The 54,834-nt window shown below is 69.0% G+C and carries 55 protein-coding genes (2 of these 55 running past the window's edge); 29 read left to right on the top strand and 26 right to left on the bottom strand.

Annotated features, from left to right (window positions below; genetic code table 11):
• On the top strand, positions 1 to 264 hold the final stretch of the coding sequence (locus G5B31_RS01835) for a DUF47 domain-containing protein (protein WP_165013212.1). 378 nt of this gene lie to the left of the window's left edge; only the last 264 of its 642 coding nucleotides appear in the window; its start codon lies off the left edge, out of view; it ends in the stop codon at positions 262 to 264.
• 16 nt (positions 265 to 280) lie between these two features.
• A complete protein-coding gene (locus tag G5B31_RS01840) occupies positions 281 to 1,297 on the top strand; it encodes an inorganic phosphate transporter (protein ID WP_165013214.1) in 1,017 nt (338 codons plus the stop codon).
• Between the two features lies 1 nt (position 1,298).
• On the opposite strand, the gene pncB is transcribed toward G5B31_RS01840, so the two are convergent.
• Both pncB and pncA read right to left on the bottom strand, forming a co-directional pair.
• Positions 1,299 to 2,591, bottom strand: a complete 1,293-nt coding sequence (pncB, locus tag G5B31_RS01845) for a nicotinate phosphoribosyltransferase (RefSeq protein WP_165013216.1) — start codon at positions 2,589 to 2,591, stop codon at positions 1,299 to 1,301.
• A 1-nt stretch (position 2,592) separates the two neighbouring features.
• Complete coding sequence (gene pncA, locus G5B31_RS01850) at positions 2,593 to 3,201, bottom strand: bifunctional nicotinamidase/pyrazinamidase (RefSeq protein ID WP_165013218.1); 609 nt, start codon at positions 3,199 to 3,201, stop codon at positions 2,593 to 2,595.
• 100 nt (positions 3,202 to 3,301) lie between these two features.
• Between pncA and G5B31_RS01855 the strand changes: the two genes are divergently transcribed.
• Entirely contained in the window at positions 3,302 to 4,210 is a 909-nt protein-coding gene (locus tag G5B31_RS01855; protein ID WP_165013220.1) for a rhodanese-related sulfurtransferase, read from the top strand.
• Between the two features lie 92 nt (positions 4,211 to 4,302).
• Here the strand turns inward: G5B31_RS01855 and G5B31_RS01860 are convergent, their stop codons facing one another.
• The 4 genes from G5B31_RS01860 to G5B31_RS01875 all read right to left on the bottom strand — a co-directional run bounded on the left by G5B31_RS01860 (position 4,303) and on the right by G5B31_RS01875 (position 7,741).
• Positions 4,303 to 5,334 carry an LLM class flavin-dependent oxidoreductase gene (locus G5B31_RS01860; RefSeq protein ID WP_165013222.1) on the bottom strand — a complete coding sequence of 344 codons (1,032 nt, stop codon included), beginning with the start codon at positions 5,332 to 5,334 and terminating at the stop codon, positions 4,303 to 4,305.
• 100 nt (positions 5,335 to 5,434) lie between these two features.
• The gene (locus tag G5B31_RS01865; RefSeq protein ID WP_165013224.1) at positions 5,435 to 6,178 is read right to left on the bottom strand and encodes an NYN domain-containing protein; all 744 of its coding nucleotides are present in this window, start codon (positions 6,176 to 6,178) and stop codon (positions 5,435 to 5,437) included.
• Positions 6,179 to 6,218: 40 nt separating this feature from the next.
• Entirely contained in the window at positions 6,219 to 6,536 is a 318-nt protein-coding gene (locus G5B31_RS01870; RefSeq protein ID WP_165013226.1) for a hypothetical protein, read from the bottom strand.
• A 74-nt stretch (positions 6,537 to 6,610) separates the two neighbouring features.
• The gene (locus tag G5B31_RS01875; protein ID WP_165013228.1) at positions 6,611 to 7,741 is read right to left on the bottom strand and encodes an S-(hydroxymethyl)glutathione dehydrogenase/class III alcohol dehydrogenase; all 1,131 of its coding nucleotides are present in this window, start codon (positions 7,739 to 7,741) and stop codon (positions 6,611 to 6,613) included.
• Positions 7,742 to 7,815: 74 nt separating this feature from the next.
• On the opposite strand from G5B31_RS01875, the gene G5B31_RS01880 reads away from it, so the two are divergent.
• Complete coding sequence (locus tag G5B31_RS01880; RefSeq protein WP_165013230.1) at positions 7,816 to 8,154, top strand: I78 family peptidase inhibitor; 339 nt, start codon at positions 7,816 to 7,818, stop codon at positions 8,152 to 8,154.
• 31 nt (positions 8,155 to 8,185) lie between these two features.
• On the top strand, positions 8,186 to 8,455 hold the full coding sequence (locus G5B31_RS01885) for an I78 family peptidase inhibitor (RefSeq protein WP_165013232.1): 270 nt from the start codon (positions 8,186 to 8,188) through the stop codon (positions 8,453 to 8,455).
• A gap of 28 nt (positions 8,456 to 8,483) precedes the next feature.
• Here G5B31_RS01885 and G5B31_RS01890 read toward each other — a convergent pair whose 3' ends face one another.
• From G5B31_RS01890 to dapE, 5 genes are all read right to left on the bottom strand, one after another.
• Positions 8,484 to 8,924, bottom strand: a complete 441-nt coding sequence (locus G5B31_RS01890) for a cytochrome c (RefSeq protein ID WP_165013234.1) — start codon at positions 8,922 to 8,924, stop codon at positions 8,484 to 8,486.
• 137 nt (positions 8,925 to 9,061) lie between these two features.
• Positions 9,062 to 10,294 (bottom strand): lytic murein transglycosylase, encoded by a 1,233-nt coding sequence (locus G5B31_RS01895; RefSeq protein WP_165013236.1) that lies wholly within the window; start codon positions 10,292 to 10,294, stop codon positions 9,062 to 9,064.
• On the bottom strand, positions 10,291 to 12,537 hold the full coding sequence (gene rnr / locus G5B31_RS01900) for a ribonuclease R (protein ID WP_165013238.1): 2,247 nt from the start codon (positions 12,535 to 12,537) through the stop codon (positions 10,291 to 10,293). The genes G5B31_RS01895 and rnr overlap by 4 nt, the downstream gene beginning before the upstream one ends.
• Positions 12,538 to 12,610: 73 nt before the next feature.
• Positions 12,611 to 13,030: a GNAT family N-acetyltransferase gene (locus G5B31_RS01905; RefSeq protein WP_394352106.1), complete on the bottom strand. Its 420-nt coding sequence runs from the start codon at positions 13,028 to 13,030 to the stop codon at positions 12,611 to 12,613.
• Positions 13,027 to 14,184, bottom strand: coding sequence for a succinyl-diaminopimelate desuccinylase (gene dapE, locus G5B31_RS01910; RefSeq protein WP_165013240.1), 1,158 nt, complete (start codon positions 14,182 to 14,184; stop codon positions 13,027 to 13,029). Before dapE ends, G5B31_RS01905 begins: the two co-directional genes overlap by 4 nt.
• Positions 14,185 to 14,467: 283 nt before the next feature.
• Between dapE and G5B31_RS01915 the strand changes: the two genes are divergently transcribed.
• Positions 14,468 to 15,454, top strand: coding sequence for a Hint domain-containing protein (locus G5B31_RS01915; protein ID WP_165013241.1), 987 nt, complete (start codon positions 14,468 to 14,470; stop codon positions 15,452 to 15,454).
• Positions 15,455 to 15,461: 7 nt separating this feature from the next.
• On the opposite strand, the gene G5B31_RS01920 is transcribed toward G5B31_RS01915, so the two are convergent.
• Together G5B31_RS01920 and dapD are read right to left on the bottom strand one after the other, a co-directional pair.
• A complete protein-coding gene (locus G5B31_RS01920) occupies positions 15,462 to 15,803 on the bottom strand; it encodes a hypothetical protein (RefSeq protein WP_165013242.1) in 342 nt (113 codons plus the stop codon).
• A gap of 17 nt (positions 15,804 to 15,820) precedes the next feature.
• Positions 15,821 to 16,645 carry a 2,3,4,5-tetrahydropyridine-2,6-dicarboxylate N-succinyltransferase gene (gene dapD, locus G5B31_RS01925; RefSeq protein WP_165013243.1) on the bottom strand — a complete coding sequence of 275 codons (825 nt, stop codon included), beginning with the start codon at positions 16,643 to 16,645 and terminating at the stop codon, positions 15,821 to 15,823.
• A gap of 79 nt (positions 16,646 to 16,724) precedes the next feature.
• Between dapD and G5B31_RS01930 the strand changes: the two genes are divergently transcribed.
• Complete coding sequence (locus tag G5B31_RS01930; protein WP_165013244.1) at positions 16,725 to 17,543, top strand: TIGR00730 family Rossman fold protein; 819 nt, start codon at positions 16,725 to 16,727, stop codon at positions 17,541 to 17,543.
• 316 nt (positions 17,544 to 17,859) lie between these two features.
• Positions 17,860 to 18,303, top strand: coding sequence for a GFA family protein (locus G5B31_RS01935; protein ID WP_165013245.1), 444 nt, complete (start codon positions 17,860 to 17,862; stop codon positions 18,301 to 18,303).
• On the opposite strand, the gene G5B31_RS01940 is transcribed toward G5B31_RS01935, so the two are convergent.
• A complete protein-coding gene (locus G5B31_RS01940) occupies positions 18,304 to 19,656 on the bottom strand; it encodes an aminotransferase class III-fold pyridoxal phosphate-dependent enzyme (RefSeq protein ID WP_165013246.1) in 1,353 nt (450 codons plus the stop codon).
• Positions 19,657 to 19,672: 16 nt separating this feature from the next.
• Entirely contained in the window at positions 19,673 to 20,458 is a 786-nt protein-coding gene (locus G5B31_RS01945; protein ID WP_165013247.1) for an IclR family transcriptional regulator, read from the bottom strand.
• A 99-nt stretch (positions 20,459 to 20,557) separates the two neighbouring features.
• On the opposite strand from G5B31_RS01945, the gene G5B31_RS01950 reads away from it, so the two are divergent.
• Both G5B31_RS01950 and G5B31_RS01955 read left to right on the top strand, forming a co-directional pair.
• Positions 20,558 to 22,045 (top strand): aldehyde dehydrogenase family protein, encoded by a 1,488-nt coding sequence (locus G5B31_RS01950; RefSeq protein ID WP_165013248.1) that lies wholly within the window; start codon positions 20,558 to 20,560, stop codon positions 22,043 to 22,045.
• Between the two features lie 15 nt (positions 22,046 to 22,060).
• Entirely contained in the window at positions 22,061 to 23,293 is a 1,233-nt protein-coding gene (locus G5B31_RS01955) for a Tm-1-like ATP-binding domain-containing protein (RefSeq protein ID WP_165013249.1), read from the top strand.
• On the opposite strand, the gene hpaH is transcribed toward G5B31_RS01955, so the two are convergent.
• From hpaH to pyrF, 5 genes are all read right to left on the bottom strand, one after another.
• On the bottom strand, positions 23,280 to 24,080 hold the full coding sequence (gene hpaH / locus G5B31_RS01960; RefSeq protein WP_165013250.1) for a 2-oxo-hept-4-ene-1,7-dioate hydratase: 801 nt from the start codon (positions 24,078 to 24,080) through the stop codon (positions 23,280 to 23,282). The genes G5B31_RS01955 and hpaH overlap by 14 nt on opposite strands.
• Positions 24,077 to 24,931 carry a fumarylacetoacetate hydrolase family protein gene (locus tag G5B31_RS01965; RefSeq protein WP_165013252.1) on the bottom strand — a complete coding sequence of 285 codons (855 nt, stop codon included), beginning with the start codon at positions 24,929 to 24,931 and terminating at the stop codon, positions 24,077 to 24,079. Before G5B31_RS01965 ends, hpaH begins: the two co-directional genes overlap by 4 nt.
• A complete protein-coding gene (gene hpaD / locus G5B31_RS01970; protein ID WP_165013253.1) occupies positions 24,931 to 25,911 on the bottom strand; it encodes a 3,4-dihydroxyphenylacetate 2,3-dioxygenase in 981 nt (326 codons plus the stop codon). The genes G5B31_RS01965 and hpaD overlap by 1 nt, the downstream gene beginning before the upstream one ends.
• A gap of 3 nt (positions 25,912 to 25,914) precedes the next feature.
• A complete protein-coding gene (gene hpaE, locus G5B31_RS01975) occupies positions 25,915 to 27,420 on the bottom strand; it encodes a 5-carboxymethyl-2-hydroxymuconate semialdehyde dehydrogenase (RefSeq protein WP_165013254.1) in 1,506 nt (501 codons plus the stop codon).
• 339 nt (positions 27,421 to 27,759) lie between these two features.
• The gene (gene pyrF / locus G5B31_RS01980) at positions 27,760 to 28,473 is read right to left on the bottom strand and encodes an orotidine-5'-phosphate decarboxylase (protein ID WP_165013255.1); all 714 of its coding nucleotides are present in this window, start codon (positions 28,471 to 28,473) and stop codon (positions 27,760 to 27,762) included.
• 99 nt (positions 28,474 to 28,572) lie between these two features.
• Here pyrF and G5B31_RS01985 point away from each other — a divergent pair, with 99 nt between their 5' ends.
• From G5B31_RS01985 to G5B31_RS01995, 3 genes are read left to right on the top strand one after another with little or no spacing between them, the layout of a single operon-like run.
• Positions 28,573 to 29,448: an ROK family protein gene (locus G5B31_RS01985; RefSeq protein ID WP_165013256.1), complete on the top strand. Its 876-nt coding sequence runs from the start codon at positions 28,573 to 28,575 to the stop codon at positions 29,446 to 29,448.
• Positions 29,439 to 30,149: a copper homeostasis protein CutC gene (locus G5B31_RS01990; protein ID WP_346763866.1), complete on the top strand. Its 711-nt coding sequence runs from the start codon at positions 29,439 to 29,441 to the stop codon at positions 30,147 to 30,149. The genes G5B31_RS01985 and G5B31_RS01990 overlap by 10 nt, the downstream gene beginning before the upstream one ends.
• 52 nt (positions 30,150 to 30,201) lie before the next feature.
• Positions 30,202 to 30,975: a hypothetical protein gene (locus G5B31_RS01995; protein ID WP_165013258.1), complete on the top strand. Its 774-nt coding sequence runs from the start codon at positions 30,202 to 30,204 to the stop codon at positions 30,973 to 30,975.
• Here the strand turns inward: G5B31_RS01995 and G5B31_RS02000 are convergent.
• Entirely contained in the window at positions 30,972 to 31,412 is a 441-nt protein-coding gene (locus G5B31_RS02000) for a hypothetical protein (RefSeq protein ID WP_165013259.1), read from the bottom strand. The genes G5B31_RS01995 and G5B31_RS02000 overlap by 4 nt on opposite strands.
• A gap of 289 nt (positions 31,413 to 31,701) precedes the next feature.
• Here G5B31_RS02000 and clpB point away from each other — a divergent pair, with 289 nt between their 5' ends.
• Positions 31,702 to 34,317: an ATP-dependent chaperone ClpB gene (clpB, locus tag G5B31_RS02005; RefSeq protein WP_165013260.1), complete on the top strand. Its 2,616-nt coding sequence runs from the start codon at positions 31,702 to 31,704 to the stop codon at positions 34,315 to 34,317.
• Between the two features lie 105 nt (positions 34,318 to 34,422).
• Here the strand turns inward: clpB and G5B31_RS02010 are convergent, their stop codons facing one another.
• The 3 genes from G5B31_RS02010 to G5B31_RS02020 form a co-directional block, all read right to left on the bottom strand.
• Positions 34,423 to 34,800 (bottom strand): hypothetical protein, encoded by a 378-nt coding sequence (locus tag G5B31_RS02010; RefSeq protein ID WP_165013262.1) that lies wholly within the window; start codon positions 34,798 to 34,800, stop codon positions 34,423 to 34,425.
• A gap of 75 nt (positions 34,801 to 34,875) precedes the next feature.
• Complete coding sequence (locus G5B31_RS02015; RefSeq protein ID WP_165013264.1) at positions 34,876 to 35,553, bottom strand: hypothetical protein; 678 nt, start codon at positions 35,551 to 35,553, stop codon at positions 34,876 to 34,878.
• A 1-nt stretch (position 35,554) separates the two neighbouring features.
• Positions 35,555 to 37,057 carry a caspase family protein gene (locus G5B31_RS02020; RefSeq protein ID WP_165013266.1) on the bottom strand — a complete coding sequence of 501 codons (1,503 nt, stop codon included), beginning with the start codon at positions 37,055 to 37,057 and terminating at the stop codon, positions 35,555 to 35,557.
• 220 nt (positions 37,058 to 37,277) lie between these two features.
• Between G5B31_RS02020 and G5B31_RS02025 the strand changes: the two genes are divergently transcribed.
• The 14 genes from G5B31_RS02025 to phoU all read left to right on the top strand — a co-directional run bounded on the left by G5B31_RS02025 (position 37,278) and on the right by phoU (position 53,055).
• A complete protein-coding gene (locus tag G5B31_RS02025) occupies positions 37,278 to 37,706 on the top strand; it encodes an organic hydroperoxide resistance protein (protein WP_165013268.1) in 429 nt (142 codons plus the stop codon).
• A gap of 109 nt (positions 37,707 to 37,815) precedes the next feature.
• The gene (locus tag G5B31_RS02030) at positions 37,816 to 38,925 is read left to right on the top strand and encodes a class II histone deacetylase (RefSeq protein WP_165013270.1); all 1,110 of its coding nucleotides are present in this window, start codon (positions 37,816 to 37,818) and stop codon (positions 38,923 to 38,925) included.
• Positions 38,926 to 39,044: 119 nt separating this feature from the next.
• Positions 39,045 to 40,298, top strand: a complete 1,254-nt coding sequence (locus tag G5B31_RS02035; RefSeq protein WP_165013272.1) for an ABC transporter substrate-binding protein — start codon at positions 39,045 to 39,047, stop codon at positions 40,296 to 40,298.
• Positions 40,299 to 40,302: 4 nt separating this feature from the next.
• Positions 40,303 to 41,031 (top strand): ABC transporter ATP-binding protein, encoded by a 729-nt coding sequence (locus tag G5B31_RS02040; RefSeq protein WP_165013274.1) that lies wholly within the window; start codon positions 40,303 to 40,305, stop codon positions 41,029 to 41,031.
• Complete coding sequence (locus G5B31_RS02045; protein WP_165013276.1) at positions 41,024 to 41,722, top strand: ABC transporter ATP-binding protein; 699 nt, start codon at positions 41,024 to 41,026, stop codon at positions 41,720 to 41,722. Before G5B31_RS02040 ends, G5B31_RS02045 begins: the two co-directional genes overlap by 8 nt.
• Positions 41,722 to 42,651: a branched-chain amino acid ABC transporter permease gene (locus G5B31_RS02050; protein WP_165013278.1), complete on the top strand. Its 930-nt coding sequence runs from the start codon at positions 41,722 to 41,724 to the stop codon at positions 42,649 to 42,651. Before G5B31_RS02045 ends, G5B31_RS02050 begins: the two co-directional genes overlap by 1 nt.
• On the top strand, positions 42,648 to 44,165 hold the full coding sequence (locus G5B31_RS02055) for a branched-chain amino acid ABC transporter permease (RefSeq protein ID WP_165013280.1): 1,518 nt from the start codon (positions 42,648 to 42,650) through the stop codon (positions 44,163 to 44,165). Before G5B31_RS02050 ends, G5B31_RS02055 begins: the two co-directional genes overlap by 4 nt.
• Position 44,166: 1 nt before the next feature.
• Entirely contained in the window at positions 44,167 to 46,476 is a 2,310-nt protein-coding gene (locus G5B31_RS02060) for a LamG domain-containing protein (protein WP_165013282.1), read from the top strand.
• 21 nt (positions 46,477 to 46,497) lie between these two features.
• Complete coding sequence (locus G5B31_RS02065; protein ID WP_165013284.1) at positions 46,498 to 47,472, top strand: LuxR C-terminal-related transcriptional regulator; 975 nt, start codon at positions 46,498 to 46,500, stop codon at positions 47,470 to 47,472.
• A gap of 111 nt (positions 47,473 to 47,583) precedes the next feature.
• Positions 47,584 to 48,639 (top strand): substrate-binding domain-containing protein, encoded by a 1,056-nt coding sequence (locus G5B31_RS02070; protein WP_165013286.1) that lies wholly within the window; start codon positions 47,584 to 47,586, stop codon positions 48,637 to 48,639.
• Between the two features lie 72 nt (positions 48,640 to 48,711).
• The gene (pstC, locus tag G5B31_RS02075) at positions 48,712 to 50,169 is read left to right on the top strand and encodes a phosphate ABC transporter permease subunit PstC (RefSeq protein ID WP_165013288.1); all 1,458 of its coding nucleotides are present in this window, start codon (positions 48,712 to 48,714) and stop codon (positions 50,167 to 50,169) included.
• Positions 50,166 to 51,509 carry a phosphate ABC transporter permease PstA gene (pstA, locus tag G5B31_RS02080; RefSeq protein ID WP_165013290.1) on the top strand — a complete coding sequence of 448 codons (1,344 nt, stop codon included), beginning with the start codon at positions 50,166 to 50,168 and terminating at the stop codon, positions 51,507 to 51,509. The genes pstC and pstA overlap by 4 nt, the downstream gene beginning before the upstream one ends.
• A gap of 20 nt (positions 51,510 to 51,529) precedes the next feature.
• Positions 51,530 to 52,327, top strand: a complete 798-nt coding sequence (gene pstB, locus G5B31_RS02085; RefSeq protein WP_165013292.1) for a phosphate ABC transporter ATP-binding protein PstB — start codon at positions 51,530 to 51,532, stop codon at positions 52,325 to 52,327.
• Between the two features lie 11 nt (positions 52,328 to 52,338).
• The gene (phoU, locus tag G5B31_RS02090) at positions 52,339 to 53,055 is read left to right on the top strand and encodes a phosphate signaling complex protein PhoU (RefSeq protein ID WP_165013294.1); all 717 of its coding nucleotides are present in this window, start codon (positions 52,339 to 52,341) and stop codon (positions 53,053 to 53,055) included.
• Positions 53,056 to 53,342: 287 nt separating this feature from the next.
• On the opposite strand, the gene G5B31_RS02095 is transcribed toward phoU, so the two are convergent.
• Complete coding sequence (locus tag G5B31_RS02095; RefSeq protein WP_165013296.1) at positions 53,343 to 53,624, bottom strand: NfeD family protein; 282 nt, start codon at positions 53,622 to 53,624, stop codon at positions 53,343 to 53,345.
• Positions 53,625 to 54,506, bottom strand: coding sequence for an SPFH domain-containing protein (locus tag G5B31_RS02100; protein WP_165013298.1), 882 nt, complete (start codon positions 54,504 to 54,506; stop codon positions 53,625 to 53,627).
• A gap of 174 nt (positions 54,507 to 54,680) precedes the next feature.
• Between G5B31_RS02100 and G5B31_RS02105 the strand changes: the two genes are divergently transcribed.
• Positions 54,681 to 54,834, top strand: partial view of a DUF4170 domain-containing protein gene (locus G5B31_RS02105; RefSeq protein ID WP_165013300.1) — the 5' portion only. The gene runs 89 nt beyond the window's last position; only the first 154 of its 243 coding nucleotides appear in the window; the start codon lies at positions 54,681 to 54,683; its stop codon lies beyond the right edge, outside the window.

Consider the following 54,834-nt stretch of genomic DNA (forward strand, 5'->3'; position numbering starts at 1 on the left):
ATCGTGGCCGAGGCGCTGCCGCTGATGCGCAACATCGCCACCAATTCCGCCCGGCTGCACGCGCTGGTGGGCGAGATTTCGCGGATCGAGGAACAGTCCGACCGGCTGAACGACGAAGGGCTGCAACTGCTGTTCCGGGCGAAGAAGGAAGATGCGCTCGGCTTCATCGTGGGGTCGCAGCTTTACGACCACCTCGAAAAGGTCTGCGACCGCTTCGAGGACGTGGCCCATGTGATGGGCGACATCGTGATCGAGCACGTCTGACCGAAGGCCCCCCCGGATGGACCCCGTCTCCGCCTCGTTCCTGCTGATCTTCCTGATCGCCGTCGCCCTGTTCTTCGACCTGCTGAACGGGATGCACGACGCCGCGAATGCCATCGCCACCATCGTCTCGACCAGGGTGCTGTCGCCCTTCGTGGCCGTCCTCTGGGCGGCCTTCTTCAATTTCGCCGCCTATTTCATCGGCACCCATTTCGGCTTCGAGGCCAAGGTGGCCTCGACCGTCGGCACGGGTCTGGTGGCGCCCGACCTGATCAACAACGCGGTGATCTTCGGCGCGCTGATGGGGGCCATCGCCTGGAACCTGCTGACCTGGTGGCTGGGCATCCCGTCCTCGTCGTCCCATGCGCTGGTCGGCGGCATCGTCGGGGCCGGCGTCGCCAAGGCGGGCTTCGGCGCCATCGTCTGGGGCGGGCTGTCGAAGACCGTGGTCGCCATCGTGCTGTCGCCGGTCACCGGCTTCTTCCTGGGCATCCTCCTGATCGTGCTGGTCAGCTGGCTGTTCCTCCGCGCCAATCCGGCCCGGGCGGATTCGGTGTTCCGCAAGCTGCAACTGGTGTCCTCGGCGCTGTATTCCATCGGCCACGGCTCGAACGACGCGCAGAAGACCGCCGGGATCATCGCGGTCCTGCTGTTCGCCAACGGCTATTACGAGGAATTCACCGTGCCCACCTGGGTGGTGGCCAGCTGCTTCACCGTGATGGGGATCGGCACCCTGCTGGGCGGCTGGCGGATCGTCCACACCATGGGGTCGAAGATCACCCGGCTGACGCCGATGCAGGGCGCCTGCGCCGAGACGGCGGGGGCGATCACCCTCTTCGGCGCCACCTGGATGGGGATTCCGGTGTCGACCACCCACACCATCACCGCCTCCATCGTCGGCGTCGGATCGGCGCGGCGGGTCCATGCGGTCCGCTGGGGCATCGCCGGGCGCATCGTCTGGGCCTGGGTGATCACCATTCCCGCCGCCGCGGTGATGGGGGCGCTGTTCTACCTCTTGGGCGCGCAGTTCATGTAGGTCAGACGAAGACCTCGGCCACCTGCTGCTCGCCCACCCCGAACACCCGCTTGTAACGCTCGATCTGGTCCGCCGGGCCCATGGCCTTGTTCGGGTTGTCCGAAAGCTTCACCGTGGGCCGGCCGTTGGCGGAGACCGCCTTGCAGACCAGGCTGAACGGCGCCAGCCCGTCGCCCGGCACCAGCCCGCGGAAATCGTTGGTCAGCATGGTGCCCCAGCCGAAGGACACCTTCACCCGGCCGTGGAACTGGGCGTAGAGCCGTTCGATCTCGGGCACGTCCAGCCCGTCCGAGAAGATCACCAGCTTCTGCGACGGGTCCTCGCCGCGCTGCTTCCACCAGCGGATCGCGGTTTCCGCCGCCGCCGCCGGGTCGCCACTGTCGATGCGGATGCCGGTCCAGCTGGCCAGCCAGTCGGGCGCGTTCTTCAGGAAACCCTCGGTGCCGTAGGTGTCGGGCAGCATGATGCGCAGGTTGCCGTCGTGCTCCTCGTGCCAGTCGGCCAGCACCTGATAGGGCGCCTGCGCTAGCTCGGCATCGTCCCGCGCCAGCGCGGCATAGACCATCGGCAGCTCGTGCGCGTTGGTGCCGATGGCCTCGATGTCGCGGCGCATGGCGATGCGGCAGTTGGAGGTGCCGGTGAACTTGTCGCCCAGGCCCTCCTGCAAGGCCTGCACGCACCAGTCCTGCCACAGGAAGCCGTGCCGCCGCCTGGTGCCGAAATCGGCCAGCTTCAGCCCGGGCAGCGCCCGCAGCCGCTCCACCTTCTCCCAGATCCGGGCCATGGCGCGGGCATACAGAACCTGCAACTCGAACTTGCCCATGTTCTTGAGGACAGCGCGCGAGCGCAGTTCCATCAGCACCGCCAGCGCCGGGATTTCCCACAGCATCACCTCGGGCCATTTACCCTCGAAGGTCAGCTCATACTGGCCATCGCGCTTTTCCAGATGGTAGGCCGGCAGGCGCAGGGCCTCGAACCATTCCATGAAGTCGGAGCGGAACATCTGCCGCTTGCCGTAGAAGGTGTTCCCCCGCAGCCAGGTGCTTTCGCCCCGGGTCAGCGACAGGCTGCGCACATGGTCCAGCTGTTCGCGCAACTCGCCCTCGTCCACCAGATCGGCCAGCCGCACCTTGGTGCTGCGGTTGATCAGGCTGAAGACCACGTTGGTCTCCGGCTTGTTGCGGAAGATCGACTGGCACATCAGCAGCTTGTAGAAGTCGGTGTCGATCAGGCTGCGGACGATGGGGTCGATCCGCCAGTTGTGGTTGTGAACCCGGGTTGCGATATCCACCACGTCAGATCTCCAGCGCCACGCCGGCGGCGCGCATTCCCTCGCGGGCGGCGGCCAGCGATCCGTTCAGGTCGATGGCCCGGGCTGCGCCTTCCAGAACCGTCACCCGATATCCCAGACCCGCCGCATCCAGCGCCGAATAGGCGACGCAATAGTCCAGCGCGAGGCCAACCAGCGTCACCGCCGCGATACCGCGCGCCTTCAGATAGCCGTCGAGGCCGGTGGCGGTCCGGCGGTCGTTCTCGAAGAAGGCCGAATAGCTGTCGATCTGCGGGCGGAAGCCCTTGCGGATCACCATCTGCACCGGGTCGGTATCGAGGTCGGGGTGAAAGGCCGCCCCTTCGCTGCCGATCACGCAATGCCGCGGCCACAGCACCTGCGGGCCATAGGGCATCTCGGTCAGGCTGAACGGCGCGGCGCCGGGGTGGTTGTCGGCGAAAGACAGGTGGTCCGCGGGGTGCCAGTCCTGTGTCAGGACGACGGTGGAGAACTTGCCCATCAGCGCATTGACCCGCGGGATGATCTGGTCGCCCCCGGCCACGGCCAAGGCGCCGCTGGGGCAGAAGTCGTTCTGCACGTCGATCACGATCAGCGCTTCATCCGCGGGTCGCATGGGCCTCTCCCACATCCTTGAAACATCTGCGTAAGTGCCGGGGCAGGTTGCGTCAAGCGAGCGGCTTGAAATCCGCCGCCGTCCGGCGCATGACGGCCCCATGCCCGTCATCGCCGCGCTTTACCATTTCACCCGGTTCGACGACCCCGCTTCGCTGCGGGGGCCACTCTTCGAGTTGTGCCTTGCGCAAGGGGTGAAAGGGTCGCTGCTGCTGGCGGGCGAGGGCGTGAACGGCACCATCGCCGGCCCGCGCGCGGGGGTGGATGCGGTGCTGGCGCATCTGCGGGCGCTGTCGGGCTGCGCGGGGCTGGAGTGGAAGGAAAGCCAGGCCGAGACGATGCCCTTCGGCCGGATGAAGGTGAAGCTGAAGCGCGAGATCGTCACCATGGGCGTGCCGGGCGTGGACCCGCGCGCCTCGGTCGGCCATTACGTCGCGCCGCAGGACTGGAACGCGCTGATCAGCGCGCCGGACGTGGCGGTGATCGACACGCGGAACGATTACGAGGTGTCTCTTGGCAGCTTCCGCGATGCGGTGGACCCGGGGACGCGCAGCTTCCGCGACTTTCCCAAGTGGTGGGAGGAGAACCGCGACCGCTTCCACAACAAGCGCATCACCATGTTCTGCACCGGCGGCATCCGCTGCGAGAAATCCACCAACTACCTGCTCTCGCAAGGGGTGGAGCAGGTCTTCCACCTGAAGGGCGGCATCCTGAAATACCTGGAGGACGTGCCTGCAGAAGCCTCGCTCTGGCAGGGCGAATGCTATGTCTTCGACAGCCGCGTCTCGGTCGGCCATGGGCTGCTTCCGGGACGGAACTCCAGCTGCGGCGCCTGCCGCCGGCCGGTCACGCCGGAAGGCCGGGCGCATCCCGACTACGAGGAAGGCGTCTGCTGCCCGGCCTGCGTGAACGACTATTCGGAAACCGACCGGGAAAGGTTCCGCGAGCGCCAGCGTCAGATGAAACTGGCCGAGGCGCGGGGCGAAAGGCATCTGGGGGCCGAGGGCTAGAGCCTGTCCGGCAAAAGTGGACTCCGGTTTTGCCGAAAGACAGGCGACCAATATAAAGCCAGAGCTAGTCCGATGCTTCTACCCGCATCGGACTAGCTCTGGCCCAGCATCTCCCGCACCATCGGGATCACCTTCTCGCCGTAAAGGCGGATGCACTCCATCAGCTGCTCATGCGGCATCGGCCCGGTGGCGTATTTCAGGTCGAAGCGCTGGATGCCGAGCGTCTTCACCGTATCCGCGATCTTCCGCGCCACCGTCTCGGGAGAGCCGACGTAAAGCGCGCCCTCCTCCACCTCGGCCAGATAGCGGTCCTTGGTCACCGGCGGCCAACCGCGCTCGCGCCCGATGCGGCCGAACATGTCGGCGTAATGCGGCCAGAGCGCCTCGCGCGCCGCCGCGTCGGTCTCGGCCACGAAGCCGGGCGAATGCACGCCGATGGGGCGCGGCGCTCGGCCCAGCTGGTCGCAGGCCCGCTGGTAGAGATCGACGTAGGGCAGGAACCGCCGGGCATCGCCGCCGATGATCGCCAGCATCAGCTGCAGGTCCTGCCGCACCACCCGCACCACGCTTTCGGGCGACCCGCCGACGCCGACCCAGACCACCATCCCCTCCGGCCCCAGCGGCGGATGGACGGCCTGATCCTTCAATCCGCTGCGGGTCTTGCCGCTCCATGTCACCTTGGGCCCGCGCAGGAGCCGGGCGAAGAGGTCCAGCTTCTCCTCGAACAGCAGGTCGTAGTCCGACAGGTCGTAGCCGAACAGCGGATAGCTTTCGGTGAAGGACCCCCGGCCGAGAATCGGCTCCGCCCGCCCGCCGGACAGCGCGTTCAGGGTGGAGAAGCGCTGGAACACCCGCACCGGATCGTCCGAGGAGAGCACGGTGACCGCCGTCCCCAGCCTGATCCGGCTGGTATGCCCGGCGATGGCCGCCAGCACGATCTCGGGCGAGGAGATGGCGAAATCCGGCCGGTGATGCTCGCCCAGCCCGATGAAATCGATCCCCACCCGGTCGGCCAGCGCCGCCTGCTCCACCACGTCGCGCAGAACCTCGTCCTGCCGCTTCAGCCGGCCGTCGGGAGCCAGCGAAACATCGCCGAACGTGTCCAGCCCAAGGGAAACTTCCATCGCGCACCTCCTTGCAGGCGGCGAAGATAGGGCGGCCCGCCCCGCCGGTTAAGGCGCATTCGGAGAGAGCTTCCTCCGCAGTCGCGCACTCAGGCCCCGTTCAAGCCTTGTCGCGCACCTTCAAGAGGCTGCCGTCCTGCTTCACCTCGAAGCGCGGCAGGCGGCGGATCAGGTCGGACAGCTTGGCCGCGCCATAGGTGCGGGTGTCGAAATCCGGGTTGCCCTGGGTGATGAACTGGCCGATCTGGCCCAGCGAATACCATTCGCCCTCCGGATCGATCGCCCGCATCGCCGCCGCGATCAGCGGGATCGCCTTGGCCGGGGCCTCCTTCCCCGCAGGCCGCGCCTCGGCCGGCGCCTCGGTGGGGGCATCGGCCACCGGCTTCGGCTCCTCCGTCCCGCCGACGAGGTTCTCGACATAGATGAACCGCTTGCAGGCCATGCGGAAGGCCTCGGGCGTCTTCTTCTCGCCAATGCCGTAGACATCCAGCCCCTGCTCGCGGATGCGAGCCGCCAGCCGGGTGAAGTCGCTGTCGGAAGACACCAGCACGAAACCGTCGAACAGCCCCGAATGCAGGAAATCCATCGCCGCGATCACCAGCCCGATGTCGGAAGCGTTCTTGCCCTTGGTATTGGCGAACTGCTGGTCCGCCACCAGGCCCAGAGCGGCCACCTTCTTCGCCCAGGCGTTCAGCCGCAGCGCCGACCAGTCGCCGTAGATGCGGCGAACCGAGGCTTCGCCCAGCGAGGCGATCTCCTCGAAGATCGCCTCGGCATGGGCGGCGGGGATGTTGTCGGCGTCGATCAGGACGCACAGGCGCGGGGCGCGGGGGTCTGCAGGCATCGGGAACTCCATTTCCCCCCTTGTCGCAGGCTTGGCGCACTCAGTCGAGGAAGAAGCGGTCGTGCACCTTCCAATAGGCCAGCAGGTCCGCGCCGGTGTCGTGCGGCAGCCCCAGCCGCCGCATCATCGCCAGGTCCACGCCCACCAGCCCCGCCATCCGCCAGGCCTCGCCGGTGGCGCGCTTCAGCTCCTCCCCGGCCAGGATGCAGTCCAGGTTGCCCGCGGCGACGGCGATGACATGAATGATGTCCAGCGCCGGCTCCTCCGGCCAGTCCTCGGCCAAGTGCCGCACCATGCGGCGCAGGTCGCCCCGGCCGCCGACAAGCACCTGAACGACGAACTCGATACGGCTTTCCACCCGAAGCCCACCCCAGCTACCCGGCCTTTGTCGCAAAGCCGGAAGCCAAGGTCACGCGGATTCGGGTGGGCGGCTCAGTAGATCACCACGCTCCGGATGCTTTCCCCCGAGTGCATCAGGTCGAAGCCCTTGTTGATGTCCTCCAGCTTCAGCGTGTGGGTGATCATCGGGTCGATCTCGATCTTGCCTTCCATATACCAGTCGACGATGCCCGGAACGTCCGTCCGCCCCCGCGCGCCGCCGAAGGCCGTGCCCTTCCAGACCCGCCCCGTCACCAGTTGGAACGGCCGCGTCTCGATCACCGCGCCGGCCGGCGCCACGCCGATGATGATCGACTGGCCCCAGCCGCGGTGGGTGCATTCCAGCGCATCGCGCATCACCTTGACGTTGCCGGTGCAGTCGAAGGAATAGTCCGCCCCGCCGATCTTGTCGAAGGGCGTCTTGGTCATGTCGACGATGTGCTGGACGACCGAGCCCTCGATCTTCTTCGGGTTGACGAAATGGGTCATGCCGAAGCGGCGGCCCCACTCCTCCTTGGCGTCGTTCAGGTCGACGCCGATGATCATGTCGGCCCCGGCCATCTTCAGGCCCTGGATCACGTTCAGCCCGATGCCGCCCAGGCCGAAGACCACCGCCTTCGCGCCGATCTCGACCTTGGCCGTGTTCAGCACCGCGCCGATGCCGGTGGTGACGCCGCAGCCGATGTAGCAGATCTTGTCGAAGGGCGCGTCCTCGCGCACCTTGGCCAGCGCGATCTCGGGCACCACCGTGTGGTTAGCGAAGGTCGAGCAGCCCATGTAGTGGTGGATCGGCGTGCCGTCCAGCATCGAGAACCGGCTGGTCCCGTCCGGCATCAGCCCCTGCCCCTGCGTCGCCCGGATCGAGGTGCAGAGGTTGGTCTTGCGGGACAGGCAGGACGGGCATTCCCGGCATTCGGGGGTGTAGAGCGGGATGACGTGGTCGCCCGGCTTCAGCGATTTCACCCCCGGGCCGCAGGCGATGACGATCCCTGCGCCCTCATGCCCGAGGATCGCCGGGAACAGCCCCTCGGGGTCGGCGCCGGACAGCGTGAACTCGTCGGTGTGGCAGATGCCGGTGGCCTTGATCTCGACCAGAACCTCACCCTCCTTCGGGTCGGCAAGGTTCACCTCCATGATTTCCAACGGCTTTCCGGGCGCAATGGCAACGGCGGCACGGGTGCGCATAGGCAAATCTCCCTCTTCCAGATTGCGGCAAGGCTGTGCGAAGCTGCGCCGGAATGCAACGCCGGAAACGACAGATGAAGCCGATCCCCGCCCTTTTCCTGCTTGGCCTCGCCCTCGGAGCGGCGGGCTGCGCCCCGCCCGCCGAGGCCCCGCCCGCGGCCGCCCCCGCGCAAAGGCCCTCCTCGGCCGACATGACCCCGGGGCTGAACGAGAAGGAGCCCGACACCTGCAAGGCCGTGCAGCTGAAGGGCCTGATCGGCCAGCCCTCGGGGATGCTGCGCACCCTGTCCGCGCCCGGGCCGGTGCGGGTGATCGCGCCGGATACGGTCTACGATCAGGAGGAATACCGCTCGGATCGGGTCAACGTCTTCGTCGATGGCGCGGATATGATACGCTATCTGTCCTGCGGCTGAGTCCGGCCGGTTTCACCAGAAAGGTCCTGCCATGGCCCGATCCCTTTCCCCGCTGCTCCTCGCCCTCCCGCTGGCCGTTGCCGCCTGCGTCGAAGAAACCCCGCCCGCGCCGGATGCCTGCGGCGCCTCGGCCCTGTCCGGGCTGGTCGGGCAGGACCGCAAGGTGCTGGAAACGATGAGGTTCGCCACCACGGTGCGGATCATCGAGCCGGGCTCGGCGGTGACGATGGACTACAGCGAGACCCGGCTGAACATCGAGCTGGACGGAAAGGGCACCATCACCCGGCTCAGCTGCGGTTGAGGGGCGGGCCGGCCCGCCCCTTTCCGCCTTATTTCATCACGCGATAGGTGCTGTGGCAGTCCTTGCAGGCCCCGCCCAAGGCGCCCAGCGAGGCGCCGATCGCCTCGGCCGAGGACACGTCGGCCGCCTCGGCCGCCGCCGCCAGCGCATCGGCCTTCTTCACGAAATCCTCCCAGGAGGTCCAGATCTCCGGCTTGGCCTCCGAAGTCGGGTCGGCCCCGCCCTGCGCCTCGAAAGCCTGCGGTATGCCGTGCGCGGCGGTCACCAGCGCCGCCTTCGCCGCCTCGGCGGCCGCGGCGTCATAGGGCACCTCGCCCTTGGCCATGCCGCCCAGCTTGCCCATCGACCCGCCGATGGTCTTCATCACGGTCTCGCGCGCCACGGCGGCGGGATCGGTGGCCTCGCCTTCGGCAAAGGCCGCCCCTGCCGCAAGCAGGGCTCCGGTGATGGCGATCTTCAACAGTTTCATACTCTGGCTCCCTGAGAAGGTTGGGTCGGCTGGATGACGAAGAACGGCGCCCGTGCAGGCGCCGGGCGCCATTAAAGCCGCCTTCGCCCGGCGCGCCGCATCACAGTCGCGTGAAAGGCCGCGCGTGAGAGGGGCAGTCAGCCCGGGCTCCGCAGGGCGGCCAGCACGTCGGGGCCGGGATAGCCGTCCGGCACCAGCCCCTGCGCCTTCTGCCAGGCTTTCACCGCCGCGACGGTCTTCGGCCCGATCCGCCCGTCCACGCCGCCGGTGTCCAGCCCCAGGGCCACCAGCGCCGCCTGCAACTCCTTGCGCTCCTCCAGCGTCAGGGCGCGCCAGTGCCGGGGCCAGTCCGCGGCAAGGACCGGCCCGCCGCGCAGCCGGTCGGACAGATGACCGATGCCGATGACATAGGCGTCGGCGAGGTTGTATTTCTCGATCACCCGAAAGTTCGGGTAGATCAGGAAGGCCGGGCCGGTATGGCCGGCGGGCAGCAGCACGCTGGCCTCGTCGCCCTCCGGCAACTCGCCCCCCGCCGCCGGCGCCACGCCGAGGGCGCGCCAGTCCGACACCGGCTTCACCACCCGCTCGGTGGTCTGGTCGTAGTCGAAGCCCTCGGGCAGCGTCACCTCCAGCCCCCAGGGCTGGCCCTTCACCCAGCCCCAGTGCCGCAGATAATTGGCGGTCGAGGCCAGAGCATCGGCCGGGTCGTCGCCCCAGATGTCGCGCCGGCCGTCGCCGTCGAAATCCACCGCGAAGTCGGCCCAGCTGGAGGGCATGAACTGGGTATGCCCCATCGCCCCGGCCCAACTGCCCTTCAGCGCCTCGCGCCCGACATGGCCCTGATCGACGATCTCCAGCGCCTGCACCAGCTGCGCCTCGAAGAAGGCCGCGCGCCGGCCGTCATAGGCCAGCGTCGCCAGCGCGCTGAGGGTGTCGGTATCGCCCCTGTAGGTGCCGTAGGCCGACTCCAGCCCCCAGATCGCCGCGACGACCTCCTTCTCCACCCCATACTCCGTCTCGATCCGCGCCAGCAGATCGGCATGTTTCTCCAGCGCCTTGCGGCCGAGCGTCACCCGGTCCTGGGAGACCGCGATGTCCAGATAATCCCAGATCGTCTTGGTGAACTCGGTCTGCCGCCGGTCGCGCGCTACCACCTCGGGCAGGTAGAGTGCTGCCCGCATCTCGCGGTCGTAGACCGAAGCCGGAACCCCGGCCTCCAGCGCCTTCACCCGGAACGCGCCCACCCAGTCGCGGAACCCGGCTTCCGAGCCGTCTTCCCTGCCCGCCGCCATGACCGTTCCCTCCGGGTCCTCGATGGTCTGCGCCGATACAGGGGCGGCCAGCAGCAGCGCCAGAACCAGCGCCCTCATCGCCGCCGCCGCACCACGCGCCGCTTCGCCGCCTCGCGCGCCGTGGCCCGCCCCGCCGCCCGCCGGGGCGCCTTGCCGCGCGTGGTCTTGCCGCCGGGCATCGGCCTGGCGTCGATCTCCAGCAGCTCCAGCACCAGCCCGCCGGTCACCGGCACCGCCTCGCGCAGCCGCACGGTCACGCGGGCACCGATGCCGATGGTCAGGCCGGTGTCGGCGCCCATCAGGGTCTGGCTGTCCGCGTCGTAGTGGAAGAACTCGCGCCCGACCTCGCGGATCGGCACCAGCCCGTCGGCTCCGGTCTCGTCCAGTTTCACGAACAGCCCGAAGCGCTGCACACCCGAGACCCGGCCGGTGAAGGTGGCCCCGACCCGATCGGAGAGATAGGCCGCCAGATAGCGGTCCACCGTCTCGCGCTCCGCCACCATCGACCGCCGCTCGGCGTCGGAGATCAGCTTGCCGGTCTCCGCCAGGTTCTCGATGTCGAAGGCCGACAGCCCGTCCTCGCCCCAGCCATGGCCGCGGATCAGCGCCCGGTGCACGATCAGGTCGGAATAGCGCCGGATGGGCGAGGTGAAATGGGCATAGTCCCGCAGCGCCAGCCCGAAATGGCCGAAGTTGCGCGGGTCGTAATAGGCCTGCGCCATGCTGCGCAGGGTGGAGATGTTGAGCAACTCGTCGTAATCGGTGCCCTCGGCCTGCGCCAAGAGCCGGTTCAGATGCGCGGTCTTCAGCACCTGTCCCTTCGCCAGCGTGAAGCCCGAGGCCTCCGCCACTTCGCGCAGGGCGTCCAGACGGTCGGGGCTGGGTTCCTCATGCACCCGGTAGAGAAGCGGCTGCTTCAACCGCTGCAATTCCTCGGCCGCGGCGACGTTGGCCAGCACCATGAACTCCTCGATCAGCCGATGGGCGTCGAGCCGTTCCTTGAAATCCACCGAGACGACCTTGCCCTCGTCCGACAGCACGATCTGCCGCTCCGGCAGATCGAGGTTCAGCGGCTGCCGTTCGCCCCGCGCCAGCAGCAGCGAACGATAGGCGGCGTAAAGCGGCTTCAGCACCGTCTCGACCAGCGGCGCGGTCTTGTCGTCCGGCGCGCCGTCCACCGCCGCCTGCACCTGCCCGTATTCCAAGGACGCGCGCGACCGCATCAGCCCGCGGTGGAAGCGGTGGGAGATCTTCCGCCCCTGCGCGTCGATCCGCATCCGCACCGCAAGGCAGGGCCGGTCCACCGCCTCGTGCAAGCTGCACAGATCGCCCGACAGGATGTCGGGCAGCATCGGCACCACCCGGTCGGGGAAATAGGTCGAATTGCCCCGCCGCCGCGCCTCGCGGTCCAAGGCGCCGCCGGGGCGGACGTAATGCGCCACGTCGGCGATGGCGACCCAGAGGATATGGCCGCCCGGATTGCCCGGCTCGGTATCCGGGGCGGCATGGACGGCATCGTCGCGGTCGCGGGCATCGGCGGGGTCGATGGTGACAAGGGGGATGTCGCGCAGGTCCTCGCGGTTCTGCATCGTCACCGGACGCGGCGCATCGGCCTCGGCGATGGCGGCGTCGGGGAACTGGTCGGGGATGCCGTGCTGGTGGATGGCGATCAGCGACACTGCCCGCGGGCCGGAGGGATCGCCCATCCGTTCGATCACCCGCGCCTGCGGCAGGCCGAGACGGCGGTTGCCGACGGCCTCGGCCTCCACCAGTTCGCCGTCGCGGGCGCCGAGGTCGTCCTCGGCCCGCACCCTCCATTCCTTGTCCTGGCCCTTGTCGATCGGCAGGATGCGCCCGCCCTCACTGCCCTTGCGGAACACCCCCAGCACCTTCAGGGGATTGCTACCGATCCGCCGGATCAGCCGCGCCTCCCAAGTGTAGTCGTCGAGGTCCACCCTGGTCAGCCGGGCCAATATCCGGTCGCCCTCGGCCAAGGCCGGATCGCCCGTCTTCGGCACGATCAGGATGCGCCCGGCCTCCTTGTCGACGCCCTCCTCCATCGCCTCGGCGAAGAGGTCGCCCGCGGCATCCGGCTTCATCACCCGCAGCAGGGCAACGGGCGGCAGTTCCCCCTTCGGGCGGAAGCGGCGGGCGGATTTCACCACCCCGCCCTCTTCCTCCATCTCGCGCAGCAGCCGCCGCAACTCGGCCCGCTGGTCGCCCTTCAGCCCGAAGGCTTTGGCGATATCGCGTTTCGAGGTCAGGCCGGGGTTCTCGGCGATCCACTGGCGGATCTGGTCTTTCGAGGGCAAGGGTGTCATGCCGCCAGCCCTAGCACGGCCAGCCGCAAGCGCAAACCGGCGGTTTTCGGGATAGGCGCCTTCGGCGCAGCCGCTACAGGACCAGCTGCATATCCCGGTGGGGGATGCCGGCGTCCAGATATTCCGGCCCGAAGGCGGTGAACCCCAGCCTTTCGTAGAAACCGAGCGCATGGGTCTGCGCCCCCAGCTTCACCTTGGCGACGCCGGGCAGCTTGCGGAACTCCGCCACCGCCGCCCGCATCAGCGCCGCACCAAGGCCGGTCCCCCGGGCCTCGGCCAGCACGCAGACGCGGCCGACCTTGCCGGTCTCGCCCTGCACCAGCAGGCGCGCACAGCCGAGCGGCCGGCCGTCGACCAGCGCCAACAGGTGGATCGCTTGATCGTCCAGCCCGTCGACCTCATCGGCCTCGGACACGCCCTGTTCCTCGATGAACACCTTGCGGCGCAGGGCGCGGCAGGTGGCGATGTCCTGCGTCGGCGCGATATGGATCACGCGAAATACTCCCGCAGGATGCGGGCGTAGATCGCCTTCAGCTGGCCGATCTGCGCCACCTCCACCCGTTCGTCCACCTGATGCATGGTCCGGCCCACCAGCCCGAACTCCACCACCGGGCAATGGTCCTTGACGAAGCGCGCGTCCGAGGTGCCGCCGGAGGTGGAATAGACCGGCTCCACCCCGGTCTCCGCCTGCACCGCACGGCGGACCAGCGCCGAGAACTCGCCGGGCGGGGTCAGGAAGCTTTCGCCCGAGATCTGGAAGCGGGTGCCGATCCTGACCCCGGTTTCCTCTTGCACCGCATCGGCATGGCCCCGCAGCCAGTCCGACAGCGAGGCGCCGGAGTGCAACTCGTTGAACCGGATGTTCACCGTGGCGGTGCCGCGGGCCGGGATCACGTTGTTGGCCGGGTTGCCGCAATCGATGGTGGTGATCGCCAGCGTCGAGGCGTCGAAATGGTCCGAGCCCTGGTCCAGCGGCTTCTCCTCCAGCCGTGCCAGCAGTTTCACCAGCGCCGACATCGGGTTCTTCGCCCGGTGCGGATAGGCGCTGTGCCCCTGCACCCCCTCGGCGGTGAACCAGCAGGTCATGCTGCCGCGGCGGCCGATCTTCATCATCTCGCCCATCGTCCTGGGGCAGGTCGGCTCTCCCACCAGGCAATGCGTCATCCGCTCGCCCTGCGCCGCCATCCAGTCCAGAAGCGCCAGAGTGCCGTCCTGCGCATCGCCTTCCTCGTCGCCGGTGATCGCCAGGATCACGGCGCCGTCGGGGGGCGTGGCCTGCACGAAATCCACCGCGGCGGCGGCAAAGGCCGCCACGCCGGATTTCATGTCGGTGGTGCCGCGGCCATACATCCAGCCCTCCACCACCGCGGCGCCGAACGGGTCCTGCGTCCAGGCCGCGGCATCGCCGACCGGCACCACGTCGGTATGGCCGTTGAAGCCGAAGCTGCGGTTGGCCCCGCGCTTGCCCCAGCGGGCGAAGAGGTTGGGCACCCCGCTGCGGTCCACCCGCGTGCAGTCGAACCCCGCGCCGGACAACAGCCGCTCCAGCACCTGCAACGCCCCGCCTTCCGTGGGCGTGACCGAGGGGCAGCGGACCAGTTCCGCCGTCAGCGCGACGGGATCGACGGGGGGGACAGTGTCGGGCATGGCTCTCTCCGGTTCCTCTCCCCTCGTCCTAGGCGAGGGCGCAGCGCCCCGCAACCTGTGTCCCCCGCGCCACCGCCGCCGCCCGCCGTCGCGCCACCGGGTGACAGCGCCGCCGTTCCGCCCTACCCTGCCGCAAAACGACAGGTCCAGGACAGGACGCGGGCCCGAGCACCCGATCCCGAGCAGGCACCCGCCCGCTCGCCTGCCCCAAGGACAGGAGCACAGGCATGGCCGAAGACTCCTCGCTGACCCGAGCCGCCCCGCCGCATGGGGATGCCGCCGCATGACCGGCTGGCTTCTCCTCTCCGACCGCGACGGGCCGGTGGGCGCCGAACTGCCGCCGGTGCTGAACGAGGGCACGCTGGTGGTCGAGCTGTCCTGGCCGCTGCCGGTGGGCGTGCTGCTGGACTGGCGCAGCCAGGGGCAGGCGCTGTCGCTGTTCCACCATCCGGCCAGCGGCATCGGCCTCCTTTGGCGCGACGGCGGGGCGCTGCGGCGGTTCCTGCTGCCCGGGGCGCTGCGGCTGGACGGCCGCCTCGCCCGGCTGGCCTTCCGCTGGAGCCGGGCGCAAGGCCGCTGGACCATGCAGCTGGACGACGGAAGGGAAGCCCGCGTCGCCGCCACCGCCGGCCTGAACCCGCCCGCCTTCCCCGCCGCCGCGCTGGCTGCGCTTTGTGCCGGGCAGGGGGTGACGCGGCGGGAATCCTCGGTGCTGTGGTTCGGGGTGATGCGGGGCGAAAACCCCCCGGCCCGGCTGCCCTGGATCGGCATCGCCGCCCCGGTGATGACCGCCGCTGGCCCGGTCCCCGCCGGGCTGCTGCGCCCCGGGCAATGGATCGCCACCCGCGACGCCGGGCCGGTGCGGTTGCGCGCATTGCAGCGGATGGACATGCCCAGCCGGGGCAGCCATGCCGCCATCGTGCTGCGCGCGCCCTGGCACGCCCGGCAGACCGACCTGCTGGTCTCGGCCGACCAGCTGGTCGGCCTAAGCGGGCTGGAGGCCGAATACCTGTTCGGCGAGGAGGAGGTGCTGGTCCCCGCCGGCGCCCTGGTCGATGGCCGCTCGGCGCTGGCCGACAACCGCCGCGCCACCGCGCCGGGGGTGTCGCTGGACCTCGGCGGCCGGCACCTGATCGACTGCGGCGGCGCCTGCCTGCTGTCGGCCGGTCTCGGGGCGGCGATGCCCCCGCCGCTGCGCGTGTTGCAGGATTACGAGGCGCTGCCGCTGCTGGCGCTGCTGCGCCGGCAAAAATCGACCGACGCCGCCTGAGGCGTCGCTAGTCGTAGAACGGCGTCATCTGCGCCACCACGACCGAGTTCTCGGCCAGCGCGCGGTCCATCAGCGCCACTTCTTCGACGCCGATCTCCTCGCCCGCCTTGCGGCGTTCCTCCAGCGTTCCCAGGCCCTGCACCTCCAGCGGCGCCAGGTCGGCCTCTTTCAGGATCGCCACCGTCTCGCGCACGGCTTCGGCCTCGTCCACGCCGGAGGCATAGCACATCAGCGCCGCCCCGGTGGCCTTGTCGGGCAGCCCGTCGCCCGCCTTGCGGCCGACCTCGACGATCAGGGTGAACACCTGCTGCGGGCGCTTTTCCTTCGCGGTCTTCTCGGCTTCGGCCATTCGCGCCCTCCCCGGGCTCAGTCGCGCAAGAGTTCGTTGATCGAGGTCTTCGAGCGGGTCTGCGCATCCACCTTCTTCACGATCACCGCGCAGTAAAGGTTGATCCCGCCCTTCGACGGCATCGACCCGGCGACCACCACCGACCCGGCCGGAACCTCGCCATACATCACCGCGCCGGTTTCCCGGTCGACGATCTTGGTCGACTGGCCGATGTAGACCCCCATGCCGAGGACCGAACCCTCGCGGACGATGCAGCCCTCCACCACCTCGGAGCGCGCGCCGATGAAGCAGTTGTCCTCGATGATGGTCGGGCCGGCCTGCATCGGCTCCAGCACCCCGCCGATGCCGACGCCGCCGGACAGGTGGACGTTCTTGCCGATCTGCGCGCAGGAGCCGACGGTGGCCCAGCCGTCCACCATGCTGCCCTCATCGACATAGGCGCCGATGTTGACGAAGGAGGGCATCAGCACCACCCCCTTGGCGATATAGGCCGACCGGCGGACGATGCTGCCCGGCACGGCGCGGAAGCCGGCGGCGCGCCATTCGGCCTCGTCCCAGCCCTCGAACTTGGACGGCACCTTGTCCCACCAGGTCGCGCCGCCGTTGCCGCCGGGGATGACGCCCATGTCGTTCAGCCGGAACGACAGCAGCACCGCCTTCTTGGCCCATTGGTTCACGTGCCAGTCGTTGCCCCGCTTCTCGGCCACCCGCAGCGTGCCGCCGTCCAGCGCGGCCAGAGTCGCCTCCACCGCGTCGCGCGCCTCGCCTTTCGTCGCGGGGGAAATGCCGTCGCGGGCCTCCCAGGCGGCTTCGATGGCGGCTTCCAGCGCGGCGTTCGACATGGGCGTGGTCCTTTTCGCGGTTCCTAAAGGGTCGCTGCGCCTATAAGGCTTGGGCAAAGGTGACGCAATCGGACAACAGATGAAAGACGAACCCCGCAGCCATCCGTTCCGCGATTCCACGCAGGACATCGAAACCGCCAAACAGGTCCCGGATACCCCGCAGACCCGGTCTCCGGTCTACCGGCTGGCCTTCGCCGACCGCGATTTCATGACGCGGGAAGAGTTGCGGCCGGTCCGGTTGCAACTGGAACTGCTGAAGCCGCAGATGATCATGGACGAACGCGGCATCGAATCGACGGTGGTGATGTTCGGCGGCGCCCGCATCCCGGCGCCCGACCTGAAGCAGACGGCGCGCACCCCGGCCCTGGCCGAACTGTCGCGCTATTACGACGAGGCCCGCCGCTTCGCCGCGGTGATGACGCAGCGCAGCCTGGACAGCTACGGCCGCAACTGGGTGGTCGTCACCGGCGGCGGCCCGGGGGTGATGGAGGCCGGCAACCGCGGCGCCGAGGAGGCGGGGGGCCAGTCGATCGGCCTCAACATCGTGCTGCCGCACGAACAGGCGCCGAACCCCTATGTCACGCCGGAGCTGGCCTTCAACTTCCACTACTTCGCCATCCGCAAGATGCATTTCCTGATGCGCGCCGCGGCGATCTGCGTCTTCCCCGGCGGCTTCGGCACCATGGACGAGCTGTTCGAGGCGTTGACCCTGATCCAGACCGGCCGAATGAAGCCGATCCCCTTCCTGCTGTTCGGGCAGGACTGGTGGGAAAGGGTGGTGGACTGGAACATGCTGGCCGAGGCCGGCGTGATCAGCCCCGAGGACCTGGGCCTGTTCCGCATCGTCGAGACCGCGGAAGAGGCCATCGCCGCCATCGACGACTGGCCGAAGGTATAGGAAACATCCCCGAGCCGGCCGGGCGGGAGAAGGCGAGGCGCCGCCTTGCCCCGCCCGTGCGCAGCATGTCAACCGGAAACATGTCAGCCTGAGACCCAGTGAGGCCAGCCGACCCGGCGGGCGAGAAGCGCCCGCCGAGGGCGGGGCGGGCGCTGGCCGGGCCTTGAGGGCCCGGCCGGGACAAGGGGAAGCGTTGCGCGGTGGCGAAGGCGATAGCCTTCGCCAAGGGAAGCCAGCAGCACCGGCCGCAGAATCCGCTTCCCTCCCGAACGATTTCCGCCAGTCTTGACGCAGAACCCACTCCACGGAGGACCGAATGACATTCAACCCCGAACGCGGAACCTGCCGCTGCGGCGCGGTGGAGATCGAGGTCTCCGCCCCGCCCTTCATGACCATGGCCTGCCATTGCCGCGGCTGCCAGCGGATGACCGCCAGCGCCTTCTCGCTGACCATGATGGTGCCCGCCGCGGCGCTACGGGTGACGAAGGGCGAGACGGTCCGCGGCGGAACCGGCGGCCCGATGGGCGACCACCGCTTCTGCGACGGTTGCAAGAGCTGGCTCTTCACCCGCTTCGAGGGGCAGGATTTCGTCAACGTCCGCCCGACGATGTTCGACCGGCCCGACTGGTCGCGCCCCTTCGCCGAGGTGCAGACCGCCGAGAAGCTGGACTGGGTCCGGCTTCCCGTCCGGCATTCCTTCCAGCGTTTCCCGCCGCCCGAGCAATACGGCGCGCTGCTCGCCGAATTCACCGCCGGCTGATCACAGCGCCGAAAGCCCCGCGTCCAGCGCCTTCAGGATCACCTGCACGTCGTCGCTGGTCAGCACCAGCGGCGGCGACAGGATGATGTTCGGTCCGGAGACCCGGATCATCGCGCCGTTCTCGTAGGCCACCTTCTGCACCTTGCCCGGCGTGGCCTTGTCCGGCGCCGCCTTGGTCGCCCGGTCCGAGACCAGTTCGACCGCGTGCATCAGCCCGTGGCCGCCGCGCACGTCGCCGACCACTGCGTGCTTTTCCTTCAGCGCCAGCAGGCCCGAGTGCATCTCGGCCCCCCGCGCCGCGGCATTGTCCTTGACGTTCAGCCTTTGAGTTTCGGCCAGGCAGGCCAGCGCTGCCGCTGCGCCGACGGGATGGCCGGAATAGGTATAGCCATGGCCGATGGCGGCCTTGCCGGTTTCGTCGCCCTCGAACACCTCCGCCACGCCTTCGGCGATCATCACCGCACCGAAGGGGAAGAAGGCATTGGTGATCGCCTTCGCGGTGCAGGCGAAATCCGGCTTCACCCCCCAGAGCCGGCTGCCGGTCCAGGCCCCGGTGCGGCCGAAGGCGGTGATCACCTCGTCGGCGATCAGCAGGATGCCGTGCTTGCGGCACAGCTTCTCGACCCCCGGCATGAAGCTGGAATGCGGCGGGATCACCCCGCCGGCGCCGAGGACCGGTTCCATGATGAAGGCGGCAATGGTCTGCGGCCCCTGGAAGGCGATCTCGTCCTCCAGCGCCTGCAGGCACAGCTGCGCCAGCCGCTCCGGGTCGCTTTCGTTGAACGGGTTGCGATAGGTGTAGGGCGCCGGGATGTGGTGGCAGCCGGGCAGCAGCGGCTCATAGGCGCTGCGGAAATTGGCGTTGCCGTTGACCGAGGCGCCACCGAAATGGGTGCCGTGGTAGCCCTTCTTCAGCGACAGGTATTTCACCCGCCCCGGCTCTCCCTTGATCTTGTGATACTGCCGCGCCAGCCGCAGCGCCGTCTCCACGCTGTCGCTGCCGCCGGAGGTGAAAAAGGCCCGGACAAGGCCATCCGGCGCGAAAAACGCCCGCAGCTCCTCGGCCAGTTCGATCACCTTGTCGTTCGAGGTGCCGCGGAAGATCGAGTAATAGGGCAGCGACTCCAGCTGCGCCGCGATGGCCTCCTTCACCGGGCGGCAGGAATAGCCGAGGTTGACGTTCCACAGGCCCCCCACCGCATCCACCACCTCATGCCCGTCGACATCGCGGATGCGCACGCCTTCCGCGCCGGTCACGATGGTCGGCGCGTTCTTCAGGCTGTCCGCAGGCGCCGTCATCGGGTGCCACAGGCTGCGCGCGTTGTTCGCTTTCAGGAAGTTGGCGTCCTTCATCGGCTTTCCTTTCGGGTCAGGCGGCATCCCGCCACAGGGTTTCCAGCCCGGGCGGCAACTGCCCGCCCCAGGCCGTGGTGATCTGCACCGCCGCCCTTGCCAGTTCGGCCAAGGTCAGGCGGCGTTGGTCCTCGGTCATCCGCGCCGCCGGGGTGGCGACCGCGATCGACCCGGTGCAGGCGCATGTCGCATCGAACAGCGGCAGCGCGATGCCATGCACCCCCGGCTCGAAGGTCGAGTCGGTCTCGGCATGGCCCCGCGCCCGGATCGCCGGCAGCAGCGTGCGGATCGCCTCGGGATCGGTTCCGGTGGAAGCGGTCATCTGCGGCAGCGGCGCGGCCAGAATCGTCTCTGACATGGCCTTTTCCGCAAAAGCCAGCACCACCAACCCGCTGGCGGTGGCGTGGAAGGGCAGGAAATCGGCATCTTCCATCCGCACCGCCATGGCGTGGCGCGCCGAATAGGCGAAGGCCAGCGTCTGCAGCCGCCCCGCCACCAGATGCGACAGATGCGCGGTCTCACCCGTCGCCTCGGCCAGCGCCCGCAGCACCGGCATCGCTGCCTCGCGCATCGGCACCGCCGCTTCGCGCAGGGAGGCCAGCCGCAGCACCGCCGGCCCCAGCCGGTATTCCCGCGCCGGGCCGGTTTGCTCGACCAGCCCGCAGCTTTCCATCTCCTGCAACAGCCGGTGGCAAGTGGCCTTGTTCAGCCCCGAGGCGCGGGCGATCTGGCTCAGCCCCATCTGCGGCTGCCGATGGGTGAACAGGTCCAGAAGCTCCAGCGCCTTGCCGACGGTGCCCATACCGCGCCCCCTTTGCATTTTTGTTGACAGGTCGCGGTCCGCCCGTCAATCTGTTTTTGAAACATTGGTTCATATAATGAACCGATAAGGGAGCACCGCATGAGTCTGGACCAAGCCGCCATCGACCGCCTGGCCGCCGCGCCCGTCGCCCCCGGCCGCCTGCTGATCGAAGGCCAATGGCTGCCGGGCGAGGCCGGCGAAAACCCCGTCCTGTCGCCCATCGACGGCCGCCAACTGACCACGCTCGCCGCCGCCTCGCCCGCCGATGTCGCCCGCGCCTGCGCCTCAGCCCGCGCGGCCTTCGAGGATGGCCGCTGGTCCCGCCTTGCCCCTTCGGCCCGCAAGGCGGTGCTGCACCGGCTGGCCGACCTGATCGACCGCAACGCGGCGGAACTCGCCGTCCTCGGCGTCCGCGACAATGGCACCGAGATCTCCATGGCCCTGAAGGCCGAGCCCGGCAGCGCCGCCGCGACCTTTCGCTACTACGCCGAGGCGCTGGACAAGGTTTATGGCGAGATCGCCCCCACCGCGCCCAACATCCTCGCGCTGGTCCACAAGGAGCCGGTGGGCGTGGTCGGCGCCATCGTGCCCTGGAACTTCCCGCTGATGATCGGCGCCTGGAAGATCGCCCCCGCGCTGGCGATGGGCAATTCCGTGGTGCTGAAACCGGCGGAAACCGCGTCCCTAACGCTGCTCAAACTGGCCGAACTGGCGCTGGAGGCCGGGGTGCCGCCCGGCGTCTTCAACGTGGTCACCGGCCCCGGCCGGGTGACCGGCGAGGCGCTGGCGCTGTCGCCGGACGTGGACGTGCTGGTCTTCACCGGCTCCGGCGCCACCGGCCGCCGGCTGCTGCAATATTCCGCGCAGTCGAACCTGAAGCGCTGCTATCTGGAGTTGGGCGGCAAGTCCCCCAACATCGTCTTCGCCGATGCGCCCGACCTGCAGGCCGCCGCCAAGACCGCCGCCACCGCGATCTTCCGCAACGCCGGGCAGGTCTGCGTGGCGGGTTCGCGGCTGCTGGTGCAGGCCGAGGTGCATGATGAATTCGTCTCTATCCTTGCCGAAACCACCAAGAAGATGACCGTCGGCAACCCGCTATCGCTGGCGACCCAGGTCGGCGCGGTGAACTCCTTGCCGCAGTTGGAGGGCAACCTGGGCTTCGTCGCCGATGCCGCAAGCGAGGGCGGGCAGGTCGTCACCGGCGGCGCCCGCGTCCTGCAGGAGACCGGCGGCTGGTATATGGACCCGACCGTGGTCACCGGCGTCCGGCCCGAGCATCGGCTTTACCGCGAGGAGGTCTTCGGCCCCGTCCTCGCCGTCACCCCGTTCAAGGACGAGGAGGAGGCGCTGCGGCTGGCCAATGCCAGCGACTTCGGCCTCGCCTCCGGGGTCTGGACCGCGAACCTGTCGCGCGCCCACCGGATGATCCGCGGCATCCGCGCCGGGGTGGTGCATGTGAACACCTACGGCGGCGCCGACGGCACCGTGCCGCTGGCGGGGACCAAGCAATCGGGCAACGGCGCGGACAAGAGCCTGTACGCGCTGGAGAAGTATTGCGATCTGAAGACCGCGTGGATTCAGCTGTAACAGGGACTGTTTTCGATGGGCGACCGCATCCTTGTCGTGGGCACCTACGACACCAAGGACGACGAACTGACCTATCTGGCCGGCGTCATCCGCGCCCAGGGCGGCACCGCGCTGACCATGGATGTCTCGATCCTGGGCGATCCCAAGGCGCCGACCGACTGGTCCAAGCATCAGGTGATCGAGGCCGGCGGCAGCACCATCGCCGAAGCCATCGCCGCCGAGGACGAGAACTTCGCCATGCAGGCGATGGCCCGCGGGGCCGCGGCGCTGTCCGCCCGGCTGCACCGCGAGGGCGTGTTCGACGGGGTGATCGTCCTCGGCGGCTCGATGGGCACCGACTTGGCGCTGGACCTCTGCGCCGCGCTGCCGCTGGGGGTGCCGAAATACGTGGTCTCCACCGTCAGCTTCTCGCCGATGCTGCCGCCGGAACGGCTGGCCCCGGACATCCAGATGATCCTCTGGGCCGGCGGGCTTTACGGGCTGAACTCGGTCTGCAAATCGTCGCTGAGCCAGGCCGCGGGGGCGGTCCTCGGCGCCGCCCGCGCGGTGGAGCCGCCGCGGCGCGACCGCCCGCTGATCGGCATGACCGGCTTTGGCAAGACCGTGCTGCGCTACATGGTGGTGCTGAAACCGGAACTGGAGAAACGCGGCTTCGAGGTCGCCGTCTTCCACGCCACCGGCATGGGCGGCCGCGCCTTCGAATCGCTGGCGGCCGAGGGCGCCTTCGCCTGCGTGATGGATTTCGCACCGCAGGAGGTGGGGAACCACCTGTTCGGCAGCGCCATCAGCGCCGGGCCGGACCGGATGACCAACGCCGGCCGCCGCGGCCTCCCGCAGATGGTGGCGCCGGGCTGCTACGATCTGGTCGACGTGGTCGGCTGGCACGCCCCGCCGGAACGCTTCCGCGACAGCCCCAGCCATGCGCACAACCGGCTGTTGTCCTCCTATGTGCAAAGCGCCGAGGAGCGGCGGATGATGGCGCGGGAGATGGCGGCGAAGCTGGCGGGGGCGACGGGAAAAACGTCTCTGTTCCTGCCGAAACGGGGCTGCAACGAATGGGACCGCGAAGGCGCGCCGCTGGCGGATGCCGAGGGGCTGGCCGCCTTCTGCGAGGAGATCCGCAAGACCTGCCCGCCGAATGTCGAGCTGATCGAGCTGGATTGCCACATCAACGACGAAGGCTTCGCCGCCGCGGTGCTGGAGTTGTTCGACCGCTGGCTGGCCGAGGGCGTGGTCAGGCGAAACTGATCGAAACCGAGCCGAAGGCGCCGAAATCGGCGTGGAAGCGGCTGCCCGGCGGGGCCTCGACCGGGCGGATGAAGCTGCCGGACAGCACCACCTGCCCGGGTTCGATCCCCTGGCCGTAGGCCGCAAGCCGGTGGACCAGCCAGAGGATGCCGGTCACCGGATCGTCCAGCACCCCGGCGCCGAGGCCGGTTTCCTCGACCACCCCGTCGCGCTTGACCACGGCGCCGACCCAACGGAGGTCGAAGGCGCCGATGGGGTGGCGGTCTTCGCCCAGCACGATCCCGGCATTGGCCGCGTTGTCGGCCACGGTGTCGACGATGGTCCGCACCCGGCCGGTGACCGGATCGGCCCGCAGGATGCGGGTGTCGAGGATTTCCAGACTGGGGCAGACATGGGCGGTGGCGGCGACCACATCCGCCCGGGTGACCTGCGCGCCCCGCAGCGGAGCCTGCATGACGAAGGCGATCTCCGCCTCCACCCGCGGCTGGATGAAGCGGCCGGCGGAGACGGTTGCGCCGGTCGGGAAGTGCATGTCGTCCAGCAGAACGCCGGAATCCGGGGTGGTGATGCCGAGCGCGCTTTGCATGGCGCGGGAGGTCAGGCCGATCTTCCAGCCGGTCACCCGGCGGCCCGCGGCCAGCTTCCGCGCCACCAGCGCGGACTGGATGGCATAGGCGTCGTCCAGCGTGGCCTCGGGGTATTGCAGGGAGATCAGGCCGCATTGGCGGCGGCTCTGTTCGGCCCGGAAAAGCGTCTCTGCGCAGGCGGAAATGGCCTCGGGCGTCATTCGTCGCGCACTCCGTTGCGCAGGGTGCCGATGCCTTCGGCCGTGACCTCGATCACGTCGCCGGGCACCAGCCATTTCGGCGGGTCGAAGCGGGCGCCGGCGCCGGTGGGGGTGCCGGTGACGATGATGTCGCCGGGGACAAGGGTGGTGAAGGTGGAGAGATAGGCGATCTGGCGGGCCACCGGGAACAGCATCCGGCCCGTCCTGTCCTGCTGCCGGGTCTCGCCGTTCACCCGGGTCTCCAGCGCCACGTCCACGATCTGCGACGGCGACTCGAACGGCACCAGCCAGGGCCCCATCGCGCCCGAGCCGTCCCAGTTCTTGCCCTGCGTCACGTTGAACTTGGCATGGCGCACCCAGTCGCGGATGGTGCCCTCGTTGCAAAGCGTCAGCCCGACGATGTGGTCCAGCGCCTGCGCCTCGGGGATGCGGCGGCCGGCCTTGCCGATCACCACGGCGATCTCGCCCTCGTAATCCAGTTGCGGGCTTTCCGGCGGCCGGGTCAGCGGCACCTCGTGGCCGACGAAGCTGCGGGGGAAGCGCGGGAACAGCGACATGTTCGGCGGGGCTTCCTGCCCGTCCTTATATTCGGCATTGCGGTCGGGGAAGTTGACGCCGACGCAGATGATCTTCTCCGGGTCCGGCACCGGAATGTCCCAGCGGAACGTGCCGAACGGGTGGGTCACCGGAAGCATTTCGGCAAGAGCAGAGACTATTTTCCAGCCACGTGCCGAGATCATCCAGCGCAGCGTCGGCCATTGCGGGAAGTTGTCCGACAGCGCGATCATCCCGGTCTCGGCCACCGCGCCCCACATCTGCCGCCCCTCGGAGGTGAATGTCGCCAGCCGCATCATGGCGCGACGATCGGGGTGGCCTTGAGGTCGCTCTCCGACAGCGCCGCGCCGGCGAAGACGCTGCCCTCCTCGAACCAGGACCGCGGCGCGGGGGCGCCCCAGAGGGTCTGCCGCTGCGGGTCCTTCAGGTCCCATCTGATCGGCTCCAGGTCCGGGTCCACGGTCTGGTAGTCGGAGCAGTAAATCTCGATCCGATGGCCGTCCGGGTCGCGGATATAGAGGAAGAAGGCGTTGGAGATGCCATGGCGGCCGGGGCCGCGTTCGATGTTGGCCAGCCAGCCGGTGGTGCTCATCAGGTCGAGCAGGTCGATGATGTTCAGCGGCGTCGGCACCCAGAAGGCTGTGTGGTGCAGCCGCGGGCCGGTGCCGTTGGTGAAGGCGATGTCGTGGACGCCGCCCTTGCGGTGGGTCCAGGCGGCCCAGAGGCGGCCGCTTTCCGCATCCTCGGTGTATTCCGTCACCCGGAAGCCGATCTCGTTCCAGAACGCCACCGCTTCATCGACGTTGGGCGAGAAGCAGTTGAAATGGTCGATCCGCAGCGGTTTCACGCCTTTGTAGAGACGGTATTGCTGGTGGATCGGCGGCAGGCGGTCCATCCGGCAGTAGAACTCCAGCGGAATGCCCTGCGGGTCGCGGGTGCGGAAGGTGCGGCCCTGGAAGGGGCGCTCCACCCACTCCACCGGCAGGCCCTTGCCGGAAAAGAAGGCGGCGGCGCGGTCGAGGTGATCCTCGTCGAAGACCTTGAAACCCAGGTCGCGGGCCTCGGCCCGCTCGCATTGCTTCAGGACGATGCAATGGTGCCCGCGCTCTTCCATCGCCCGCAGCCAGATGGTTTGCGCATCCTCGTCGGTCACCTGCAGGCCGAGGGTGTCGACGTAGAAGGCCCGACTGCGGGCCAGGTCGGTCACGCCGAATTCGACATGGCTCAGGCGGACGGTGTTGAAGGGCGGGTAGAGGTTCGGGGCGGGGACGGGCATGGCTCAGGCTCCCAGACGCTGGATCTTGTGGGTTCCGAGGGCGAAGGCGGTGTTCTTCGTCTCCATGTAGAAGTCGAAGGACCAGTCGCCACCGTCGCGGCCGATGCCGCTGGCCTTCACCCCGCCGAAGGGGGTGGGCAGGTGGCGGACGTTCTCGGAGTTCACCCAGATCATCCCGGCCTCCAGCGCATCGGAGAAGCGCAGCGCGCGGGACAGGTCGTCGGTCCAGAGATAGCCGGCCAGCCCGTAGGCCACGCCATTGGCGATGCTCAGCGCCTCGGCCTCGTCCTTGAAGGTCAGGCTGGTCAGGAAGGGGCCGAAGACCTCTTCCTGCGCGATCCGCATCTGCGGGGTGGCCCGGGTGAACAGCGTCGGCTCGATGAACCAGCCCTCGGTGCCGATCCGCTTGCCGCCAGCGGCAAGGGTGGCGCCATCGGCGCATCCCATCTCGACATAGCCGGAGACCTTGTCGAAATGGGTGCGGTGGATCAGCGGCCCGACCTCGGTCGCCGGGTCCAGCGGATGGCCGACCTTCAGCCGTTTCACCCGCTGGGCCAGCTTCGCGTGGAATTCCTCGGCGATGCTGTCCTGCACCAGCAGGCGGCTGGAGGAGGTGCAGCGCTCGCCGTTCAGCGAGTAGATCATGAAGACCACGGCATCCAGCGCGCGGTCGAGGTCGGCGTCGTCGAAGACGATCACCGGGTTCTTGCCGCCCAGTTCGAAATGGACCCGTTTCAGGGTGTCGGCACCCTGCTTCATGATCATGGAGCCGGTCCGCGACTCGCCGACGAAGGCGATGGCCTTGATGTCGGGATGTTCGGTCAGCGCCTTGCCCGCCCCTTCGCCCATGCCGTTCACCAGGTTCAGCACGCCGGGGGGTAAGCCGGCCTCATGGCAGATCTCGGCCAGCAGGCGGGCGGTGAGGGGCGAGAACTCGGCCGGCTTGTGGACGACCGTGCAGCCGGCGGCCAACGCCGGGGCGATCTTCCAGGTCGACAGCATGAAGGGCGTGTTCCAGGGGGTGATCACGCCGACCGGGCCGATGGGATGGCGGGTGGTGACATTCCAGTGGCTGGCGGTCGGCAGGCTTTGCCCGTCGCGCGCGGCCGGCGCCCGGTCGGCGAAGAAGCGGAAGTTTTCCGCCCCGCGCAGCGCCGCCTTGGACATGAAGCGCCAGGCCTGGCCGGTGTCCCAGCATTCGCAGAGCGCGATCTCCTCGGCGCGGGCCTCGATCAGGTCGGCGATGCGCTGGAGGATGGCCTTCCGCTTCTCCCCCTCCAGCGCCGCCCAGGCCGGGAAAGCCGCCTTGGCGGCCTTGGCGGCGGCATCCACCGTCTCCGCGGTGCCGAGCGCCACCCGCGCAATCAGGCTTTCGTCCACCGGGCTGCGGGTCTCGAACCATTCGCTCCCGGACACATTCTGCCCGGCGATCAGGTTGAGAACCCCGTCGTGGCGGAACCGCGCCAGATGCCCTTCAAGCTGCGCGATGCGCTCCTGCAGACCGGCCATGGCGCCCTCCCCGCTGAATTACTTTTCATGTTAAGTATCAGCGCGAGTCGAGTCAACGAAAGGCTTGGAGCAGATCGATCTTCGGTAAGGCGTAACCATGAGAGGGCCGGGCGGGAGAAGGCGAGGCACTGCCTCGCCCCCGCCCGTGCGCGACATCTCAACCGGAGACGGTGCAGCCCTGAACCCCGAGAGGCCAGCGCCCGACCCGGCGGGCGAGAAGCGCTTGGCCCAAGGGCGGGGCGGGCGCTGGCCGGGCCTTTGGGGCCCGGCCGGACAAGGGGAAGCATTGCACGGTGGCGAAGGCACACGCCTTCGCCAAGGAAACCCGACAACCTCTAATCAGGCCGAGGCCAGTTCCCGCACCACCGCCCGCGCCGCGGCGGCCGGGTCGGGGGCGGCCCAGATCGGGCGGCCGACGACGATGTGGTCCACGCCCGACCGCAGCGCCTGCGCCGGCGTGGCGATGCGCTTCTGGTCGCCGGTCGCCGCCCCTGCCGGGCGCACCCCCGGGGTGACGATCAGCTTGCCCTTCGCCTCGGGCAACGCGCGGATCGCCGCCGCCTCCTGCGGGCTGGAGATCACCCCGTCCGCCCCCGCCGCCAGCGCCCGGGCCGCGCGTTCCACCGCGATCTGCGCCAGGTCGCCCGGGACGATCATGTTGGCGTCCATGTCGGCGCGGTCCAGGCTGGTCAGCACCGTCACCGCGAGGATCTTCAGGCCCGAGCCCCTTTTCCCCTCGCCCGCCGCGCGCACCACCTGCGGGTCGCCGTGGACGGTCAGGAAGTCGAGGTCGTATTGCGCGATCCCCCTCACCGCCGCCTCGACCGTGGCGCCGATGTCGAAGAACTTCATGTCCAGGAAGATGCGCTTGCCCTGCTCCTGCTTCAGCTCGTTCGCCAGCGCAAGGCCGCCGCCGGTCAGCATCCCCAGCCCGATCTTGTAGAAGCCGACCGTATCGCCCAGCTTGCCCACCAGCTCCAGCGCCTGCACGATGTTGGGCACGTCCAGCGCCACGATCAGGCGGTCGTCGGCGGCCAGGGCTTCTGCGGTCATCGGCACTCTCCTCGGGCAGCGGGTCCGGCGCGGTTTGACGGCGCCCGCCCGCCCTGTCAAGACTGTGACAGAGGGCGAACGGAATTCGGGGAGGCCGGGATGATCCTTGCGTTCGACATAGGCGGCAGCCGCATCCGGGCGGCGCTGTGGGACGGCGCGGAGCTGCGCCCGCTGGGCGAGGCCCCCACCCCCGCGCATGACATCGAGGCCTTCACCCGCACCATCGCCGGCTTCGCCGACGGCACCGGCGTGCGCGGGCTGGCGATCTCCATCGCCGGGGTGGTGGACCCAGAGACCGACATCGGCATCGTCGCCAACATCGCCGCCATCGACGGGCTGGCGCTCGGCCCGGCGCTGCGGCAGGCAACCGGGCTGCCGGTGCTGGTGCTGAACGACGCCGACTGCTTCACTCTGGCCGAAGCCTGGCGTGGGGCGGGGCGGGGGCATGACAACGTCTTCGGCGTCATCCTGGGCACCGGGGTCGGCGGCGGGCTGGTGATCGGCGGGCGGCTGGTCACCGGCGCGGGCGGCTATGCCGGCGAATGGGGCCACGGGCCGGTGCTGCGCGGCGACTACGCCCTGCGCTGCGGCTGCGGACAGGTCGGCTGCATCGACATGATCGGCGGCGCCCGGGGGCTGGAGCGGCTGCACCAATTGCGCTGCGGGGCCGAGGTGCCGTCGGAGGAGATCGTCGCCCGCTGGCAGGCCGGGGATGCGGCGGCGGCGGAGACGATGGAGCTGTGGCGCGAACTGGTGGCCGGGCCGCTGGCCATGGTGCTGAACGTGGTCGGCGCCTCGGTCGTGCCGGTCGGCGGCGGGCTGTCGCGGGCGCCGGGACTGGTGGAGTTCCTCGACGAGGGGTTGCGCAGCCGCATCCTGCGCCGCAGCTCCGGCCGGCTGGCGGTGCCGGCGCAATGCGGGGCGGATGCCGGATTGCTGGGCGCGGCGATGGCCGGGGCGGCGGCGTGGATGTGATCCTGGAGGTCTGCGTCGACACCTCCGCCGGGCTGGACGAGGCCGTCGCCGGCGGGGCCGACCGGATCGAGTTGTGCGCGGCGCTGGCCCTGGGCGGGCTTACCCCCTCCGCCGGGTTCATGGCCGAGGCCGCGCGCTGCGGCCTGCCGGTGATGGCGATGATCCGCCTCCGCGCCGGGGACTTCGTCTTCTCCGAGGTCGAGCTGGTGCAGATGGAGAAGGACATCGCCGCGGCCCGCACCGCCGGGCTGGCGGGGGTGGTGCTGGGGGCCAGCCTGCCGGACGGGCGGCTGGACCTGCCGGCGCTGCGCCGGCTAAGGGCGGCGGCCGGAGAGATGGACTGCACCCTGCACCGCACCTTCGATCTGGTGCCGGACCAGGCCGAGGCGCTGGAACAGGCTCTGCACCTGCGGTTTTCGCGGATTCTGACTTCGGGCGGAGAACGCACCGCCGAGGCCGGGGCGGAGCGGATCGCCGCCCTGCTGGCGCAGGCGAAGGGCCGCATCTCGATCATGCCCGGATCGGGCATCACCGCCGCCAACGCCCCGCGCTTCCTTGCCATGGGGGCGACGGAACTGCACGCCTCCTGCTCCGTTCCCGCCCCGGCCACGGGCCGCGCCGTCGACCTCGGCTTCGCCCCGGCGGCCGGGAAACGCACCGACGCCGCAGCCGTAAAGGCCCTGCGACAGGCGCTCCGTTGACTTGGGCCTCGTTTGACGCGACCTTGCCCGCGTTCGGTAACGAGGCAGGCGCATGGACATTTCCCTCACCTTCGACCGCCCCGAGGAGGGCCACGGTTCCGGCCCGATCACGGTCGGCTGGTTCCTGACCTCGGACAAGGGCGCCGTCCTCTACGATCCGCCGGAGCGGGTCAGCTTCCGCCAGACCAACCGGACCCATGCGAAATCCGCCAGCCGCTGCCCCGGGGTGATCCAGCTGGAAAGCCGGTATTTCATGGTGAAATGCCCCTTCGACATCCACATCGGCTTTTCCCGCGACGACAAGGGCAAGCCGGTGCTGGTCAACCGCGCCGGCGCGGCCAGCACCATCCGCGGCAACAAGCTGGGCGAGATCCTGACGCTGGTGAACGAGGCCGAGTGGCGCTATCCGGACCGGCCGACGATCCAGCTGATCCTGCCCTACTGCTTCATCGCCGACGAGATGGTCTACATCACCCAGCTGTCGGCCTTCATGCACTACCGCCCCGACCCGCTGCCCGGCACCATCTTCGGCGGGCGCTTCCCGGTCTCGGTCTGGCCGCGGCCGCTGATGTGGGCCTTCGAGTGGCACGAGCCGGGCAAGGACATCGTGCTGAAACGCGGCGAGCCGCTGTTCTATTGCCAGTTCGAGGGCATGGACCCCAGCCGCCCGGTGCAGGTGGTGGAGGCCGAGAAGACGCCGGAACTGACCGCCTATCTGGACAAGATCGGCGGGGTGGTGAACTACGTCAACCAGACCTTCAGCCTGTTCAAGGCGGCCGAGGCGATCCGTCCGAAGAAGCTGCTGACACCGAAGCCGCGCGACTAGCCCCGCGCCGCCTTGCGGGCGGGCTTCGCCGGCGGCGGCTCCTCGGCGGCGGGCGGCGGCGGAGGCGCGATCCCGTCCAGGAAGGGCGTCAGCAGCCGCGGGTCGCCCCAGACCGAGACATGGATCTCCGGCTGGCCGGACCCCGCCAGATGCTCGGGCGTCAGCATCACCACCCGCATCCGCAGCGCCAGCCCCTTCTCCAGCGCCGGGGCGAGGATCTGGCTGGCCATCGGACCAAGATGGCCGATATAGCCCTCGCGCCACAGCGGCACGATCCCCATCCAGGGCCGGAAGATCCGCGCCCAGAGACCGACCAGCCCCTCGGGCATCAGCCGGGGGGTGACGGTATCGCCCATCGACAGGCGCGAGCGGCCGACATGCAGGGCAATCCCCTCCACGGGGACCTGCGGCAGGATCGGCTCGATGATGTCGTGCATGGGGTTCTCCGGCTTCCGCAGGCCACCTGCGCCGGGCGGGCACGGGGCGCAAGCCCTTGTCGCACCCTGTCCGGGAAACCCGCCGATGGCGGCCGGGCGGATCGGCGGCAAAAGGACCACCGGCCCGCAACCGGGGAAATCCGCCGAAGCCCGGCGGCCGGAAAAATCGCCGCATCTCGGCCGCTTGCCGCTTGAAGGCCGCGCCCGCCCCTCCCACATCTGCCGCAAGGCCGGTGCGGACGTGCCTTTCCGGGCGTTCGCGGGGCGGTGCTTATGAAAGGAGATACCGATGAACCTGGAAAAGTTCACGGAGCGGTCGCGCGGGTTCCTTCAGGCCGCGCAGACGATTGCGATGCGGGAAAGCCACCAGCGCGTGCTGCCCGACCATCTGCTGAAGGCGTTGATGGATGACGACCAAGGGCTGGCTGCGAACCTGATCCGCAAGGCCGGCGGCTCGCCCGAGCGGGTGAACGAGGCGGTGAACGCCGCCATCGCCAAGCTGCCCAAGGTCTCGGGCGGCGACGGCCAGACCTATATCGACCCGCAGCTGGTCCGCGTGCTGGACGAGGCCGAGCAGGTGGCGAAGAAGGCGGGCGACAGTTTCGTTCCCGTCGAACGGCTGCTGACCGCGCTGGCGCTGGTGAACACCCGGGCCAAGGATGCGCTGACCGCAGGGGCGGTGACGGCGCAGGGTCTGAACTCGGCGATCAACGACATCCGCAAGGGCCGCACGGCCGACAGCGCCTCCAGCGAAGACACGATGGAAGCGCTGAAGAAATACGCCCGCGACCTGACCGAGGCGGCGCGGGACGGCAAGATCGACCCGATCATCGGCCGCGACGAGGAAATCCGCCGCGCCATGCAGGTGCTGTCGCGCCGGACCAAGAACAACCCGGTGCTGATCGGCGAGCCGGGCGTCGGCAAGACCGCCATCGCCGAGGGCCTCGCCCTGCGCATCGTCAACGGCGACGTGCCGGAATCGCTGCGCAACAAGAAGCTGATGGCGCTGGACATGGGCGCGCTGATCGCCGGCGCCAAATACCGCGGCGAATTCGAGGAGCGGCTGAAGGCCATCCTGAAGGAGATCGAGGCCGCCGCCGGCGAGATCATCCTGTTCATCGACGAGATGCACACGCTGGTCGGCGCCGGGAAGTCCGAAGGCGCGATGGATGCGGCCAACCTGATCAAGCCCGCCTTGGCGCGGGGCGAGCTGCACTGCATCGGCGCCACCACGCTGGACGAATACCGCAAGCATGTGGAGAAGGACGCCGCCCTGGCCCGCCGCTTCCAGCCGGTCTTCGTCGAGGAGCCGACGGTGGAGGACACCATCTCGATCCTGCGGGGCATCAAGGAAAAATACGAGATGCACCACGGGGTGAAGATCGCCGACTCGGCGCTGGTCGCCGCGGCGCAGCTGTCGCACCGCTACATCACCGACCGTTTCCTGCCCGACAAGGCCATCGACCTGGTGGACGAGGCGGCCAGCCGCCTGCGGATGGAGGTGGACTCCAAGCCCGAGGAACTGGACGCGCTGGACCGGCAGATCCTGCAGTTCCAGATCGAGGCCGAGGCGCTGAAGAAGGAAGACGACGCGGCGTCGAAGGACCGGCTGGAGAAGCTGGAGAAGGAGCTGGCCGACCTGCAGCAGCAATCGGCGGAGCTGACGGCGAAGTGGCAGGCCGAACGCGCCAGCCTGGACGAGGCGCGCGGGCTGAAGGAGCAGCTGGACCATTCGAGGGCCGAGCTTGAGCAGGCCAAGCGCGAGGGCAACTTCGCCCGCGCGGGCGAGCTGCAATACGGCCGCATCCCCGAGCTGGAGAAGAAGCTGGGCGAGGCCGAGGGCCGCGAGGGCGAGGCGCTGGTCGCCGAAGCCGTGCGGCCGGAGCAGATCGCCGAGGTGGTCGAACGCTGGACCGGCATCCCGACGACCAAGATGCTGGAGGGCGAAAAGGACAAGCTCCTGCGGATGGAGGACGAACTCGGCAAGCGGGTCATCGGCCAGCGCGCGGCGGTGGAAGCCGTCTCCCGTGCCGTCCGCCGCGCCCGGGCCGGCCTGTCGGACGAGAACCGGCCGCTGGGGTCCTTCCTGTTCCTCGGCCCCACCGGCGTCGGCAAGACCGAGCTGACCAAGGCGCTGGCGGAATACCTGTTCGACGACGACACCGCGATGGTGCGCATCGACATGAGCGAGTTCATGGAGAAGCACTCCGTCTCCCGGCTGATCGGCGCCCCGCCCGGCTATGTCGGCTATGACGAGGGCGGTGTGCTGACCGAGGCGGTGAGGCGCCGGCCCTATCAGGTCGTCCTGTTCGACGAGGTGGAGAAGGCCCACCCGGACGTGTTCAACGTGCTGTTGCAGGTGCTGGACGACGGCATCCTGACCGACGGCCAGGGCCGGACGGTGGACTTCAAGCAGACGCTGATCATCCTGACCTCGAACCTGGGCGCGCGGGCGCTGTCGGAGCTGCCGGAAGGCGCCGACGCCTCCGCCGCGAAGGCCGAGGTGATGGAGGCGGTGCGGGCCCATTTCCGCCCCGAATTCCTGAACCGTCTGGACGAGCAGATCATCTTCGACCGGCTGAACCGGGCCGACATGACCGGCATCGTCGAGATCCAGCTGCACCGGCTGGAGGCCCGGCTGGCGGCGCGGAAGATCGCGCTGGACCTGGACGCGGAGGCCCGCGCCTGGCTGGCGGACGAAGGCTACGATCCGGTCTTCGGCGCCCGGCCGCTGAAACGGGTGATCCAGCGCCAGCTGCAGGATCCGCTGGCCGAGATGCTGCTGGCCGGCGACATCCTGGACGGCAGCACGGTTGTGGTGACGGCCGGGCCCGAGGGGCTGATCGTCGGCGACAAGGTGATCTCCAGCCGCCGCGACCGCCCGGCGCAGGCCGTGGTGCATTGATCAACGGCGGGGCCGGGAACCCGGCTCCGCTGATACGCCTTGCGATCCGGCGAGACCGGCGCCCGAACCACGGCGCCGGTCATTTCCTTGCCTGAGGAAGGGTTCTTAGACGGGCGGCGGGCCGGGCGGGGGCGTGACGGCCGGGGCCGCCTTGTCCTCGGTGTTCACCGCGCCGGCGCTGATGCCATAGTTCACCCCGCCGCCGTTGAAGTTCAGCCCGACATCCAGCCCGACATAGCTGTTGTCGCCCAAATACGCGCCGCCCACCGTGCCGCGCCAGGCGCCGCTGCCGAAGATGTAGTCCAGGCCCGCGCTGGCGGCGAAGCTGTCCTCCTCGTCATCCGAGAACACCCGCAGGCCGATCCCGGTCTGCGACTGTCCGCCGCCGAACGAGAACGAAAGGCCGAGGCCGACGGCGGGGTCGGCCAGGACGGGGGTGGAGAAGGCAAGAAGGCAGGCGGAAGTCAGGGCAAGGATGCGCATGTCGGTCTTTCCTGCGACGGGTTGAGGTTGGAAAACTGGTCGACTTTTTCTCTGCAAGGCACGGGGCATCGCCGCTCAGGCGGAGCGCAGGATGACGAGGTTGTCGTCCACCGCCTCGGCCACCGCGGTGAAATGCGGGGTGCGGCGGGCCGGATCCTCGCCCGAGCGGATGATCAACAGCTCGGTCTCCTGCACCACCGCCTCCGCCTGCCTGGCCGCCTTCTTCGCGGCGGATTTCTTCACGGCGCGGACCGGCGGCAGCCGCTTGGCGTTCTTCTTGTAGCCCTCCTTCGGGGTGATCGTCTCCTGCGTCGGGTCCAGATTGGCGCGGACGATGCGGTCCAGCTTGGCCTCGGCCTGCTTCATCGCCTTCTTGACCGGCGCATAATCGCCGGTATCGGGCAGCTTGTCGGCGACCCAGCCGTAATAGATGCGCAGGCAGTCGATCCGGTATTCCAGCGCCATCTGGGCCGAGCCGCAGGTGCGGTTGGCGTCCTCAATGATCTTCACCAGCGCATTGGTGGTGCCCTTGTTCAGCGACCCACCGGACGTGCCGCGGGATTTTCCGTCATTCCGGCCATAGTCCTCTCCGCCGCAGTCGCCTTCGCAACTCTGCGCCAGCCAGAGCAGGGCCTCGGCATCGGCAGGCCCGACCGGCTGCGGAACCGGCAACAGGATCGGACCCGCCTGCACGGCGGCGGGCCAGGACAGGCCGAGGGTGATCGCAAGAACCTTCAGGACAGATCGCTTCATCTCAATTCTCCGCTTCGAAAATGCCATAGGCGGCCAGCACCGCCCGCCGCGTCCCCGGGCCGAAGGATCCGTCCACCGCCCCGTCGTAAAGCCCCTTCTCCGCCAGGATCGCCTGCAATTCGGCCCAGGTCTCGCGCGGGAACTTGTCGGCGTTGTTCAAGAGCCCGTCCAGCGCCAGTTCGCTGCCGCCGCGCAGGGCGCGATACAGCAGGTCCGCCGCATCCTTGGCCCCCAGCCCCGGCGCCTTGCCGTTGGCGGCGAAGCTGGCGAGGTTGAACATCGCCTCGGTATGGCCGAGGTCCGCCGCCTGCCGGAACAGCGCCAGCGCCCGGTCGCGGTCCTTCGGCACCCCCAACTCGCCGGTGAAGGCGAAATAGCCCATGTCGTTCACCGCCGCGGCGATCCCGGCCTCGGCGGCCTGCCCGTAAAGCTCCACCGCGCGGGCCGGGTCGGCGGCGACGCCGAAGCCGCCCTCCAGCACCTTGGCCAGCCGGTATTTCGCATCGGCATCCCCCGCCGCCACCGCCTTTTCCAGCAGCGCCACCGCGCCCGAAGGGTCGTAATCCGCGCGCTGGCGGTCCAGCTTGGCCAAGGCCAGCCCGACGATGGACCGCGAATCCCCGGCATCGGCCAGCCTTTGCAGGTTGGCCTGGTCCTCCTCGACGATCTTGGACCATGCGGCGGCAAGGTCGTCGACCCCCGGCTCCGCCCCGCCCGCGGCGCCGCCGGCCAGGAAGAACGGCTCGCCGGGCAGCGAGCCGTAGGTGGCGGGCTCCTGCAGGTTGCCGGTGGCGGCCAGCACGTCGTCGCGCACCTGGCGGAACATCAGCCCGATCTCCAGGTCCGGCAGCACCATGTTCTCGCGCAGGGCCACGTTGAACGGGCTGTTCTCGCCATCGCCGTCCATCGCCACCTCGCCGTCGCGGGCGGCGAAGGCCACCAGCGTGCCGCGCTCCGGCGCCGGCGCCGCCAGCCCGCCCTTGCCGGTGGTCAGGCCCTTGGCGACCTCGGGGTCGCGCAGATCGATCACGTCGGGGAAGGGGTTGTCGCGGCAGGAGTCCAGGATCAGGATCGACATCTTCCGCGCCCCGTCGACCGAGGCCAGCATCTGGTCCATGGTGACAGACGCGGTGACGATGTCCTTCGCCGCCTGCACCCTTGCATCGACCGGGATCAGGAAGGTGGTGCCCTGCACCGAGACCCCGTGCCCGGCATAGTAGATCAACGCGATGTCGGCGGTCTCGGCCCGGAAGGCGAAGTCCTGCAGTTCCTGCAGCGTCTCTTCCTTCGTCGCGTCCATCAGCACGTCGACCGCGAAGCCCATGCCTTCCAGCGTCCCGGCCAGCGCGCGGGCGTCGTTGATGGTGTTCTTCAGCTTCGGCACGGTCTCGTAGCCGGACATGCCGACGACCAGGGCGACCCGGTCGCTGGCCCGGGTTTCGGCAAAGGCCGGAGACAGCAGGGAAAGCGCCAGCAGCGGCAGCACCAGCAGGAAACGACGCATGAAAATACCCCGGGCGAGGGATCAATGACTTGCCGCCATGTTAGCCCCGGTCGCCCGGTTCGGCAAAGGCTTATCGGGGCGCTGCGGGCCGGTGCGGAAAACCCTACCCCCGGGATGCAGGTTTCAGCCGATCGCCGGGCGCAGGGGCGGCCGATCCTGACAGGGCCGCGCAGCCGGGCTATATCCGGCAGGAGGCTGTGGCGAGGAAAGGAGACCCGACATGTCGGTGGATACCAAATACTGGACCGAGGCGAAGGCGACCGGCGGCGGCCGCAACGGCATTGCCGGGCTGGTGAACGGCCAGCTGACGGTGGCGATGGCCAGCCCGAAGGAACTGGGCGGCTCGGGCCTCGGCCACAACCCCGAGGAACTGTTCGCGACCGGCTATGCCGCCTGCTATCTGGGTGCCATGCGCTTCGCGGCGGGGGCGGAGAAGCTGGGCGCCGTGCCGGACAATGCCACGGTGAACGCCCATGTCGGCATCGGCCCCCGGTCGGACGGCGGCTTCGGGCTGAAGGTCAGGCTGGTGGTCAGCCTGCCGGGGCTGGACCGCGCCGTGGCCGAGAAGATCGTGGAGCGCGGGCATTTCATCTGCCCCTATTCCAACGCCACCCGCGGCAACATCGAGGTGGAGACCGAACTGGCCTGAGCCGCCCTCCGGCCCCGTCGCCGGCCCCGTCGCCGGCATAGTGCATCTGCACTATGGATCAATCCTGCCTGACGGATGAACCTTTCCCCGTTGCGGGAAGGGAGCGGCCATGACCACCGGATTCTATTTCGACGAGCACTGCCTGTGGCACACCACGGGCGAGCATGTGATCATCGCCCCGGTCGGCGGCTATCTCCAGCCGCCCTCGGGCGCGGGCCATGCCGAAAGCCCCGAGACCAAGCGGCGGCTCAAAAACCTGGTCGAGGTCTCGGGCCTGGGCGACCATCTTGCCTGGCGCAAGGCGGCCCCGCTGATGCGGGCGGAGATGGAGCGGGTGCATACCCCCGGCTATCTCGACAAGTTCAAGGCGCTGTCGGATGCGGGCGGCGGCAATGCCGGCTTCTATTCGCCCTTCGGCCCCGGCAGTTTCGAGATTGCGGCGCTGTCGGCCGGGCTGGTGAAACAGGCGGTGGCGGATGTGTTCCACCGCCGGGTGGACAATGCCTATGTCATCTCGCGCCCGCCGGGGCACCATTGCCTGCCGGATGCCTCGATGGGCTTCTGCCTCTTGGCGAACATCCCGCTGGCGCTGGAGGCGCTGCGGGCCGAGGTGGGGCCGGTGCGGGCGGCGGTGGTCGACTGGGACGTGCACCACGGCAACGGCACCGAGGCCTGTTTCATCGACCGCGACGACACGCTGACCATCAGTCTGCATCAGGAGAACTGCTTCCCGCCGGATCAGGGCCGGGCGGAGACCCGCGGCACCGGCAAGGGGGAGGGGTTCAACCTGAACATCCCCCTGCTGCCGGGCGGCGGCCACCAGGCCTATCTGGACGCCTTCGACCTGCTGGTCGCCCCCGCCCTGCGGGCGTTCAAGCCGGAGATCATCGTCGTCGCCTCCGGCCTCGACGCCAATTCCTTCGATCCGCTGGCGCGGATGCAGGCCAGTTCCGAGACCTTCCGCGCCATGGCGACCCGGATCAAGGCGCTGGCCGGCGAGCTGTGCGGCGGCCGCGTCCTCGCCGCGCACGAGGGCGGCTATGCCGAGGGCTATGTCCCCTTCTGCGGGCTGGCGGTGATCGAGACCTTCGCCGGCCACCGGACCGAGGTGCAGGACCCGTTCCTCGACATCCTCACCGCCCAGCAGCCGCCCGCCGATTTCGTCGGCTACCAGCGCAGGCGGCTGGAGGATCAGGCGCGCGGGCTGGGGCTGCTCTGACAGCCCCGGCCGAAAGCCATGGTGCATTTGCATCATTTACAGGGGGCCGCCGCGCTGGCCCCATGAGGACAGAAAGGCACCGGGGCGAACCCGGGCCGCAGCCAACGGGAGAGACTGCCATGACCCTGACCCGCCGTCAGTTCCTGATGACATCCGCCGCCTCGGTGGCCGCCGCCTCCATCGCCGCCCCCGCCTTCGCCGCCGAGCCGATCCTGATCGGCGTGCCCACCGCGCAATCCGGCCCGGTCGGCGTGGCCGACCAGCAGGACTGGCTGAACGGCGTCACCATGGCGGTGGAAGAGATCAACGCGGCCGGCGGCGTCAACGGCCGCCCGCTGGAGACGCGGGTGGTGGACATCGACCTCTTGACCCCCGAAGGCACCGTCGCCGCCTTCCAGAGCCTGGTCGAGGGCGGCGTCCACGCTCTGGCGCACAGCTTCGCCATCATCGCCCAGCCGGCGATGGACGTGGCGGCGGCGAAAGGCCTGCCCTACCTGCACGGCAACACCGCGCAGCAGAGCCTCGACCTGGTGAAGGCCAACCCGGAGAAATACCGCAACATCTTCCAGATCGACGTGGCCGAGACCTGGTATGGCGCCGGCTTCGTCAAGTTCCTGTCGAACCACCGCGCCGGGGGATGGCAGCCGAAGAACAACCGCATCCACATCGTGCAGGAGCAGATCGGCTATACCCAGGTCATCTCCAAGGCCACGCAGGCGGCCATCGCCGCCTCGGGCGGTGAATGGGAGCAGGGGCCGATCACCGACATCCAGTTCCCGGTGCAGGACTGGACGCCCATCGTGCAGGCGCTGAAGGACGCCGACTGCGGCGTGATCATGATCGACCACTGGGTCGCGGCGGAACTCGCCAGCTTCGCCCAAGCCTATGTGCTGGACCCGACGCCGGGCAGCCTGGTCTACCTGCAATACGGCCCCTCGCAGCCCGAGTTCCTGGACCTTGCCGGCGACGCGGCCGAGGGCTTCATCTGGGGCTCGGTCCTCGGCGTCTATGCCGACGAGAAGGGCATGGCCTTCCGCGAGTCCTATCAGGCCCGCTTCCCCGGCACGATGGGCATGGTCTACACCGGCGGCGGCTACGACGCGATCCACATCCTCGCCGCCGCCTGGGCAGAGGCCGATCCGGCGGATTTCGATGCGGTGGGCAATGCGATCCGGGCGATCTCGCACCGCGGCGTCTGCGGCACCTATACCTTCGCCACGCCGGAACAGACCCCGCTCAGCTACCCGAACACCACCGACGACCCCGAGGCCGGGCAGGCCCACCTGATCTTCCAGGTCCAGGACGGGGCGCATACGATCATCTCGCCCGAGACCCACAAGCAGGCCGACATGCGGCCCGCGCCCTGGATGTGACCGTATGGCGGCGGAGGCGATCTTCGGCTGCCGGGGTATCGGCATCTCCTTCGGCAACCGCGCCATCCTCCGGGATGTTTCCCTCTCCGTCTCCCCCGGAGAGGTCCTGGGTCTTGTCGGCCCCAACGGCGCCGGCAAGACCTCCTTGTTCGAGATTCTCTGCGGGCGCTACGTGGCCTCCAGCGGGACGGTCACGCTGAAGGGGCAGGACATCACCCGCCTGGCGGTGCATGACCGGGCACGGCTGGGGCTGGCGCGGACCTACCAGAGCCCGGTGGTGCCCTCGTCCCTGACCATCGCCGAGACCTTCCGGGCGGCGCGCCATGCCTATCGGCCCTACCGGACGCGGATGGATGCGGAATGGGCCTGCCACATGGCCAATTTCCGCCAGCCCTGGGACCGGCTGGCCGGGTCCTTGGACACCTTCGACCGCCGCAAGCTGCTGCTGGCCTGCCTGCTGCTGCGCGACCCCTGCGTGCTGTTGCTGGACGAACCCGCCTCGGGCCTGATCAACTCGGAAATCGACGAACTGGACCTGATCATCCGCCATCTGGTCGACGAGCATCACATCGCCGCCATCCTGATCGAACACCGGCTGGAGCTGTTGTCCGCCATCGCCGACCGCGCGGTGGTGCTGGACATGGGCGAGGTGATCGCCACCGGCACCCCGGCCGAGGTGTTCCAGAACCCCCGGGTGCTGGAAGCCTATTTCGAGGAGCCGGCGCATGGCTGACGTGCTGGAAATCGAGGGCCTGACCGCCGGCTACGGGCCGTTGCGGGTGCTGCACGACATCTCCTTCCGGGTGGCGGAGGGCGAGCGCGTGGGGCTGGTCGGACTGAACGGCCACGGCAAGACCACGCTGTTCCGGGCGATTTCTGCGCTGGTCGGCTGGCAGTCGGGCTCGATCCGGCTGCTGGGGGCCGAGATCGGCGGCGCCCGCTCCACCGGGCCGGGGCGGAAGACGCCCGGCATCGTGCGGGCCGGGCTGGCGATGGCGCCGCAGGGGGATGCGATCTTCCCCGGCCTGACCGTGGCGCAGCATCTGGACTGCGGCGCCTATACACCGCTGGCCTGGAAGGAACGCAAGCGCCGGCGCGAGATGGTGTTCGACATCTTCCCGCCGCTGAGGAAGCTGGAACATGCGCTGGTCGGGCGGCTGTCGGGCGGCGAGCGCCGGATGGTCAGCGTCGGAAGGGCGCTGATGGTGGAGGCGCGGCTCTACCTGATCGACGAACCCTCGCTGGGGTTGGCCCCGAAGATTTCCGCCAGCGTCATCGAGGCGCTGTTCTCGCTGCCGCAGGACGGCCGCGCCATCGTCATCGCCGAGCAGAACGTCGCCCTGCTGTCGGGCCGGGTCGACCGCATGGTCGGGATGCACGCCGGCCGGCTGCGCGGCGATGTTGGCCATGTGAGCCTGCATTGATGGACCTCTCCGTCACCCTCGTCCACGGGCTTTCCCTCGCCGCGATCTACGGGCTGATGGCGATCGGGATCAGCCTGTTGTGGTCTTCCATCGGCATGATCAACATGGCCCATGGCGCCAGCTTCGCGGTGGCGGGTTATGCGGCATGGGCCGCGTCGGAGGCAGCGAAGCCGCTGTTCCTGGCCGCCTTCGGCAAGACCATCGCCGGCACCGCCGCCATGGCCGGGCTGACCTTGGGCACCGGGGCGCTGGCCGGCGCGATGATGGGGGCGCTGATCTACCTGCTGGCCTTCCTGCCGATCCACGACAAGCCGAATTTCCCGGTCCGCAGCCTGATCGTGACGCTGGCGCTGAACCTTGCCACGGTGCAGGTGCTGCTGTGGTGGTTCGGCCCGCGGCAGAAGAACCTGCCGAAGATCTTCGGCACCGGGAAGGTGGAGGTCCTCGGCATCTCCGCCCGCTACGACCAGATCGGCACCATCGCCGCCACCTTCCTGATCCTCGGCCTGGTGCTGCTGTGGCTGCGGGTCAGCCGCAAGGGGCTGGAGATCCGGGCGATGATGCAGAACCCCGAAGGGGCGGTGCTGTCGGGCATCTCGGTGCGCTGGACCGCCCTGCCGGTGACGATGCTGACCGGCGCGCTGGCCGGGCTGGCGGCGATCCTGCTCAGCCAGACCATCTTCGTCTCGCCCACCTCCGGCGCCATGCCGCTGATCAAGGGCCTGACCATCGCGCTTCTCGGCGGCCTCGGCTCGGTCCCCGGGGCGGTCCTCGGCGCCATCATCATCGGCTTCCTCGAGGCGGTGATCGGCGCCATTCCCTTCCTCGGCCAGCGCTATGTGCTGTTCGGCACCTTCCTCTTCATAATCGTGGTGCTGATCCTGCGCCCGCGCGGCCTTGGCGGCCTGCTGGACGAGGCGCGGAAATGACGGAGAAGCGCTTCTACCGGATCGGCAGCCGCCCGGCCGAGATCATGCTGCCGGTCCGCGGCGACGTGCCCCTGGCCCGCCGCAGGCTGCCCTTCACCCGCCGTCACCTGCTGAAATGGCGGTCGCGGCTGAACCCCAAGACCCTGCGGCAGGAACGCTGGCTGGCCGACAAGAAGCCGCTGTGGTGGACCATCGCGCTGGTGCTGCTGGCGGTCTCGGCGCCGTTCCTGTCGAACTCGGCGCTGACGGTGGCGTCGATCTTCTGCATCTTCACCGCGATCAACCTCCTGTGGACGCTGATCATCGGCACCGCCGGCATCTTCAGCCTGGCGACGCTGGCGGTGGTCGGCATCGGCGCCTATGCAAGTGCTGCACTGAACGTCTACCTCGGCCTGCCCTGGCCACTAATGTTTCTCGCCGGAGGCGTCGCGGGCCTGATCGTCGGCGGCTTCCTCGCCCTGCCCTCGACCCGGCTGGACGGGCTTTATTACGCCCTCCTGACCATGGGCTTCGCCGAAATCTGCCGGGTCTTCGTGCAGCAGTTGAAACCGCTGACGCCGATGAACGGGTCGATCAACAACGTCGGCTCCTTCATCCCGAGGGACTGGTTCCTGCAACGGCCCGGGCTTCTGCTCGGCTTCGCCGGGGCCTTCGTCCTGATGCTGCTGGCCCTGCTGACCTTCCGCATCGTCAACTCCGAACGGCTCGGGATGCTCTTGCAGACCGCGCGCGAGGACGAGGCTTTCGCCGAGGCCGTCGGCATCGACTACCGCCGCGCCCGGCTGCATGTCTTCCTGATCTCCTCGGCCGGGCTCGGCGTCATCGGGGCCTTCTACGCACAGTTCTACGGCTCGATCTCGCCCGCGGTGTTCAGCCTCGACCAGTTGATGCTCTTGTTCGCCATGATCGTCATCGGCGGGCTCGGCCGGGCGGAAGGGGCCGCCATCGGCACCGCCATCGTGGTGCTGATCGACAAGGGGCTCCTGGACCTCGGCCCGCTGCGCATCCTTCTGGTCGCGGCGATCATGCTGGCGGTGACGCTGCTCACCCACAACGGCCTGGCCGGGGCGCGCAACCAGTTCCGCGGCTGGCGGCAACGCAGGCAATCCGAGGCGCGGGCGCGCCGCAGCGAAAAGGGGGGCGAGGTGATGCCCGAGGAAGCCATCGAGATCGAGGACAAGCAGGCGATCTACTACCGCCGGTTCCAGAAGCGCCTGCGCGACCGGCTCAAGGCGCTGATCACGCCCGAGCTGATCGAGGAACACCGCAAGCGCCCGCTGGGCCAGCATTCCGACGCGCTTTCCCGGGTGCTGAACCATTTCCGCCGCGGCGAGGTGGCGGACAAATACGCCATCCTGCGCCAGTCCGGCCAGTTCCATGCCTACAAGATCGTGGCCTTCTCGGGCGTGCGCGGGGCGCCGCCGCGGCTGGTGGACGACCGGGTCTATACCGACATCAACGAGGCCTATCACGCGGTCTTCCTTCTGCGCGTGAACGACCTGATGGAAAGCTGACATGACCAACACCCGCATCTTCGGCTATGCCGATCCGCTCTGCGCCCGGGCGGGCGGCACGGTGGATTTCATGATCTCGGTCGAGGGGCGCGAGACGGTCACGCCGCGGCTGGTGCGGGTGCTGCACGGCGACGAGAACCCGGAGGGGCCGGGCCATGTCGAGGAAGCGGTGGACCTGGCCCTGCCGGCCGAGATCGCGGTGAAGCGGCAGTTCACCCAGGTGGGCAGCTTCGCCCGGGCCGAGGACCCGGAGGGGCGGCTGGACGGGCTGACCTCCTTCACCCTCTTCGCCCATGTCCATCCTACCGCGCCGAAGGCGGAGCGGCAGCAGATCATGGGCCGGTGGGCCATCGGCCCGTCCAAGGGCTTCGGCCTCGGCATCGACCCGGACGGGCATGTGGCGCTGTGGATCGGCGACGGCGCCCATGTCGACGAGATCAGGACCGAGGTGACGCTGGTCCCGCGCTGCTGGTATTTCGTGGCGGCCAGTTTCGACGGGGCCAGCGGCAAGGCCGAGTTGCACCTGATCAACACCGTCAACCCGTGGAACAGCCGCATCTCCACCGTGGTGCCGTTCCAGCCCGACAGCTGGATCAGGGAGGTGCTGCGCCACCGCCCCGCCGCCACCGGCGCCGACGCCAGCTTCAAGCTGGCCGCCGCCACCGCGGAGAACCCGGTGCGCGGGCATCACGGCGGCTTCCTCTACAACGGCAAGATCGACCGGGCCGGGGTCTATGACCGGCCCTTGGACAGGGCGGAGGTGGAGGCGCTTTCGCGCGGCGAGACACCGCCGCAGGACGGGCTGCTGGCCTTCTGGGACCCCACCGCCAACCTCGGCCGCGAGGGCGTGGGCGACACGATCCCCGACACCGGGCCGCACGGCATTCCCATGCAGGGCGTCAACCGCCCGGTCCGCTGCATGACCGGCTTCAACTGGCGCGGCGAGGACAGCTACCGGCTGGCCCCGGAAACCTTCGGCGGCGTCCATTACCACGACGACGCCATGACCGACTGCCGCTGGGAGAAGACCTTCACCCTGGCCCTGCCGGACGACCTGAAATCCGGCGTCTACTGCCTGCGGATCGAGGCCGGGGGCGGGCAGGATTCCATCCCCTTCATCGTCCGCCCCAAGGCGCCGAAGGCGAAGCTGGCGCTGCTGCTGCCGACCTTCACCTATCTGGCCTATGCCAACGAGCACCTCAGTTACGAGGCCCCCATCGCCCAGGCGATCACCGCCCATACCCCGGTGCTGAACGAAGAGGACCTGGAATACAAGAAGCTGGAGGAATTCGGGCTTTCCACCTACGACCACCATTCCGACGGCGCCGGCTGCTGTTATTCCTCGTGGCGCCGGCCGATCATCACCCTGCGGCCGCGCTACCGGCTGCCGGCGATGAACTTCCCCTGGGCGCTGCCGGCCGATCTGTCGCTGATCTGGTGGCTGGAGCACGCGGGCTACGACTATGACCTGATCACCGACCACGACCTGCACGCCGAGGGGGTGGACTGCCTGAAGCCCTACAAGGCGGTGATGAACGGGACGCACCCGGAGTATTACTCCGAGCAGATGATGGACGCGACGGAGGCCTATCTGCGGACTGGCGGGCGGCTGATGTATATCGGCGGCAACGGCTATTACTGGGTCACCGGCACCCGCAAGGACGAGCCGCATTGCATCGAGGTGCGCAAGCTGGACACCGGCAGCCGCGCCTGGCAGGCGGAGCCAGGCGAAGGCTATCTGGCCTGCACCGGGCAGAAATCCGGCCTCTGGCGGTCGCGCGGGCGGGCGCCGCAGAAGATCGTCGGCCTGGGCTTCACCGCCGAGGGGATGGACGAAAGCCAGCCGTTCGAGCGGATGCCGGACAGCTACCACAAGCGCGCGGCCTGGATCTTCGAGGGCATTGGCGACGAGGAGCCTATCGGCGACTTCGGCCTTGCCGCCGGTGGCGCCGGCGGGATCGAGCTGGACCGCTACGAACTCGGCCTCGGCACCCCGCCGCATACGCTGCTGGTGGCCTCCACCTCCGGCCATTCCGACAACTATCCGCTGGTCAGCGAGGAAGTGACCTATGCCTTCCCCGGCCGCGGCGGCACCCAGGATGCGCAGGTGCGCGGCGACATGATCTGGTTCACCACGCCGGAAAACGGCGCCTGCTTCGCCGCCGGCTCCATCGCCTGGAGCCAGGCCCTGCCCTGCAAGGGCGGCGAAAACAACGTGGCCCGAATCATGCGGAACGTGTTGAATGCCTTCCTCAGGGACGGCCCCCTGCCAGGGTATCGATACACCGGCGACGAGACGCTCTGGCGCTGAGCAGCCGTCCGAAGGGGGAGGATGAAGCCAGGCATCGCCAGCTTCTCTCGGTTCGTGACCGAGATGCAGCACCGCAGCCTTGAACAGGATGCGGAGGGGCTGGCCCGCTGGGCGGTCGGCGACCTGTCCCGCACGCTGGGCTTCGATGCCGCCTGGTATGGCTGGGCCACCCTGCGGGCCGAAGGGGTGGAGGTCTATGCCAATGCCACGCTGGACCTGCCGGACGGCTTCCACGACTACTGGAAGACCATGTCCGAACAGGACCTGCTGGCCCGCTACATGCTGGAGAACCCCGGCGAGACAGCGATCTACGACCGCACCCAGCCGCGGCAGAACGACGGCATGACCAGCCTGTCGGACCGCTACGGCCTGCGCCGGATCACCACGGCAATGAACGGGCATTACGGCAATCACGCCAGCTTCTACATCTCCTCCTACCGCGTCGGCGCGCGGGCCCGGGCCTGGTCGGATGCCGAGCGCGACTTCCTGCAATGCGCGGTGGACCAGCTGTCCGCCGCGATGAAGCTGTCGGTGGCCGAACCGGGGCGGGCCTCGGCGCCCGGCTCGGTCTCGATCCTCGCCTCGGAGAACGGCATCGGCCTCCTCGGCCTGCCGCTGCTGCGCGAGCGGTTCGGCGACATCTGGCCGCGCTGGACCGGCGACCGCCTGCCCGAGCAGCTGGCCGGGCTGATCGGCCGACCCGGCAGCCACATCCTGCCCGACCGCGACCTGGTGGTGACGGTGGAGGCCGCACCGCGGCTGCAGGGCATGGGGCTTCGGCGGATCACCCTGCGGCGGCTGCACCGCTTCGACCTGCTGACCAGCCGCGAGCGCGAAGTGGCGCGCGAACTGGCAGAGGGGAAAAGCGCCAAGGAAGTCGCGCGCCATCTGGGGCTGGCCCCGGCCACGGTGCGCAACCAGACCCAGTCGATCTACCAGAAGCTGCAGGTCGACAACCGGGCGGCGCTGGCCGCCATGGTGAACACGCTGGGCTGACCCGCGAAAGCCGGTTTGTCACACAGGCTTTACAAAACCCGCACATGACTGTCACGCAGCGCGCTTATCCGGGGCGCGTGCCGATCTGCCGGCCAAATCCAGGAGACACTCATGAAACCCGTGTTGCTTTGCACTTCGGTGCTTGCCATCGGCGCTATGACCGCAGGCGTGGCGCAGGCCCGCGACAACATCCAGATCGCCGGGTCCTCGACCGTGCTGCCCTATGCCACCATCGTGGCCGAGGCCTTCGGCGAGAACTTCGACTTCCCGACCCCGGTGGTGGAAGGCGGCGGCTCGGGCGCGGGCCGCAAGAAGCTGTGCGAGGGCGTGGGCGAGAACACCATCGACATCGCCAACTCCTCCAGCCGGATCAAGCAGTCGGACATCGACCTCTGCGCGCAGAACGGCGTGACCGAGATCATGGAAGTCCGCATCGGCTATGACGGCATCGTCTTCGCCTCCGACATCGCCGGGCCGGACTTCGCCTTCACCCCCGAACAGTGGTTCAACGCGCTGGCCGCCGAAGTGGTGAAGGACGGCGCGGTGGTCGCCAACCCGAACAAGACCTGGGCCGACGTGGACGCCGCGCTGCCGGCGCAGAACATCCTGGCCTTCATCCCGGGCACCAAGCACGGCACCCGCGAGGTCTTCGACCTGAACGTGCTGGAGCAGGGCTGCAAGGGCTCGGGCGCCTACGACGCCTTCGTCGCCGCCTCCACCGGGGCCGACGACGAGGCCAAGAAGGCGGAAGCCGCCGAGAAATGCCTGGCGCTGCGCACCGACGGCGCCTCGGTCGACATCGACGGCGACTATACCGAGACGCTGGCCCGGATCGACGCCAACAAGAACGCCATCGGCATCTTCGGCCTGTCGTTCTACCAGAACAACACCGACAAGCTGAAGGTCGCCGCCATGTCGGGCATCACCCCCTCGGTCGAGACCATCGCCAGCGGAGAATACCCGGTGTCGCGTCCGCTGTTCTTCTACGTCAAGAAGGCACATATCGGCGTGATCCCCGGCCTGAAGGACTACATCGAGTTCTTCGTCAGCGACGACATGGCCGGCCCCGACGGCCCGCTGGCCGCCTACGGCTTGGTGTCGGACCCGGAACTGGCCGCGACCCAGGCCGCCGTCGCCGCCGAAACCCCGATGGGCCCGCTGGAGTGATCCGGCGCTAGCCCGACCCGGTGGCGGCACGCTCCCTGCCGCCACCCCCCTTTCCCCTTCGGACGCAGGACCATGAGCATCGCTCTCCTCTCGCTGATCGTTCTGGGCCTTGCCGCCCTGGGATATCTTCTCGGCCGCCAGCGCGCCCTTGCCGCCGCCGGCGGCGACATGCGCAGGCTGCATTCGCTGCCCTCCTACTACGGCGCCTCGGTCTTCCTGTTCACCGCCGTGCCGGCCTTCCTGGCGATGGTGCTGTGGCTGCTGGTGCAGCCGGTGGTGGTGGACCGCAGCACCGCCGCCATGATCACCGCGGCGGATGTGCCGCAGGGGTCCAGCCATGCGCTGGTGATGGCCGACGTGCGCCGGATCGCCGCCGGGCTGGACATCCTGGTCGCCCGCGGCATGGACGAGGACCTGCTGGCCACCATGCGCGCCGACCTCAGCGACATCCGCGGCCGGCTGGGCGGCGTCGGCGTCGCCGTGGCGGAAACCGTCAGCCCCAATGTCTTCGAGGCCGCCAAGTCCTACCGCAGCCTCGCCAACACCGGCCGGCTGGCGATGGCCGCCGCGGTGCTGGCGCTGGCGGTCGGCGGCCTCCTCTACGCCGCCTTCCGCATCACGCCCGATCTGCGCGCCCGCAACATCGTGGAAAGCTTCATCCGCGTGCTGCTGATCGGCGCCTCCACCATCGCCATCCTGACCACGCTGGGCATCGTGCTGTCGCTGGTCTTCGAAAGCTGGCACTTCTTCCGGCTCTACCCCGCGAAGGACTTCTTCTTCTCGCTGACCTGGAACCCGAAGTTCGGCGGCGGCTCCAGCCTCGGGGTCTGGCCGCTGGTCTGGGGCACGCTCTATGTCTCCTTCGTGGCGCTGGTCGTGGCGGTGCCGCTTGGCATCCTCGCCGCGATCTACCTGTCGGAATATGCCTCGCCCACCGTCCGGGGCCTCGCCAAGCCGGCGCTGGAGATCCTGGCCGGCATCCCCTCCATCGTCTACGGCCTCTTCGCGCTGATCACCGTCGGGCCGCTGTTGCGCGACTGGCTGGCGATGCCGCTGGGGCTGGGGGACAGCTCCTCCTCGGTCGCCACCGCCGGGCTGGTGATGGGGATCATGCTGATCCCCTATGTCTCCTCGCTGTCCGACGACATCATCAACGCCGTGCCGCAGGCGATGCGCGACGGCTCCTTCGGCCTGGGCGCCACCCCGTCCGAAACCGTGCGGCAGGTGGTGCTGCCCGCCGCCCTACCCGGCATCGTCGGCGCCATCCTTCTGGCCGCCAGCCGCGCCATCGGCGAGACCATGATCGTGGTGATGGGCGCGGGCGCCGCCGCCAAGCTGTCGATGAACCCGTTCGAGGCGATGACCACCGTCACGGTGAAGATCGTCAGCCAGCTGACCGGCGACACCGAATTCGCCAGCCCCGAGACGCTGGTCGCCTTCGCCCTCGGCCTGACGCTCTTCGTCTTCACCCTGGGCCTGAACGTCCTGGCGCTGTTCATCGTGCGCAAATACCGGGAGCAATACGAATGACCGACCTTTCCGCGGGCCTTCCCCACGCGCCGCGCTCGCTGTTCGAGGCCGACGCCCGCACCCGCCGCCGCAACGCTGCCGAGGCCCGGTTCCGCTTCTACGGCATGGCCGCGGTGGCGGTCGGCATCCTGGCGCTGGTGTTCCTGCTGGTCTCGATCCTGGGCAACGGGCTGTCCTCCTTCCGCCAGACCGGGATCGAGCTGCAGGTGACGCTGGACGCCGCGGTGCTGGACAAGGCCGGCAACCGCAACCCGGAAGATATGAAGAAGGTCACCACCGTCGGCTACGGCAAGATCATCGGCGCCGCGCTGGTCGAGGGGCTGGCCGGGGCCGGGATCGACACCTCGGCGCTTACGACCAAGCAGGTCTCCGCCCTGCTGTCGGACGAGGCGCCGCGCCGGCTGCGCGACATGGTGCTGGCCGACCCCTCGCTGGTGGGCCAGACCGTGCCGTTCAGGGCGCTGGCCAGCGGAAGGGTGGACGGCTTCCTGAAGGGCCGCGTCACCATGGAAAGCGCCCGGCTGGACAGCAACGTCTCGCCCGAGCAGCTGGAGGTGGTGCAGGCGATGAAGGACCACGGGATGCTCTCCCTAGCCTTCAACCCCTCGTTCTTCACCAATGCCGACGCCTCGGAACTGCGGCCCGAATCGGCGGGGCTGGGGGTGGCCATGCTCGGCTCGCTCTACATGATGATCATCGTGCTGGTGCTGTCGCTGCCCATCGGCGTCGCCGCCTCGATCTACCTCGAGGAACTGGCGCCGCAGAACCGCTGGACCGACATCATCGAGGTGAACATCGCCAACCTCGCCGCGGTGCCGGCCATCGTCTACGGCATCCTGGCGCTGGCGCTGTTCATCAACTTCATGGGCCTGCCGCAATCGGCGCCCGTCGTCGGCGGGCTGGTGCTGACGCTGATGACGCTGCCGACGATCATCATCGCCACCCGCGCCGCGCTGAAGGCGGTGCCGCCCTCGATCCGCGATGCCGCGCTCGGCGTCGGCGCCAGCCGGATGCAGACGATCTTCCACCACGTCCTGCCGCTGGCGATGCCGGGCATCCTGACCGGCACCATCCTGGGCCTCGCCCGCGCCCTGGGCGAAAGCGCGCCGCTCTTGCTGATCGGCATGGTCGCCTTCGTCAAGGACTATCCCTCCGCCCCGCCGCAGGGGTTCATGGAGCCCGCCTCGGCCCTGCCGGTGCAGGTCTACCAATGGACCCAGCGGGCCGATCCGGCCTTCGTCGAACGGGCCTCGGGGGCGATCATCGTCCTTCTGGTCTTCCTGATCGCCATGAACGCCACCGCAATCCTCCTCCGCCGCCGGTTCGAGCGCCGCTGGTAAAACACGACAGGCAAATGGACATGAACGCCATGCAAACCCCCGTCATCGACGCCGCCGCCCTGAAGCCCCGCATCGCGGCCTCCGGCGTGCAGGTCTACTACGGCACCAACCATGCGCTGAAGGACGTGTCGGTCGACATCCTCGACCGCACCACCACCGCCTTCATCGGCCCCTCGGGCTGCGGCAAGTCCACCTTCCTGCGCTGCCTGAACCGGATGAACGACACCGTGGCCAGCGCCCGGGTCGAAGGGAAGATCCTGCTGGACGGGCAGGACATCTACGACAAGCGGGTGGACCCGGTGCAGTTGCGCGCGCGCATCGGCATGGTGTTCCAGAAGCCCAATCCCTTCCCGAAGTCGATCTACGACAACGTGGCCTATGGCCCGCGCATCCACGGGCTGGCGCGGACCCGCGCCGATCTGGACGAGATCGTGGAAACCTCGCTGCGCCGCGCCGCGCTGTGGAACGAGGTGAAGGACCGCCTGCAAGCCCCCGGCACCGGCCTGTCGGGCGGCCAGCAGCAGCGGCTGTGCATCGCCCGCGCGGTGGCGACCGGGCCGGAGGTGCTGCTGATGGACGAGCCCTGCTCGGCGCTGGACCCGATCGCCACCGCGCAGGTGGAGGCGCTGATCGACGAGCTGCGCGAGCGGTATTCGGTGGTGATCGTCACCCATTCGATGCAGCAGGCCGCCCGCGTCAGCCAGAAGACCGCCTTCTTCCACCTCGGCAACCTGGTCGAATACGGCGACACCCAGCAGATCTTCACCAACCCGCAGGACCCGCGCACCGAAAGCTACATCACCGGGCGCATCGGGTAAGGAGCCGGACCATGACCACCGACACCCCCCACATCGCCCCCAGCTTCGACCGCGAGATCGAGGCGCTGCTGGCCCAGCTGGTGCTGATGAGCGGCCTGGTCGAACGCGCGCTGGTCGACAGCGCCTCGGCGCTGGAGGCGCAGGACATCGCGGCGGCCGAAAAGCTGATCGCCGCCGACAAGGCCATCGACGCACTGGACGAGCAGATCAATCTCGATGCCGCGGGGCTGATCGCCCGTCGCGGGCCGACGGCCAGCGACCTGCGGCTGATCCTGGCGGTGATGCGCACCTCGGCCAGCCTGGAACGGGTGGGCGATCTGGCGAAGAACGTCGCCAAGCGCACCCTGCCGCTGGCGCAGGCGCGTCAGGTCGAGGGCGCCACCGGCACCATCCGCCGGATGGCCAAGCTGGTCGCGGTGATGCTGGAAGAGGCGATGCGCGCCCTGACCCGCAAGGACGCCAGGCTGGCGGCCGAGGTGCGGGGCCGCGACGTGGACATCGACCAGATCTACAACACGCTGTTCCGGTCGCTGCTGACGCATATGCTGGAGAACCAGTCGAACATCACCCCCTCGATGCACCTGCATTTCATCGCCAAGAACATCGAGCGCGCGGGCGACCACGCCACCGGCATCGCCGAACAGGCGATCTACCTCGCCACCGGCAGGATGCCCGAGGAGGCCCGGCCGAAGGCGGATTTCCCTTCGGCCTCGAAGACGGTCAGCTGAGGCAGTCGGAGCGTCCGGCCAAGAACCGATCAACGGCTTGGCCGGGCGGGATCAGGCGAGGCACTGCCTCGCCCCGCCCGTGCGCAACGGTTCAACCGCAGACGGTGGGCAGCACGAGACCCGAGAGGCCAGCGCCCGACCCGGCGGGCGAGAAGCGCCCGCCGAGGGCGGGGCGGGCGCTGGCCGGGCCTTTAAGGCCCGGCCGGTCCAGTTGAAGCGGTGCGCCATGGCGAAGGCGATGGCCTTCGCCAAGCCCACCGGGCAAGGCGCTCCGGGTGCCGATCCGCTCAGGGGCTGTCGTTGATGTCGCGGTCCCAGATCTTCACCTGGCCCTCGCGCACGCCCATCACCTTGCGCAGCACCAGCCAGGCGACGACCGAGGCCACCGCGAAGATCAGCAGCAGCAGCGGCAGAGAAGTGGTCAGCCCGAGCGCCGCCACCACCGCGGTCAGCACCGCGCCGATGGCGAAGCCCAGGAAGATGTAGCCGGGCGCGATGATCTCCAGGATTCCCAGCAGGAACCCCAGCACGACCCAGGCCCACCATACGGTCCAGATCTGTTCCGGCATCTATCCCCGTCCTTTCAGCATCTTGAAAGCATCTCCGAAGGCTTCCAGCATGTTGGCCGGCACCAGGATGGTCTGTTTGCCGTGGCCCACGGCGATGGCCTGCATCGCCTCCACCTGCTTCAGCGCCACCTGGTATTGCGCCGCCTCCAGCCCGCTTTCCTTGATGGTCTCGGCAATGACGCCGGTGGCATAGGCCTCGGCATCCGCCGTCACCCGCTTGGCCTTGGCCTGCTGCTCGGCGGCGTAAAGCTCCGCATCCGCCGCCAGTTCGACCGAACGCTTCTTGCCCTCGGCCTCCATCACCTGCGCCCGCCGCGCCCGTTCGGCGTTCAGCTGCTGCAGCATCGCGGCGCGGGTGGCCTCGTCCAGGTTCACGTCCAGGATCTCGGCCCGCGTCACCTCGACGCCCCAGTCGTCGACCATGGCGGTGACCTGCTCGCGCACCCGCTCGATCAGTTGCGCCCGGTTCGACTGCACCTGGTCCAGCTCCAGCTTGCCGATCTCGGAGCGGACGATCCCGGCCACAGTCGTCGCGATCGCGCCGTCCACGTCCCGGATGCGGTAGACGGTCTTCTCCGGCTCGGTGACGCGGTAAAAGACACTGGTCTCGACCTTCACCAGCACGTTGTCGGCGGTGATGGCGTCCTGGCTGGCGGTGGGGAGCTGGCGTTCCAGCACCGAGACCTTGTGGGCGATCCGGTCGAGGAAGGGCACCACGAAGTTGATCCCCGGCCCGAGGACCTTGTGCAGCCGTCCGAAGCGTTCGACCACGTGTTTCTCGCTTTGCGGCACGATCCGCACGCCGAGGAAGATGCAAAGGATGATGAATGCGGCGATGGCAAGGAACACCGCGTTCCCGCCGATCAGGTCCTGAAAATCCATGTCTGGCCTCCTGCCGGAAAAAAGCCCGCACCGGGCAGCCCGCAGTCTGGCCCCGGACGCCCCCTCGCGCAAGTGCCGTTGCCCCGACCCGCGCGCCCTCGCCGCATCGCGGCACCTTTCGCCCGGGGCCGCTTCGGTCTACCCTGCGCGGCATTGGAACCACCCGAGGCAAAAATGACCCAACGCCTTCACCTCGTCTTCGGCGGAGAGCTTGTCGATCCGCAGAAGAACGTCTTCCGGGACGTGTCGCAGATCCATATCGTCGGCATGTTCCCCGATTACGACAGCGCCTTCCGGGCCTGGAAGGCCGAGGCGCAGCGCACGGTCG

Origin of the sequence: Rhodobacter sp. SGA-6-6 (assembly GCF_011043545.1) — a bacterium.
Taxonomy (GTDB): Bacteria; Pseudomonadota; Alphaproteobacteria; order Rhodobacterales; family Rhodobacteraceae; genus Pseudogemmobacter.

Bases quoted from the DNA above. Each gene is read 5' to 3' on its own strand.
- G5B31_RS02025 (WP_165013268.1), top strand. From the start codon at position 37,278: ATGTCGGTGGATACCAAATACTGGACCGAGGCGAAGGCGACCGGCGGC.
- dapE (WP_165013240.1), bottom strand. From the start codon at position 14,184: ATGCCCGACACTGTCCCCCCCGTCGATCCCGTCGCGCTGACGGCGGAA.
- G5B31_RS02010 (WP_165013262.1), bottom strand. From the start codon at position 34,800: ATGCGCATCCTTGCCCTGACTTCCGCCTGCCTTCTTGCCTTCTCCACC.
- G5B31_RS01885 (WP_165013232.1), top strand. From the start codon at position 8,186: ATGGCCCGATCCCTTTCCCCGCTGCTCCTCGCCCTCCCGCTGGCCGTT.
- G5B31_RS02065 (WP_165013284.1), top strand. From the start codon at position 46,498: ATGAAGCCAGGCATCGCCAGCTTCTCTCGGTTCGTGACCGAGATGCAG.
- G5B31_RS01950 (WP_165013248.1), top strand. From the start codon at position 20,558: ATGAGTCTGGACCAAGCCGCCATCGACCGCCTGGCCGCCGCGCCCGTC.
- hpaD (WP_165013253.1), bottom strand. From the start codon at position 25,911: ATGCCCGTCCCCGCCCCGAACCTCTACCCGCCCTTCAACACCGTCCGC.
- G5B31_RS02015 (WP_165013264.1), bottom strand. From the start codon at position 35,553: ATGAAGCGATCTGTCCTGAAGGTTCTTGCGATCACCCTCGGCCTGTCC.
- G5B31_RS01995 (WP_165013258.1), top strand. From the start codon at position 30,202: ATGGACATTTCCCTCACCTTCGACCGCCCCGAGGAGGGCCACGGTTCC.
- G5B31_RS01840 (WP_165013214.1), top strand. From the start codon at position 281: ATGGACCCCGTCTCCGCCTCGTTCCTGCTGATCTTCCTGATCGCCGTC.
- G5B31_RS02055 (WP_165013280.1), top strand. From the start codon at position 42,648: ATGACGGAGAAGCGCTTCTACCGGATCGGCAGCCGCCCGGCCGAGATC.
- G5B31_RS01865 (WP_165013224.1), bottom strand. From the start codon at position 6,178: ATGCCTGCAGACCCCCGCGCCCCGCGCCTGTGCGTCCTGATCGACGCC.
- G5B31_RS02050 (WP_165013278.1), top strand. From the start codon at position 41,722: ATGGACCTCTCCGTCACCCTCGTCCACGGGCTTTCCCTCGCCGCGATC.
- hpaH (WP_165013250.1), bottom strand. From the start codon at position 24,080: ATGACGCCCGAGGCCATTTCCGCCTGCGCAGAGACGCTTTTCCGGGCC.
- G5B31_RS02020 (WP_165013266.1), bottom strand. From the start codon at position 37,057: ATGCGTCGTTTCCTGCTGGTGCTGCCGCTGCTGGCGCTTTCCCTGCTG.
- pstC (WP_165013288.1), top strand. From the start codon at position 48,712: ATGAGCATCGCTCTCCTCTCGCTGATCGTTCTGGGCCTTGCCGCCCTG.
- G5B31_RS01860 (WP_165013222.1), bottom strand. From the start codon at position 5,334: ATGGAAGTTTCCCTTGGGCTGGACACGTTCGGCGATGTTTCGCTGGCT.
- rnr (WP_165013238.1), bottom strand. From the start codon at position 12,537: ATGACACCCTTGCCCTCGAAAGACCAGATCCGCCAGTGGATCGCCGAG.
- G5B31_RS01855 (WP_165013220.1), top strand. From the start codon at position 3,302: ATGCCCGTCATCGCCGCGCTTTACCATTTCACCCGGTTCGACGACCCC.
- pncA (WP_165013218.1), bottom strand. From the start codon at position 3,201: ATGCGACCCGCGGATGAAGCGCTGATCGTGATCGACGTGCAGAACGAC.
- G5B31_RS01890 (WP_165013234.1), bottom strand. From the start codon at position 8,924: ATGAAACTGTTGAAGATCGCCATCACCGGAGCCCTGCTTGCGGCAGGG.
- G5B31_RS01965 (WP_165013252.1), bottom strand. From the start codon at position 24,931: ATGCGGCTGGCGACATTCACCTCCGAGGGGCGGCAGATGTGGGGCGCG.
- G5B31_RS01940 (WP_165013246.1), bottom strand. From the start codon at position 19,656: ATGAAGGACGCCAACTTCCTGAAAGCGAACAACGCGCGCAGCCTGTGG.
- G5B31_RS02070 (WP_165013286.1), top strand. From the start codon at position 47,584: ATGAAACCCGTGTTGCTTTGCACTTCGGTGCTTGCCATCGGCGCTATG.
- G5B31_RS01920 (WP_165013242.1), bottom strand. From the start codon at position 15,803: ATGGCCGAAGCCGAGAAGACCGCGAAGGAAAAGCGCCCGCAGCAGGTG.
- pstA (WP_165013290.1), top strand. From the start codon at position 50,166: ATGACCGACCTTTCCGCGGGCCTTCCCCACGCGCCGCGCTCGCTGTTC.
- G5B31_RS01930 (WP_165013244.1), top strand. From the start codon at position 16,725: ATGAAAGACGAACCCCGCAGCCATCCGTTCCGCGATTCCACGCAGGAC.
- clpB (WP_165013260.1), top strand. From the start codon at position 31,702: ATGAACCTGGAAAAGTTCACGGAGCGGTCGCGCGGGTTCCTTCAGGCC.
- phoU (WP_165013294.1), top strand. From the start codon at position 52,339: ATGACCACCGACACCCCCCACATCGCCCCCAGCTTCGACCGCGAGATC.
- G5B31_RS01880 (WP_165013230.1), top strand. From the start codon at position 7,816: ATGAAGCCGATCCCCGCCCTTTTCCTGCTTGGCCTCGCCCTCGGAGCG.
- G5B31_RS01915 (WP_165013241.1), top strand. From the start codon at position 14,468: ATGACCGGCTGGCTTCTCCTCTCCGACCGCGACGGGCCGGTGGGCGCC.
- G5B31_RS01955 (WP_165013249.1), top strand. From the start codon at position 22,061: ATGGGCGACCGCATCCTTGTCGTGGGCACCTACGACACCAAGGACGAC.
- dapD (WP_165013243.1), bottom strand. From the start codon at position 16,645: ATGTCGAACGCCGCGCTGGAAGCCGCCATCGAAGCCGCCTGGGAGGCC.
- G5B31_RS02035 (WP_165013272.1), top strand. From the start codon at position 39,045: ATGACCCTGACCCGCCGTCAGTTCCTGATGACATCCGCCGCCTCGGTG.
- G5B31_RS01945 (WP_165013247.1), bottom strand. From the start codon at position 20,458: ATGGGCACCGTCGGCAAGGCGCTGGAGCTTCTGGACCTGTTCACCCAT.
- pyrF (WP_165013255.1), bottom strand. From the start codon at position 28,473: ATGACCGCAGAAGCCCTGGCCGCCGACGACCGCCTGATCGTGGCGCTG.
- hpaE (WP_165013254.1), bottom strand. From the start codon at position 27,420: ATGGCCGGTCTGCAGGAGCGCATCGCGCAGCTTGAAGGGCATCTGGCG.
- G5B31_RS02100 (WP_165013298.1), bottom strand. From the start codon at position 54,506: ATGGATTTTCAGGACCTGATCGGCGGGAACGCGGTGTTCCTTGCCATC.
- G5B31_RS02040 (WP_165013274.1), top strand. From the start codon at position 40,303: ATGGCGGCGGAGGCGATCTTCGGCTGCCGGGGTATCGGCATCTCCTTC.
- G5B31_RS01875 (WP_165013228.1), bottom strand. From the start codon at position 7,741: ATGCGCACCCGTGCCGCCGTTGCCATTGCGCCCGGAAAGCCGTTGGAA.
- G5B31_RS01895 (WP_165013236.1), bottom strand. From the start codon at position 10,294: ATGAGGGCGCTGGTTCTGGCGCTGCTGCTGGCCGCCCCTGTATCGGCG.
- G5B31_RS02030 (WP_165013270.1), top strand. From the start codon at position 37,816: ATGACCACCGGATTCTATTTCGACGAGCACTGCCTGTGGCACACCACG.
- G5B31_RS02000 (WP_165013259.1), bottom strand. From the start codon at position 31,412: ATGCACGACATCATCGAGCCGATCCTGCCGCAGGTCCCCGTGGAGGGG.
- G5B31_RS01985 (WP_165013256.1), top strand. From the start codon at position 28,573: ATGATCCTTGCGTTCGACATAGGCGGCAGCCGCATCCGGGCGGCGCTG.
- G5B31_RS01935 (WP_165013245.1), top strand. From the start codon at position 17,860: ATGACATTCAACCCCGAACGCGGAACCTGCCGCTGCGGCGCGGTGGAG.
- G5B31_RS02060 (WP_165013282.1), top strand. From the start codon at position 44,167: ATGACCAACACCCGCATCTTCGGCTATGCCGATCCGCTCTGCGCCCGG.
- G5B31_RS02045 (WP_165013276.1), top strand. From the start codon at position 41,024: ATGGCTGACGTGCTGGAAATCGAGGGCCTGACCGCCGGCTACGGGCCG.
- pstB (WP_165013292.1), top strand. From the start codon at position 51,530: ATGAACGCCATGCAAACCCCCGTCATCGACGCCGCCGCCCTGAAGCCC.
- G5B31_RS02095 (WP_165013296.1), bottom strand. From the start codon at position 53,624: ATGCCGGAACAGATCTGGACCGTATGGTGGGCCTGGGTCGTGCTGGGG.